The 56687-nt window shown below is 66.0% G+C and carries 50 protein-coding genes and 2 pseudogenes (1 of these 52 only partly in view); 20 read left to right on the top strand and 32 right to left on the bottom strand.

What is annotated here, in order from left to right:
• The 5 genes from BCO18175_RS14630 to BCO18175_RS14650 form a co-directional block, all read right to left on the bottom strand.
• Positions 1-756, bottom strand: partial view of an alpha/beta fold hydrolase gene (locus BCO18175_RS14630; RefSeq protein ID WP_174972326.1) — the 5' portion only. It extends 57 nt beyond the left edge of the window; the window shows 756 of its 813 coding nt (coding positions 1-756); it begins with the start codon at positions 754-756; the stop codon falls past the left edge of the window.
• Between the two features lie 70 nt (positions 757-826).
• Complete coding sequence (locus BCO18175_RS14635; protein ID WP_174972328.1) at positions 827-1294, bottom strand: hypothetical protein; 468 nt, start codon at positions 1292-1294, stop codon at positions 827-829.
• Between the two features lie 373 nt (positions 1295-1667).
• The gene (locus BCO18175_RS14640; protein ID WP_174981442.1) at positions 1668-1928 is read right to left on the bottom strand and encodes a hypothetical protein; all 261 of its coding nucleotides are present in this window, start codon (positions 1926-1928) and stop codon (positions 1668-1670) included.
• 16 nt (positions 1929-1944) lie between these two features.
• Entirely contained in the window at positions 1945-4833 is a 2889-nt protein-coding gene (locus tag BCO18175_RS14645; protein WP_174981876.1) for a glycoside hydrolase family 2 protein, read from the bottom strand.
• Positions 4834-4903: 70 nt separating this feature from the next.
• A complete protein-coding gene (locus tag BCO18175_RS14650; RefSeq protein WP_254608076.1) occupies positions 4904-7576 on the bottom strand; it encodes a glycoside hydrolase domain-containing protein in 2673 nt (890 codons plus the stop codon).
• On the opposite strand from BCO18175_RS14650, the gene BCO18175_RS14655 reads away from it, so the two are divergent.
• The 4 genes from BCO18175_RS14655 to BCO18175_RS14670 all read left to right on the top strand — a co-directional run bounded on the left by BCO18175_RS14655 (position 7564) and on the right by BCO18175_RS14670 (position 9884).
• Positions 7564-7878: a hypothetical protein gene (locus tag BCO18175_RS14655; protein ID WP_174981877.1), complete on the top strand. Its 315-nt coding sequence runs from the start codon at positions 7564-7566 to the stop codon at positions 7876-7878. The genes BCO18175_RS14650 and BCO18175_RS14655 overlap by 13 nt on opposite strands.
• A 134-nt stretch (positions 7879-8012) precedes the next feature.
• Positions 8013-8267, top strand: coding sequence for a TolC family protein (locus BCO18175_RS41000; RefSeq protein ID WP_174982255.1), 255 nt, complete (start codon positions 8013-8015; stop codon positions 8265-8267).
• Positions 8268-8690: 423 nt separating this feature from the next.
• Positions 8691-9017, top strand: a complete 327-nt coding sequence (locus BCO18175_RS14665; RefSeq protein WP_174981880.1) for a hypothetical protein — start codon at positions 8691-8693, stop codon at positions 9015-9017.
• 15 nt (positions 9018-9032) lie between these two features.
• Positions 9033-9884 carry a hypothetical protein gene (locus BCO18175_RS14670; RefSeq protein ID WP_174981882.1) on the top strand — a complete coding sequence of 284 codons (852 nt, stop codon included), beginning with the start codon at positions 9033-9035 and terminating at the stop codon, positions 9882-9884.
• 168 nt (positions 9885-10052) lie between these two features.
• Here BCO18175_RS14670 and BCO18175_RS41005 read toward each other — a convergent pair whose 3' ends face one another.
• The 3 genes from BCO18175_RS41005 to BCO18175_RS14685 form a co-directional block, all read right to left on the bottom strand.
• Positions 10053-10544: a HEAT repeat domain-containing protein gene (locus BCO18175_RS41005; RefSeq protein ID WP_368040721.1), complete on the bottom strand. Its 492-nt coding sequence runs from the start codon at positions 10542-10544 to the stop codon at positions 10053-10055.
• 206 nt (positions 10545-10750) lie between these two features.
• Positions 10751-11641, bottom strand: a complete 891-nt coding sequence (locus tag BCO18175_RS14680) for a glycosyltransferase family 25 protein (RefSeq protein ID WP_174981886.1) — start codon at positions 11639-11641, stop codon at positions 10751-10753.
• 138 nt (positions 11642-11779) lie between these two features.
• The gene (locus tag BCO18175_RS14685; RefSeq protein WP_174981888.1) at positions 11780-11992 is read right to left on the bottom strand and encodes a hypothetical protein; all 213 of its coding nucleotides are present in this window, start codon (positions 11990-11992) and stop codon (positions 11780-11782) included.
• Positions 11993-12934: 942 nt separating this feature from the next.
• On the opposite strand from BCO18175_RS14685, the gene BCO18175_RS14690 reads away from it, so the two are divergent.
• The 3 genes and pseudogenes from BCO18175_RS14690 (at position 12935) to BCO18175_RS14700 (ending at position 14097) form a co-directional block, all read left to right on the top strand.
• On the top strand, positions 12935-13111 hold the full coding sequence (locus tag BCO18175_RS14690) for a hypothetical protein (RefSeq protein WP_174981889.1): 177 nt from the start codon (positions 12935-12937) through the stop codon (positions 13109-13111).
• Positions 13074-13226 (top strand): annotated as a pseudogene (locus tag BCO18175_RS40610) (HlyD family efflux transporter periplasmic adaptor subunit); the annotation flags it as partial. The gene BCO18175_RS14690 and the pseudogene BCO18175_RS40610, both read left to right, overlap by 38 nt.
• Positions 13227-13419: 193 nt before the next feature.
• Complete coding sequence (locus tag BCO18175_RS14700; RefSeq protein WP_174981891.1) at positions 13420-14097, top strand: TolC family protein; 678 nt, start codon at positions 13420-13422, stop codon at positions 14095-14097.
• 35 nt (positions 14098-14132) lie between these two features.
• Here BCO18175_RS14700 and BCO18175_RS14705 read toward each other — a convergent pair whose 3' ends face one another.
• The 8 genes from BCO18175_RS14705 to BCO18175_RS14740 form a co-directional block, all read right to left on the bottom strand.
• The gene (locus tag BCO18175_RS14705; protein ID WP_174981892.1) at positions 14133-15320 is read right to left on the bottom strand and encodes a beta-propeller fold lactonase family protein; all 1188 of its coding nucleotides are present in this window, start codon (positions 15318-15320) and stop codon (positions 14133-14135) included.
• Positions 15321-15447: 127 nt separating this feature from the next.
• The gene (locus tag BCO18175_RS14710; RefSeq protein ID WP_174981894.1) at positions 15448-16953 is read right to left on the bottom strand and encodes a M81 family metallopeptidase; all 1506 of its coding nucleotides are present in this window, start codon (positions 16951-16953) and stop codon (positions 15448-15450) included.
• Complete coding sequence (locus tag BCO18175_RS14715; RefSeq protein ID WP_174981895.1) at positions 16950-18239, bottom strand: Zn-dependent hydrolase; 1290 nt, start codon at positions 18237-18239, stop codon at positions 16950-16952. Before BCO18175_RS14715 ends, BCO18175_RS14710 begins: the two co-directional genes overlap by 4 nt.
• A gap of 34 nt (positions 18240-18273) precedes the next feature.
• Positions 18274-18975: an ABC transporter ATP-binding protein gene (locus tag BCO18175_RS14720; protein WP_174981897.1), complete on the bottom strand. Its 702-nt coding sequence runs from the start codon at positions 18973-18975 to the stop codon at positions 18274-18276.
• A complete protein-coding gene (locus BCO18175_RS14725; RefSeq protein WP_174981899.1) occupies positions 18972-19739 on the bottom strand; it encodes an ABC transporter ATP-binding protein in 768 nt (255 codons plus the stop codon). Before BCO18175_RS14725 ends, BCO18175_RS14720 begins: the two co-directional genes overlap by 4 nt.
• Positions 19736-20779: a branched-chain amino acid ABC transporter permease gene (locus BCO18175_RS14730; protein ID WP_174972340.1), complete on the bottom strand. Its 1044-nt coding sequence runs from the start codon at positions 20777-20779 to the stop codon at positions 19736-19738. Before BCO18175_RS14730 ends, BCO18175_RS14725 begins: the two co-directional genes overlap by 4 nt.
• The gene (locus tag BCO18175_RS14735; RefSeq protein ID WP_174981902.1) at positions 20776-21636 is read right to left on the bottom strand and encodes a branched-chain amino acid ABC transporter permease; all 861 of its coding nucleotides are present in this window, start codon (positions 21634-21636) and stop codon (positions 20776-20778) included. Before BCO18175_RS14735 ends, BCO18175_RS14730 begins: the two co-directional genes overlap by 4 nt.
• 69 nt (positions 21637-21705) lie before the next feature.
• Complete coding sequence (locus tag BCO18175_RS14740) at positions 21706-22914, bottom strand: ABC transporter substrate-binding protein (RefSeq protein ID WP_174981904.1); 1209 nt, start codon at positions 22912-22914, stop codon at positions 21706-21708.
• A 228-nt stretch (positions 22915-23142) separates the two neighbouring features.
• On the opposite strand from BCO18175_RS14740, the gene BCO18175_RS14745 reads away from it, so the two are divergent.
• A complete protein-coding gene (locus BCO18175_RS14745) occupies positions 23143-23997 on the top strand; it encodes a FadR/GntR family transcriptional regulator (protein WP_174981906.1) in 855 nt (284 codons plus the stop codon).
• Between the two features lie 205 nt (positions 23998-24202).
• Here BCO18175_RS14745 and BCO18175_RS14750 read toward each other — a convergent pair whose 3' ends face one another.
• Genes BCO18175_RS14750 through BCO18175_RS14760 form a run of 3 tightly spaced genes read right to left on the bottom strand, consistent with a single transcriptional unit; the run spans position 24203 to position 28497 of the window.
• The gene (locus BCO18175_RS14750; protein ID WP_174981908.1) at positions 24203-25627 is read right to left on the bottom strand and encodes an aldehyde dehydrogenase family protein; all 1425 of its coding nucleotides are present in this window, start codon (positions 25625-25627) and stop codon (positions 24203-24205) included.
• Positions 25628-25657: 30 nt separating this feature from the next.
• The gene (locus tag BCO18175_RS14755; RefSeq protein ID WP_174981909.1) at positions 25658-27055 is read right to left on the bottom strand and encodes an aspartate aminotransferase family protein; all 1398 of its coding nucleotides are present in this window, start codon (positions 27053-27055) and stop codon (positions 25658-25660) included.
• Positions 27056-27105: 50 nt separating this feature from the next.
• Positions 27106-28497 carry an APC family permease gene (locus BCO18175_RS14760; protein ID WP_174981911.1) on the bottom strand — a complete coding sequence of 464 codons (1392 nt, stop codon included), beginning with the start codon at positions 28495-28497 and terminating at the stop codon, positions 27106-27108.
• A 251-nt stretch (positions 28498-28748) separates the two neighbouring features.
• Here BCO18175_RS14760 and BCO18175_RS14765 point away from each other — a divergent pair, with 251 nt between their 5' ends.
• Both BCO18175_RS14765 and BCO18175_RS14770 read left to right on the top strand, forming a co-directional pair.
• Positions 28749-29843, top strand: coding sequence for an AraC family transcriptional regulator (locus BCO18175_RS14765; protein WP_174981913.1), 1095 nt, complete (start codon positions 28749-28751; stop codon positions 29841-29843).
• Between the two features lie 335 nt (positions 29844-30178).
• Positions 30179-32614, top strand: a complete 2436-nt coding sequence (locus tag BCO18175_RS14770; RefSeq protein ID WP_174981915.1) for a PEP-utilizing enzyme — start codon at positions 30179-30181, stop codon at positions 32612-32614.
• A gap of 34 nt (positions 32615-32648) precedes the next feature.
• Here BCO18175_RS14770 and BCO18175_RS14775 read toward each other — a convergent pair whose 3' ends face one another.
• Positions 32649-33023 carry a sugar ABC transporter ATPase gene (locus BCO18175_RS14775; RefSeq protein WP_174981917.1) on the bottom strand — a complete coding sequence of 125 codons (375 nt, stop codon included), beginning with the start codon at positions 33021-33023 and terminating at the stop codon, positions 32649-32651.
• A gap of 268 nt (positions 33024-33291) precedes the next feature.
• Here BCO18175_RS14775 and BCO18175_RS14780 point away from each other — a divergent pair, with 268 nt between their 5' ends.
• From BCO18175_RS14780 to BCO18175_RS41110, 6 genes and pseudogenes are all read left to right on the top strand, one after another.
• Positions 33292-34272: a bifunctional helix-turn-helix transcriptional regulator/GNAT family N-acetyltransferase gene (locus tag BCO18175_RS14780; protein ID WP_174981919.1), complete on the top strand. Its 981-nt coding sequence runs from the start codon at positions 33292-33294 to the stop codon at positions 34270-34272.
• Between the two features lie 62 nt (positions 34273-34334).
• Positions 34335-34541 (top strand): hypothetical protein, encoded by a 207-nt coding sequence (locus BCO18175_RS14785; protein ID WP_174981921.1) that lies wholly within the window; start codon positions 34335-34337, stop codon positions 34539-34541.
• Positions 34542-34632: 91 nt separating this feature from the next.
• Positions 34633-35529, top strand: coding sequence for a MurR/RpiR family transcriptional regulator (locus tag BCO18175_RS14790; RefSeq protein WP_241019491.1), 897 nt, complete (start codon positions 34633-34635; stop codon positions 35527-35529).
• Between the two features lie 81 nt (positions 35530-35610).
• Complete coding sequence (locus tag BCO18175_RS14795) at positions 35611-35826, top strand: hypothetical protein (protein ID WP_174972361.1); 216 nt, start codon at positions 35611-35613, stop codon at positions 35824-35826.
• 117 nt (positions 35827-35943) lie between these two features.
• Entirely contained in the window at positions 35944-36738 is a 795-nt protein-coding gene (locus BCO18175_RS14800; protein ID WP_174981923.1) for a response regulator transcription factor, read from the top strand.
• A 332-nt stretch (positions 36739-37070) separates the two neighbouring features.
• A pseudogene (locus tag BCO18175_RS41110) lies at positions 37071-37184 on the top strand (polyamine ABC transporter substrate-binding protein); the annotation flags it as partial.
• A 94-nt stretch (positions 37185-37278) separates the two neighbouring features.
• Here BCO18175_RS41110 and BCO18175_RS14805 read toward each other — a convergent pair.
• The 8 genes from BCO18175_RS14805 to BCO18175_RS14840 form a co-directional block, all read right to left on the bottom strand.
• Entirely contained in the window at positions 37279-38496 is a 1218-nt protein-coding gene (locus BCO18175_RS14805; RefSeq protein WP_174981926.1) for a porin, read from the bottom strand.
• 64 nt (positions 38497-38560) lie between these two features.
• Entirely contained in the window at positions 38561-40390 is a 1830-nt protein-coding gene (locus BCO18175_RS14810) for a tannase/feruloyl esterase family alpha/beta hydrolase (protein ID WP_174981928.1), read from the bottom strand.
• 223 nt (positions 40391-40613) lie between these two features.
• On the bottom strand, positions 40614-41321 hold the full coding sequence (locus BCO18175_RS14815; RefSeq protein WP_174981930.1) for a substrate-binding domain-containing protein: 708 nt from the start codon (positions 41319-41321) through the stop codon (positions 40614-40616).
• Between the two features lie 14 nt (positions 41322-41335).
• On the bottom strand, positions 41336-42019 hold the full coding sequence (gene ligK, locus BCO18175_RS14820) for a 4-carboxy-4-hydroxy-2-oxoadipate aldolase/oxaloacetate decarboxylase (RefSeq protein ID WP_174972425.1): 684 nt from the start codon (positions 42017-42019) through the stop codon (positions 41336-41338).
• 2 nt (positions 42020-42021) lie between these two features.
• Positions 42022-43047, bottom strand: a complete 1026-nt coding sequence (locus BCO18175_RS14825) for an amidohydrolase family protein (protein ID WP_174981932.1) — start codon at positions 43045-43047, stop codon at positions 42022-42024.
• Between the two features lie 68 nt (positions 43048-43115).
• The gene (locus BCO18175_RS14830) at positions 43116-44465 is read right to left on the bottom strand and encodes an MFS transporter (RefSeq protein WP_174982259.1); all 1350 of its coding nucleotides are present in this window, start codon (positions 44463-44465) and stop codon (positions 43116-43118) included.
• A 123-nt stretch (positions 44466-44588) separates the two neighbouring features.
• Entirely contained in the window at positions 44589-45893 is a 1305-nt protein-coding gene (locus tag BCO18175_RS14835; RefSeq protein WP_174972429.1) for a gallate dioxygenase, read from the bottom strand.
• Positions 45894-45974: 81 nt separating this feature from the next.
• Entirely contained in the window at positions 45975-46529 is a 555-nt protein-coding gene (locus tag BCO18175_RS14840) for a hypothetical protein (RefSeq protein WP_174981934.1), read from the bottom strand.
• 453 nt (positions 46530-46982) lie between these two features.
• Here BCO18175_RS14840 and BCO18175_RS14845 point away from each other — a divergent pair, with 453 nt between their 5' ends.
• Both BCO18175_RS14845 and BCO18175_RS14850 read left to right on the top strand, forming a co-directional pair.
• Positions 46983-48236 carry a LysR family transcriptional regulator gene (locus tag BCO18175_RS14845; RefSeq protein WP_174981937.1) on the top strand — a complete coding sequence of 418 codons (1254 nt, stop codon included), beginning with the start codon at positions 46983-46985 and terminating at the stop codon, positions 48234-48236.
• Between the two features lie 171 nt (positions 48237-48407).
• Positions 48408-49304 carry an NAD(P)-dependent oxidoreductase gene (locus BCO18175_RS14850; protein WP_174981939.1) on the top strand — a complete coding sequence of 299 codons (897 nt, stop codon included), beginning with the start codon at positions 48408-48410 and terminating at the stop codon, positions 49302-49304.
• 57 nt (positions 49305-49361) lie between these two features.
• Here BCO18175_RS14850 and BCO18175_RS14855 read toward each other — a convergent pair whose 3' ends face one another.
• The 4 genes from BCO18175_RS14855 to BCO18175_RS14870 all read right to left on the bottom strand — a co-directional run bounded on the left by BCO18175_RS14855 (position 49362) and on the right by BCO18175_RS14870 (position 53508).
• On the bottom strand, positions 49362-49913 hold the full coding sequence (locus BCO18175_RS14855; protein WP_174981941.1) for a DNA-binding protein: 552 nt from the start codon (positions 49911-49913) through the stop codon (positions 49362-49364).
• Positions 49914-49957: 44 nt separating this feature from the next.
• Complete coding sequence (locus BCO18175_RS14860) at positions 49958-51205, bottom strand: MFS transporter (protein WP_174981942.1); 1248 nt, start codon at positions 51203-51205, stop codon at positions 49958-49960.
• A gap of 296 nt (positions 51206-51501) precedes the next feature.
• Positions 51502-51831 (bottom strand): H-NS histone family protein, encoded by a 330-nt coding sequence (locus tag BCO18175_RS14865; protein WP_011350265.1) that lies wholly within the window; start codon positions 51829-51831, stop codon positions 51502-51504.
• A gap of 327 nt (positions 51832-52158) precedes the next feature.
• Positions 52159-53508, bottom strand: a complete 1350-nt coding sequence (locus BCO18175_RS14870; protein ID WP_174981944.1) for a reverse transcriptase family protein — start codon at positions 53506-53508, stop codon at positions 52159-52161.
• A 1309-nt stretch (positions 53509-54817) separates the two neighbouring features.
• Between BCO18175_RS14870 and BCO18175_RS14875 the strand changes: the two genes are divergently transcribed.
• Positions 54818-55783 carry a hypothetical protein gene (locus BCO18175_RS14875; RefSeq protein ID WP_174981946.1) on the top strand — a complete coding sequence of 322 codons (966 nt, stop codon included), beginning with the start codon at positions 54818-54820 and terminating at the stop codon, positions 55781-55783.
• A gap of 99 nt (positions 55784-55882) precedes the next feature.
• Positions 55883-56515, top strand: coding sequence for a 2OG-Fe(II) oxygenase family protein (locus tag BCO18175_RS14880; RefSeq protein ID WP_174981948.1), 633 nt, complete (start codon positions 55883-55885; stop codon positions 56513-56515).
• Positions 56516-56687: the final 172 nt, after the last annotated feature.

Here is a 56687-nt window from a genome sequence, read left to right on the forward strand (position 1 = left end):
CTGCAGCGGCGCGAAATGGCTCACGCCGGGCAAGGTCGTCAGCGTCGCGCCCGGAATGGTGCGCGCCAGGTACGCCGCATGCTCGGGCCGGATGAATTCGTCGTGCTCGCCGAGCACGATCGTGACCGGCACGGCGATCGCCGCGAGATCCCGCGCGCTGTAATCCGGTTGCGTGCGCATCATTTCGCTGACCGCCGCGACAAAGTCGTCGAACTGGTCCGGCGTCGCGGACAGCGCTGCGTAGTCCTTGCGATGCCGCGCGAAGCAGCGGTCGAGCAGCGGGCCCGGCACGAACTCCTTCGTCCCGCCCGGATCCATATTGCACGCGAAGAAGAACACGCCGGCCGCACGTTCCGGCGCGCGATCGGCCAGCACGAGCGCGATGCACGCGCCGTCGCTCCAGCCGACGAAGCGCGCACGATCGACGTGCAGCGCGTCGAGGACCGCGAGCACGTCCGACGCCATGCGTTCGTAGGAATACGGTTGGTCGTCGCGCGTGCTGCGGCCGTGGCCGCGGCTGTCGATCACGATCGCGCGGTAGCCGGCCGCGAGCAGCGCCGGCACCTGGTTGCCCCAGTTGCCGCCATGCCCGAGGCCGCCGTGCAGCAGCACGACCGCCGGGCCGCGGCCGAACGACGCGTGCCAGATGCGCGCGCCGTCGTGTTCCAGCCATCCTTGCTCATCGGCCGCCGGCAGCGGCGTGCCGCCTTGCGCGTCGAAGCGGGCGAGGTCGTCGTCGTCGAGTTCCGCATTCATCGTTCAGCCGTCCTGTCGAGGGAGACGCGCTTGCGATTGTAATGCGTGCGGCAATCTCGGCCGTAACGGGTCAGGCCTGCGTCGACACCAGCCCGCCCGCCTTCGAGCCGCCCGATTTCTCGAGCGCGGCCGCGAGTTGCGAGATCGCGGTCGAAAGCGCGCCCGAGATCGCACTGGCTTCCGCGCTCAGCGACTGCTGCTCGATCGCCGCCGCCGGGTCGTCCTTCGCGCGCTGGGCCGCACTGGCCATCTGCTGCTGCAGTGCCGCGAGTTGCTTCTGCAGCCGGTCGATCAGCGCCTTCAGTTGGCTGACCGCAGGGCTGTCCGACGACGCGCCCGATGCGCCGAGCGTTTCGCCGGTGGCGCCGGTCGAATCCTTCGTGCCCTTGGTGCCGGTCGCGTCAGTCGTGCTGGTCGTGCCATTGGTGCTCGTGGCATTCGTCGCGTCGCCGGTCGACGACGTCGCGGCGGGCTTGGTTGCGGTCGCACTGCTGTCGGCCAGCGGGGATAGCGTGGTCGTGGAGAAGTCGATCTGCATGATGTCGGTCCGTGTATTGGAATGGGTCGTGACGGAGTAAAAAGGGCCTTCCAGATTGTTTACGGCATTCGTCACACGAAACTTGAGTATCGGGGACGGACTGATTTAACCGAAGATCGCCGGGTTTTAGCAGCGAAAGGGCCAGATTGGCGGCACTGCGGCGCTGGTAAAATTGCGGCTTCGCCAGCGGGATTCGCGCGCGCCGGCCGCCTCCGGGCGCGAGCGCGCAACGCCGCCGGCCTCGACTCCCGCCCTTCCGGGCGCGGCACGCAACCCGTGCCGGCGCTACGGTCGCGGCCGCGCGGGTCGCCTTTTCCGTCCGCCTGCGTTTGCCGCTCGCCGATTCGAGCGGCGAACGCCGTGCGGCACGCGCTCACTTCATCACGCATTCGAGGAACACACGATGGCCCGCATCGGCGCCTTCTGCATCACGACGTGGCTTGCCGCCGCGATTCTCTACTTCGGCCAGCACTCCGTCGCGATGATCGTATTGAGCGGTGTCGTCGTATTCGGCGGGTTCGACCTGCTGCGTCCATAAGCGCTGGCGAGTCACGGCAAGCCGGCCGGCATGAAACGAACGCCGCGTGCTTTCACCCGGCGCTTCACCGGCTCGCTCCCGCTTGCGCGGCGTCACGCGGCACACGCCACCGTCAGCACGCGCCGAACGTCGGCACCGCCGGATCGACCGCCAGCGCGCGCTCGTTGAACACGACCGGCACGCCGCCAAGCCCCAGCCGGCAGTTCGGGCGATCGAGCCGCCACCCGTCGACGCGCAGCGCGACACGCGACACCGGCGCGCCGCTCGCATGCGGCAAGTCGATCGTGATCTGCCGCTTCCCGCCGGGTAAGAGATTCAGGTAGTTGTCGCTGTAGAACGCGGGCAGCACGCGCGCACCGGTCGACGGATCGAACACCTGCAGGTGCGTCATCAGCGCGACGGTGGCGCCGATGTTGGCGACGTCGACCGTGATGCGCGTCGTCACGTCGTCGGCCTCGGCCGACGATGCGCGGATCGCGACGGCCGCGCCCGGCATCGTGTCGAGCGACGTGTACGCGTTGTCGCCCCCGTCGCGTTGCCGCCAGTAAACGTTCTCCGCAAGCGTATTGCCGCCCGAATCGGTCAGCGCAAGCGCGACGATGCACACGTCCGACTTCGCGGCAGCCAGCGCCGACGCGAGGTTCGCCACCACGCGATACGACGCCTTCGCGACGCCGCCGACATCCGCGGCGGCCCGGCTGTTCAGCGTGCCGTCGAGGTTGTACACGCGCATCTCGACGCGGCCGGTGACGGCTGCCCCCGTGTGATTCGCGATCGTCACGTCGGCGGTATTCGCATCGAGAATCGCATTGACGCGGCGGCACCCGTGCTGCACCGCGAAGAACGACGCATGCGCCTCGAGGTCGTGGCTGTACATCTGCCACACGAAGCTCGGCTGCGCGGGGTTCGTCATCCACATGATCACGCCGGTGGCCGGCGACGTGATCTTCCCGGCCACCGGGCCGATCATCACGGCCGCGTTCGCCTCGTAGATCGAGCGGATGCATTCGTAGTTCATCATCTGCGCCTTGCGCACGAAATCCGCGAGATTCCGGATCGCGCCGTAGCGCAGCGCCGTCATCGCGATATAGCCGGCGCCGCCCTGCTTGCCGACCGCCGGGTAGTACGCGCCGTTGCCGTTCATGTCGCGGTCGGCCCAGAAGTCGTCCGGGCATTCGTACGAGCCGGGCGGCAGCATCGATTCGACGAATTCGAGCGTCGGGATCGAATGCGAGCCGACCTCGTTGTGAAACGCGACCGACGTCGTGCCGTAGCCGCGGCTGAACGCGGCCTGCGGCGATGCCCAGTTGTACGGGCCGCCGGACGAATAGCCGTTCACCGCGCCGGCACCCGTATCGCCGGCCGAACTCGTGAGGCACAGGCGCTGCGGGTCCAACTCGGCGACGAGCGCGTCGAGCCCCTTGACGAGTGCCGGCGGCGGCGACCCTTCGTTGCCGCCGCACCAGAGCAGGATCGACGGACGATGGCGGTTGCGTGCGATCACGTCGCGGATGTCGTCGAGATCGCGCGGCACGTTGGCCGGGCCCGACCCGTCTCCTTCGGTCGAGAAGAAGAAGTCCTGCCAGACGAGGATCCCGTAGCGGTCGCATGCGTCGAAGAAATCGTCGCTCGTGCTCTGCCCGTTCCAGTTGCGGATCAGGTTGAGATTCGCGTCGCGATGGAGCCGCACCTGGTTGAACAGCCGTGCGCGCGGAATGCGCTTCAGCGCTTCGTCGAGCCCCCAGTTGCCGCCCATCACGAGGATCGGCAGGCCGTTGACGGTGATGCTCAACTGCTGGCCCATGCCGATGTCGCGCGCATATTCGATTCGACGCAGGCCGACGTTCAGCGTGCGCTCGTCCGAGCGCCTGCGCGCCACCTCGACACCGACCGTCACCGCGTAGAGATTCGGCTCGCCATACCCGTTCGGCCACCACAGGCGCGGCTGCCTGATCGACAGCGCCGCGATATCCGACGACGTGAGCGACACCTTCGTCGTCGTGCTCGATGCGGGAATCCGGATGTCGTGGCGGAACGGCGCACCGTTGCCGATGGTGCCGACGACGGTCGCGACGAGGTCCGCGCCGGAGCCGTTGTCCAGTTCGAGATCGAGCCGCAGCTCGGCGCGCGACAGGTCGGTGGACAGCGTGTGCGCGACGTTGATTGACGCGATACGCACCGCGCCGGTCGTGAACCAGGTCACCGGCTGCCAGATGCCGAGTTCGCGATCGGGAATCGTCGGCAGCCAGTCCCAGCCCGCCGAGCAGAAGAACGTCGGCCCGTTCTTCAGCGTGACGCCGGTCGGCCCGCCGTTGCGTCCGCCGCGCGTGACGCCGCTCTTGTAGCTCGGCAGCAGCGGCCCTTCCGAGAAATCCAGCCTGACGACGCGCACCGCGAGACTGGCCGCGCCGCCCGCCTGCGGCACGAGCCGCGAGATGTCGAACGCGCCCTGCTTGAACGCGCCCTCCAGCCTGCCGACGAGCGCACCGTTCAGCCAGACCTCGGCGCAGTAATTGACGCCGCCGAAACGCAGCCACAGCCGCTGCCCCGGCTGCCTTGCCGGCGCCGCGAAGGTCGTCCGGTACCAGTAGTCGGTGTCCTTCAGCGTATCGGGAACGGTGTCGGTGACGATGCGGCCGTAGAACGGATCGGGATACTTGCCGTTGACGATCATGCTGTTCAGCACGGTGCCGGGCACCGTCGCCGGCGCCATGCCCGTCACGCCGGCCGCGCCCGACAGTTGCGCCCCGCCGGCGCCCGACAGGCTGCTCGCTGGTGCGAACGTCCAGTTCGCGGCGAGTTCCTGCGCGGCCAGCAGGCTGTGCTCGGGGTCGCTCGGCACGCCCGGCACGGTGGGCGTGACCGTTGCGGGGCCGTCTGCGCCCGGCGTGCCGGCGGCGCCCGAAACAGGATCGATATCGCCATTGCAGCCAGCAAGCCAGCCCGTGCCGACGAATGCGGCGCTGTAAGACAGGAATTTCCGGCGCGCTTTCGATTTCATCTTGTCGTTCTCCCGGATGACGTCGTCTCGACGGGCGCGCAGGGTGCCCCCTGCGCACGCCCGCCTGCGTTTATCGCGCGCCGGCCTGGCGCATGCGCATCGCGGCTGACGACCCGCCAGCCGTCATCTGCGTGTAGTCCGCGTTCGGCCCGGACGGCGGCGTCAGGTTGTCGGCGGCCGCCCATTGCGTCGGCGTCGCGGACAGCGCGTAGTTCATCGTGCCGCCGTTGGCGATCTTGCCCAGCGGCAGCCATGAACCCGCGTAGTCCGCACCGTTCACCTTCAGCGCCTTGACATACGCAAACGACGGGCGCCCCGAGCTATCCATCGCGACCTGCTTGTCGCTTTCGAGCCGCAGCGTCTTGCCGTTGCCGAACCAGACGGTGATCCCGCTGAACTGCGGCGTGGACAGCGCGAGCCCTGCCTCCGACGGAATGACCGGGAACATGCCGAGCGCCGCCCACACGTACCAGCTCGATGTCGCGCCCATGTCGTCGTTGCCCGGCAGCCCGTCGCGGGAGGTTGTGAACGACTTCGACATGATGATCGGGAGAACGTACTGCGCGCCGCTCGGTTGCCCCGCCCAGTTGTACCCCCACGGCGACTGGAACGACGGTTCGTTGCCGATGTACAGGTTGTTCGACGATTCGCCGCCGTTCAGGTCGCTGGAGTCCGGCACGGTCGAGAACGGCGTCGTGATCGCGAACAGGTTGTTCAGCCGCGTGACGGCCGCCTGCTTGCCGCCGGCCGCGTCGATCAGCGCGCTCCAGTCCTGCGCGAAGGTCCAGAAGTAGTTCGGTTCCGTCGATTCGTGGAACGAACCCTGCACGAGCATGCCCAGCGTGCCGGGCGCCGAGCCGGCCGGCGGCGCGTTACGCGCGGCAATCACCTTGTTCGTGTAGTCGAAGATGTTGCGCCACCACCCGGCGCGCGTGTACAGCGTGCCGATGTTGTCGGCCGTCACGCCGACCGACGGCGCGTTCAGCACGCTGGCGGGCAGCGCCTGCAGGAACGCGGCCGCGGAACGGTCGCTCAGCACGCGCTCGATGGTCGCCGACGACGAATGACCGTCGTCGCTCTGCGACAGGTAGTGGGCCGTCAGGAAGTTGGCGAGCCCTGCCGCGCTCGTGCGGTCGTTGCACGCGCTGGACGGATCGAACACGGACTGCTTCGTCAGGCGGGCAGCCGACACCAGGTCGAAATCGGTCGCGCCGAACTTGTACGCGCCGGCAATCACGTTCAGCGCGTTGTCGCCCGCCATCGGCGTCGAGTCGTCGCTGCCGTCGACCCAGTGCGGGAACGCGCCGCACTGCAACGCGTCGACGACGAGCGACTGCATCATGTCGCTCGATTCCTTCGGTGCGAGCAGCGCCAGCAACTGCGCCTGCGACCGGTAGGTATCCCACAGCGAGAAGCCCGTGTAGTGGTTGCCCGCGCCGCCCTGCGATCCATCGGCGCGCCGGAACGCATAGTCGCCGACCTTGGCCGTCGCGCGCGACGGAATGGTGCCGGTCTGGTCGACCGACTTCGGGTAGCTGCCATCCGCGCTCCTCGGCTGGCGCATGCTGCGGAATTCGCCGTTCGTGTCGCTGTACAGCGTCGGCGTGCCGAACACGCGATAGAGCGCGGTATAAAACTTCGTGAGATTCGCCTTCTGCGTCGCGTCCAGCGATGCGGGCGTTGCAGCCTGGTCGATCTGGATCGTGTTGAGCCGGTCGTTCCACAGGCCGGACGCGTTCTTGCGTGCGTCGTCGAACGCGACCTTCTCGCCTTCGGCCTTCAAGTTGGCCTGCGCATTCTGGACGCTGACGGACGAGACCCCGACTTTCACGGTGACGGTCCGGTCTGAGTCGGTCAGGTCGAACTGCAGTGTCGCCGCGCCGTTGCTGGCGGTATTCACCGCCGATGTGCCCGCCTGCTTGCGCAGCGGCTTGTCGAAGGTCGCGTAGAAATACACGGGCGCATTCCACACCGTACCGTACGGCGTGCAGAACGCGGGCGCCACCGCCTGCCCGCTCATCGACTTGCCGTCGCTCGCGAGCGCCAGCGCGACGTTGTTCGCGGTGACCTTCGTGGCACCCGAATCGCTGTTGCCGTTCAGCTTCGCGTCGATCGAGAAGAAGCCCTTGTCCTTGTTCGTATAGGTAAAGCGCGCGATGCCGGCGCGCGCGGTCGCGCTCAACTCCGTCACGATGCCGTTCGCGAGGCGGACCTTGTAGTACCCGGGCTCTGCCGTTTCATCCGCGTAGCTGTACCCGATGCCGATCGGCCGGCCGCCCGATGCGACGGCCGTCGCCGCATCGGTCGGCAGCATCGCGACCGTGCCCTGCCCAGGGCACCCGACACCGCTCAGGTGCGTCACGCTGAAGAAGTCGATCGTGCCGCCGGACCCGCCCGACGACAGGTAGCCGCCCGAGCCGTTGAAGTTGTAGCGCGGCGTGTTCGGCCCGAAATTCACCATGCCGAACGGCACCATCGCGCCCGGGCTCACGTTACCCGCGTAGCCGGAATCCGAGTTGACCTGCGTGCCGATGAGTGGATTGACGAACTGGGTCAACGCCATGTTGATGCGCTTCGGCGGGGCCGGCTGATCCGGCTGGGACGGTTGCGACGGCCCCGAGGTCGACGGCGTGTCTCCCGCGCCGTTGCTGGCCGTCTTCACACCGTTCACGTCGTCGCCGCCGCACGCGGCCAGTGCCGCGCAAGTCATCGCGGCGACGAGCAAGAGTCGTGGATTTTTCATTTTTTCGATTAGTACCGTTAATTAAAACGATTGATCCGGCGCCGACGATCATCCGGCACGCCGCCTCGCTTGCGGCCTTGCGCGGCACATCGATGCCGCGCGGCGTGACGTCGGCTGGTCTCCCCAAGCGACGCCGCGCCGACTTTCACATGCGAATACCCGGCGACGATCGTTGCCGCCACAACCGTCGCCTCCACCGCCCTGTCTCCGGGAACGTCACATCCTTCCCAGGGGCTTACAGTGCCGCAACGGCTGTTTATTCACCACAAGAAGTTTCCCGAATTTTCAGCTTGTTTAACTAAACAAATGAGAATGATGTGCGCTGCTGCACAGAACGTCGCGCGTTTTCAGCGCAGCACTCGCGTAGCGCCGAGGGAACGGAAAGGGCAAGCACCGTGTTGACTGACCCGCCGGCGCCGCTTTCGGTAATGTCCGTATTCGGCGATCCCGTCAGGTTCAACGACGCGCCCGACTGAACGTCGAAAATAGCTATCAGGCGATGAGAAGCGCAACTCAGACGCTTGAACAAAGTGAATCGCCGCTCGAACTGGCCGGGCATTCCCATTCTGCGGCACAGAAGCGATATCGGATCGGCGTTGGGAATACTCTCGAACTACCGAGTGCTCACCCCGCGCTGGCTAATGCGAAAAAGCAGCGGATGCAGTCACATGCTGATTGGCGATCGGCATGACTTCAGCCCGCAGGCAAACTCGGACAACTCGGGATTTGGCGATCGGATCATTCAGAACAATCCTCAATAGACGGGATTTCTAACGTAACCGCAAGACCAGTACCGCCATCGCCATTACGGTGACTTGCGATGCTTCATCGCGTATTCATCGATAGCAGTTACAATCAACACGATCGAAACGACGACAGTGTAGTGTTGGTATATCTGAATCCTTCTTGTAGCAAGTTTTGCACTCGAGTTCCCACCAATTACCAATCAATTGAAAATAATTCGGCCGGATTTACATTAAATACACTCACAGTCTCAGATAATCCGAGCGCGGGCGACAAAACAGTTGCAGTTATTTCGAGTAGGAAACGGCGTCAATTGCAGGCACATCCCGTTCCAAGTGCAAGCAGCCACAGCCACTCGCTGCGACCCGACGTGCAGCATGACGTCGAAGCGGCGCGGTCGGCCGGATTTGACATGCCGGACGCGGCGCACGAATGGAAAACGCTCGATGATACGGCCGTCTTCATTGGCGCGATCAATCTCGTGATTGCAGCCTGTAGGTCTGTCGCACACCTGAGCGGTGCGCCCGGCCAGTTCACTTGGGTGCAGCTCGATGCGAATCCGCACTGGGTGCGGCAGCGCGACCGGTGCGACAGTCCGTTCTATCCGAGCGCGTCAATGTACAGGCAGCCGACGTTCGCCAACTGGCGGCCCGTGTTCGACGAAGCGGCAGCGAAGCTCCGCGATCTTGGCACCTGAAACGGAAACCACATCGTGCAATACAACCTCTGCATCGTCCGCGCGCCGGACAACCCGAATACGGCGGCGTTCGACGAGCTCGCGGAAGTCATCGCATACGGCCTGCGCGATCTCGGCCACGACGTGTACATGAACGACAACAATGTGATGCCGGACGCGCGCAACATTCTGATCGGCTGCCACCACGCCGAGCCGAGTTCGATCACGCACGTGCCAGCCGACACGATCGTCGTCAACACAGAGCAGATTCACGTGGACGAGTGCGAATGGAACGAGCGCATCTATTTCTGGACGTCGCGTTTCTCGACCTGGGACTACAGCGAGCGCAATCTCGCGAAGCTTCACAGCGTCGGAATAAGCGATACTCACTATTTGAAACTCGGTTTTCATCCGGCGTTGCGCCGTATTCCTGCGAATGTCGAGCAGGACATCGACGTCCTGTTCTACGGCTCGATCGGGCCGCGCCGACAGGCCGTGCTGGACGGACTGGCCGCGCGCGGGTTGACTGTGCATTCAGTCTACGGCGTTTACGGGGAAGCCCGCGACGCGCTGATCGCACGCGCGAAAGTCGTGCTGAACCTGCATCACTATGCGTCGCACATCTTCGAGATCGTGCGCGTGTTCTACCTGATGACGAACAGCAAGGCGATCGTTGGCGAAGTGTCGGCGACGACCGCTGTCGATTCCGACTATATGGGCGGATTCCGCGCGGCACCTTATGACGCACTCGTAGATGCGTGCGTCGAGCTGGTTCGGGATGTCGAGCAACGTCGCAGGCTGGAAGCGGCGGCGCTGGAAACGATCATCCAGATTCCGCAGTCGCGTATGCTGGCGCCATTGCTGGGCAATCGAACAACTTCGCGATGAAAGAACGCGCCACCATCCTGTGTCGAAGCGGCAACCGGATGCCGGGCTGTCGATTTGAGTTTCGTCGCTTGCAGATAATGTGAGCCAGCCGGGATAGAAGCAAGCGCCTGATCGAGACCGTCTCGCCCAGCTCAATATCAATCGGCAATTCCAGGAGCGCTATGACGCTCAGATTCGCGTTCGCTTGAGTGCCGACGCTACCTCCTCCCGCACCTCCGACACAGAATCCCCGGATGCTCGCTCCAAAGCCGGGATTGCCACCGGGTCCCGCAGTCTCCCCAACTCAAATGCAGCCCAGTATCGAGTGCCAGGGCGTGGCGACACAAGTGCCGCAACACACGGGGACGTGAGTGCCGACCAGTCTGGCTCGACGATCGCCTCGAGCGCATGACACAGGTTTCGCATAACCTCGCCAGGGTCGCCCAAACACGCCCGATCAAGAATCAAAGGGACGGCGGCCCACAGCTTCCGTTCCGCTGCCACACTCCACAATGCCGCGTACGGGTAAGCAACCCGGTGCCAATACTCTTTGTCATTCCAACATGGGTCGGCCTCGTCGGCCAGTGGTGGAACGGCGACCAGTTCATTCAGCACTTCGGCGTCCGACAACTTGGCGAGTGTGGCCGCCAGGTCATCGATGATCTGATAGGGCATCGTCATATTCAGAGGCTTGCGTTTAGCGGCTACGGTCCTTTTGACGGCTTCCTTCAACACTTTCGGGTCGCTTCGGCCTGCGGCTTAGCGTACGTAAAAGTCCGTCTCGTGAGGGCCCCCCTCATAGACGGTACTGGTCTTGTACTTACCCCCGACGCGGAAACCAGGCGAAAACACTAACGTGATTATGCAACCCGGCCTCTCCAGTGAGCTCAAAGGTCAGGCCGCACGCTCGTGCGAAAGCGTTCATATGCCCGCATTCCCAGTCGGTACTCCGGCGAGGTTTCAAGCGGAGCCGCATACCTTTCCATCTTCGCCTCGAGTTCCGTCAGGTTGAGGCGGTGGTCGCCTGCGAACAGGAGGCGCCGAAACAGGCTGATCCATTCGACCGGCACCGGGTCAACCAGCTCGGACGGAGCATGATCGATAGTGGATGAAATTTCGCTGTGCGGCGTCGCCAGAAACGGTATGAGTATTTTTCCTTCCAGTTCGCCTGTGTCCATCCAGTGTTTGTACAACACATCGATCGGGACATCGGGTTGATCACGCAGGGTCGAAAAAAGACTGCGCAGAGTCCGCTTTCCTGCGGGAGTCACAATGTAGGCCGCGGCGGACCATGAATATATGCCTCTGGCATCGAGGATGTCGACGGAGGACAAATTGAAGCGTCCGGAATCGTCCTTTCCAGATGGAGACGAGCGCCAGGTCATTCGACTATCCGCTTTCGCCAGCAGAAGCGGCAGAAATCTCCACGCGAACCCACACTCGAGAAACACGATATCCGTTGTCGGCTCGTCCTCCATGAAATTCTGCATGGCTTCGTTCGTCACGATATCGGGGAAAGCCTGGCTGATTTCAACATCATCTTCCAAAATGATCGTCGAAGACTCCGCATCCCCGCCATCTATTATTTTTTCATGGGACTGCCGACATGCCCATGTTCCATTTTTCAGTGCCGCATCGAATGGGCCAGCAGTCTCGCCGTCCACGGCAGCGAACCGCCGTATCATCGATGCGAGACCGAGCGCATGAATCTGTTTCTCGATACGGGTGCGCCGCGCAACCGATCGATCAAGGTTAATGTAGTAGCCGTCCAATGACATCCAAACTCCCGCTATGGTTCGACATGCTGACGAGGCATGTCGTATTTCGTGAATGGCGTGATCCGCCTATTCCAGTCCGCCGCCGCTTTCCGCAGTCACCGTATTCGACGAACCCGTCAGGTTCAACGACGCACCTGACTAAACGTCGAAATCGGTGTTGTCCGGCGACACGGTAACGTTCGGTTGCGTCACCTGGTAGGTATTCGTTCCGTTTGATTGAAGGCCGGCAACATCATTGACAGATGCACTGGTCGACATTATTTGCTCCTCGATCGTGTGTGGTTTCGTTCGACGCAGGACGTAAAGCATCATGCTGGCGACGCGCTCTACACCATCGGCATTCCACTTCATACCTTTGACGTTTTACAGGCGGCCTTGCTTTTATTTAGTATGATTAAACATTTACAAAACTGCTTCACGACGTTCCTGTCTCGTCGTCGCACTCCCTCCAGGATCAGACCGTTCCTCGACACCGACGCAGCCTTGACCCTCTGGTTTGCGCGCGCCGGAACCGGAATGTATTCGCCCACGCGTTTCTTTCATTTTCATTCGTTACATTCATTCCGGAAGGGTCGAGATCGATCGCCATCGATATTCTCAACTCACTGCGCACCTTTCACGACTAACGCATTCCGATACAGAAAGTGTTCCGATCATGAAATGAAACAACAACCAGCGTCAACGAGTAACAGAAAGTATTTTTTAAAGCAATGTCAGATAATTCATGCTTTTCACCAAACTGGAGGCGATGTCTGGTAGACGATCGGGCTCTGGCGCGACGTTGCCTGCTTCCGCATCGAGTTGCCCAGCAACAGGATCCGGCATTCTCCGATCGCTGCTCATCAACGCTCGCAGCCCGTTCGCCCATATCGTTCCGTCTGGTCGGAACCAGAGTCTCCGCAATCCCCAGCTCGCGTTCCCTGAACTACCCACGCATGATTGAAGAGCCAACGCATGCAAACCACGCAAACATGATTAATTTGAAAACCATGAATTTTCAAATGACAGGTGACAAACAAATTAATACATGAACAAAATTAAATAATTTGACCGTACGACACCCCGAACGCTAATTTCCAATGCTTCTTCATGAAAAACCATCTTTCTTTCAAGTTTCCTTCATGACTCAATGAAAATCTTTCATATGAAAGAAAGGTGTGGCAAAGGCGCGGGGGAAAACTACAAGAGACCGTCGTGGACACTCCGATAGAAATGAAGCATCTACGCATGCTCCAATCGATCCGGCGCTGGCCTGCCTGGTGACCATTGCGAGACTCCACGGCATCGCGACGGATGCCGCCCAGCTTCGCCATGCCGCTGCGCGAGGTGATCAGCCTTTCGACGCCGCTGCCCGCGCTCTGCCTGGACCGGAGCGGCAAGCACTCCATCATCGCCCGTCGCCAGCAGGACGCCATCCTGTCGTTCGAAGCCCATGCCACGCAGGCAGGCGGAAGTCGACGCTGCCGTTGAAAACAAGGACGTGGGCTTCCTGAAGGTCGGCCAGCGTGCGGCGGTCAAGCTCGACGCGTTTCCCTATACGCGGTACGGCATGATCGAGGGGACCGTCGTCAGCCTGTCTCGCGACGCAGTGCAGGACAAGAAGCTCGGCCTCTCGTTCACGGTTCAAATCCGGCTGAAATCGAACAGGATCTGGATCGACAGCCGATGGATATCGCTCTCGCCCGGCATGAGTGCGAAAGCGGACGTCACGACGGGCCGGCAATCGGTCGCCCGCTATCTGGTCGGGCCGCTCGTGGAAAGCGCGCAGGAGAGCCTGCATGAACGCTATCCGGATCGGGGCCGGCGTGCTGGCGGCCGGCCTGGTCATCGCGACGCCCGGATGGGCATTCGACCCGTTGATGACCCACAGCGTCGTGCCGGCGTCGCCGGCCGCGGGCATGCCGGGCGCAGGCAAGGGCGTCTGCACGTTCGGCGCACTGGCCTCGCCGCTGAGATTGCAGGAAGCAGTCGAGCGCGCGCTTTGCAACCATCCGAAAACACGTCAGGCGTGGGCCAACGTGAAGATCCAGGCAGCAGCCGTGGGCGTCGGACGTGCCGCGTTCCTGCCGACGCTCAACGGCAGCTGGCAAGGCACGCAGGACGTCGCGCACAACCATGTGACGGGGTATCCGCAATACGATTCGAACTATCAGACCCGCCTTCAGAACGCGAGCGTGTCGCTCAGTTGGGTCCTGTACGACTTTGGCGGCCGCTCGGCCTCGCTGCGGAACGCGACGGAACTACTGGCCGCGGCCCAGGCCAATCAGTTGGCGACATTGCAGACGGAATTCGCGGCCGTCGCCAAGGATTTTTACGCGGCACAGGCCTCGCAAGGCTCGCTGTCTGCAGCTCGGGAAGTCGAGCGCACGGCACTAGCCAGCGCCGAGGCCGCGACCGCACGCGTCGAACGCGGCCTCGGCGCGATCGGAACAGGGAGCAAGCGTGCGGTTGATTGATTACCGCACGCAGCCCTCTCGATCCCGCCCGAACCTCACCTCGGCAACGTCCGCAACGAAGAAGGCCCGCCCGTCAGCGCGATCCGCTTGCCCGTATCGCGCAGCTTGCCGCCTTCCACCGCATAGAGCGCGAGCTGCCGCTCGACGTTGAACTGCACGATCACGTGCCGGCTGTCGGCCGTGAACACGATGCCTTGCGCGGCTTCGCCGCCGGGCAACTCGCTCACCTTCACGGCCTGCCCGTTGCGGATTTCGAACAGCAGCACCTTGCCGATCTTGTGGCGGCCCGGGTTATCGGCCGTCAGGTTCGAGCCGTCCATCGCCTGCACGGCGATCCACTTGCCGTTCGGCGAGATCGCGACGCCTTCCGGCAGCGACGGCACCGTCAGGTACTGGACCGTGCGGAACGGCACGCGCGACACGTCGATCAGCGCGACGGTATCGGCATCGCCCGCAAGGGTGCCCGCATAGCCCGGCAGCCCCGCGAGACCGACGTTGCTGACGACGGCCCAGCGGTTGTCGCTCGACACGTCGATCGTGTAAGGCGCGACGCCGGTGCTCAGGCGCGACCCGCTGTCGGTCACCTTGCCGTCGTCGACGTTCAGCACCGCGATGCCCTGCTCGTCGCGCAGCGACACGAGCGCATGCTTGCCGTCGTGCGTGAAGCTGATCCCGGCCAGCCGCTTCTTGCCGATCCTCAGGCTGCCGTCGAGCGTCACCTGCGTGCCGTCGATGCGCAGGATCGACACGCTGCCGTCGACGTTCGCGACCAGCGCGAGCTTGCCCGAGCGGTCGATCGCGATCCCTTGCGGATGCGTGCCGAGTTCGATGCGCGTGATCGCGGGCGGCGCGGCGTCGAGACTCACGACCTGCAGGAACGTGTCGAACACGAGCTGCTTCGCGGCCGTGTCGTAGCGCGTCGGCGCGCCGACGAGTGCGAGCTTCGCGTCGGGCGTGATCGCGACGGCCTGCGGCGGGCCCTGGATCCCGTTCTCGACGTCGACCTGTAGCGCGACCTTCGGCGGAAACGTGCTGGCGTCGAGCAGCGTCAGCGTGTCGGCGGGCGGCGAAGCCAGATAGGTGTCGCGGCCTTCGACGCGCTGGTACTTGCCGTCGTTGCCGGACACGATCCAGTCGGCGGCGTGCGCGGCAACGGCCGTCGTGGCGAGGGTCAGCGCGGCGAGCAGGCGCGCGCTGCGCGGGCGAAAAGGATTCGAATGCATGGCGGTCGGTTCTCCGGATCGGTTGCGGACGCAATGAATGGCTCGACCCTGCTGCTCGACGGGTCGATGCCATCGCATGATGCCCGAAAGCCGGCGAATCCGGCGTCTCGCACCCGGTTCGTTTCGGTCAATCCGCCCGTCGCGCGCCGGACCACGACCACTCGCCGACGTCGTCGAGCGGATACACGGGCCGCGCAAGCCGCTCGTAGCGGAACAGCCCGTAGTCCGAACCCGTCACGCCGCGGCTGTCGCACTCGACCAGCGCGGCCGCGATCGGCACGAACACCGGCCGGCAATACATCCGCGACTTCAGCAGCAGGAAGCGCGCGCGGCGCGGATCGACGCCGACGCTCTCGAACACGCCGAGATCCCACGGCTCCTGCGTACGCTCGGTGATGACCAGCGTGGCCGCGCCGATGTCGAGCACGGCCGTGCGGCCCATGTACGCACGCTGGCCCGTGTAAGTCGGCCCCGTGATCACGTATTCGCCGTCGGTGAGCGCGCGCACGATGCCGGTCGCGCGAAACGGCTCTCGCCGCACACCGCCGTGCGACGGCATGCGGTTGCCGACCGGTACCGTGACGGTCGCGCCGACACCCGCGTCGATCAATGCCGCGACGGCCTGCGGGTCGCACAATGGCCCGCTGACGATGCCGTCGAGGCCTTGCGCGAGCGCGGCCTCGAGCAGATCCATCGTGTCGCACGGGCCGCCCGACATGCAGTTGTCGCCGTGATCGAGCATCAGCACCGGGCGATCCGCGCCGTGTGCGAGCGCCGCGGCCTGCGAGACCGATTCGGCGAGCGGCGCGCTGCGGTAGACGAACGCGTCGCGCTCGTCCCAGATCTGCCGCGCGATACGCTCGGCCACCGCGTCGGCCGCCGCCCGGTCGCCATCGGCCACCACGACCACACTGATGCAAGGCGCGGGAATGTCCGCGAGCGAGAAGCCGGGCAGCACCGATACCGCGAGCATCCCGTCAGCCTCGGCCGCGCGTGCGGCCTCCACCGCGCGTTGCATCGCGCCTTCCGCGCTCGCGCTGCGCAGCGTCGACGCCATCAGCGGCGGCTGCCGCCACGCGAGCACCGGCCGCGCGCGGCCATGCAGCCGGTCGAGCAGCACGCGCGCCGCATGCTCGCCCGTCTCGTACATGTCGACGTGCGGATAGGTCTTGAAACTGACGATCACGTCCGCGTGATCGACCATCTTCTGCGTGACGTTCGCGTGCAGGTCGAGCGCGACCGCGATCGGCGCGCCGGGCAGCGCCGCGCGCACGCGTTCGAGCAGGTCGCCCTCGCCGTCTGCGCTCTGCTCGGCGACCATCGCGCCGTGCAAGTCGAGCATCACGGCGTCGCAGCCGGGCGCCGCCGCGACGATCGCGTCGCAGATCGCCGCATATGCATCGGCCGCGACCGGCCCGCTCGGGTTCGCGGCCGCCGATACGGGCGTCACGATCTCGGCGCCTTCCCGCTCGGCCGCGTCGAGAAACGCAGCCATCGCGGTGCGCATCCCGCGATTCGCGCGATGCGCATCGTCGCCCCAGTCGGGGCCATGGCGGCCGAACGCGGCGAGCGGCGTCGGCACCGGCGAGAACGTGTTGGTTTCGTGGTTCATCCGCGCGATCAGGAATTTCATCGTGCGCGGCCCTCCGCGATCCCGGCGGCACCCAGCATCGCATGCAGCAACACGTTGCAGCCGGCCTCCAGATGCGCGGGATCGGCGTCCTCGATCTCGTTGTGGCTGATCCCGTCCTTGCATGGCACGAAGATCATCGCGGTCGGCGCGACGCGCGCGAGATACACGGCGTCGTGGCCCGCCCCGCTGATCACGTTCATCGACGACAGCCCGAGCGCGCCCGCGCCCGCGCGAACCTGCTCGACCAGCGTCGCGTCGAACGGCTGCGGCGGGAAGTACACGACCTGCTCGACGTCGATCGGCATGCCGGCCGATGCGCCCAGGTCGGTGCACGCCGCCCGCAGGTCGGCATCCATCGCCGCAAGCGTCGCATCGTCGGCCGCGCGCAGGTCGACGGTCAGCGTCACGCGGCCCGGAATCACGTTGCGCGAATTCGGGTGCACGTCGACCCAGCCGACCGTGCCGCGTCCATGCGGCGGATGCGCGCACGCGATGTCGTTCACCTTGCGCACGAGATCGGACGCGACGAGCAGCGCGTCGCGCCGCAGCGCCATCGGCGTCGGGCCGGCGTGCGCCTCCATGCCGTGCACGGTCACGTCATACCAGCGCTGCCCGAGCGCACCCTCGACCACGCCGATCGTCGTATCGTGCGCCTCCAGCACCGGGCCCTGCTCGATATGCGCTTCGAAATACGCGCCGACCGGATGCGCGCCGCGCCCGTCGTTCGCATCGCCCGCATAGCCGATCGCAGCCAGCGCGTCGCGCACCGACACGCCGTCGCGGTCGCACTGCGCGAGCGCATGGTCGAGCGTGAACGCGCCCGCGAACACGCCGGAGCCCATCATCACGGGCACGAAGCGCGAGCCTTCCTCGTTGGTCCACACCGCGACCTCGAGCGGCGCGCGCGTGCGTACACCCGCGTCGTCGAGCGTGCGCAGCACTTCGAGACCCGCGAGCACGCCGTAGTTGCCGTCGAACTTGCCGCCGGTCGGCTGCGTGTCGATATGGCTGCCCGTCGTCACGGGCGGCAGGTCGTCGCGTTCGCCCGCGCGCCGCGCGAAGATGTTGCCGATCGCGTCGACGCGCACCGTGCAGCCGGTTTCCTTCGCCCACGCGGTGAACAGGTCGCGGGCCTCGCGATCGAGTTCGGTGAGCGCGAGGCGGCACACGCCCCCTTTGTCGGTCGCGCCGATCCGCGCGAGACGCATCAGACTGTCCCACAGCCGCGCGCCGTCGACGCGCAAGCCGGACGCCGCGACGCCCGATGTCGAATCCTGAACTTGCATCGATGGAATTCCTCGCAATGAAAGGGCGCGGCGCTTACGCGACGCCGACGCCCAGGTAACGATCCTTCACCTCGTGATCGGCCGCGAATGCCGCGTTGCTGCCTTCGTAGACGATCACGCCCTGTTCGATCACGAAGTGGCGGTCGGCGAGCTGCGTGCACACTTCGAGGTTCTGTTCGACGAGCAGGATCGCGACGCCGGCCGCCTTGATCTGCTTCAGCTGCTCGACGATCTCCTCGACGATCACCGGCGCGAGCCCTTCGACCGGCTCGTCGAGCATCAAGAGCCGCGGGTGGTTCATCAGCGCGCGACCGAGCGCGAGCATCTGCTGCTCGCCGCCCGACAACTGCGCGCCGCCGTTGCGGCGGCGCTCCTTCAGGCGCGGGAAGATCCGGTAGATGTCGTCGAGCTGCCATGGTGAATCGCGGCGCGCACCGAGCCGCAGGTTCTCCTCGACCGACAGCAGGCGGAAAATCCCGCGATGCTCCGGCACGAAACACAGGCCGCGCGCGGCGATGCGATGCGCGGGCTGCCCGGACACCGGCCGGCCCGCGAACGTCACCGTGCCGCCGGTTGGCGCGACGACGCCCGCGATCGTCTTGAGCGTCGTCGACTTGCCCGCGCCGTTGCGGCCGAGCAGCGTCACCGTCTCGCCTTCGTTCACGTTCAGCGAAATGCCCTGCAGGATGTGGCTCTTGCCGTAGCAGGCATGGACTTCCTTCACGTCGAGCATCATGCGCGGCCTCCCGTGATCATGTTGCCGAGATACGCGCTGCGCACGCGCTCGTCGCCGCGAATCGCATCCGGCTTGCCTTCGACCAGCACACGGCCCTGCTGCATCACCGTGATCGTGTCCGAGATGTCCATCACGATGCCCATGTTGTGTTCGATCAGCACGACCGTGTAGTCGTCGCGCAGGCCGCGGATCAGCGCCTTCATGTCGTCGAGATCGTCGATCCCCATGCCCGACGTCGGCTCGTCGAGAAAGATCGCGCGCGGTCGCGCCGCCAGCGCCATCCCGACCTCGAGCCGGCGCTGCTGGCCGTGCGACAGCACGCCGGCCGCCGTATCGGCGAAGCGCTGCAGGCCGAGCCGCTCGAGCACGTCGTCGACGATGCCGTCGTGCGCAAGCGCACCGCGCGGCGGCGCCCACGGATTCAGCGCACGCCGCGATTCGACGCCCTGCGCGGCAACGCGCAGGTTCTCGCGCACGCTCAGGTTCGGAAACAGGCTCGTCACCTGGAACGAGCGCGCGATGCCGCGCCGCACGCGCCGGTGATCGGGTTCGCGCGACACGTCGTGACCGTCGAACAGGATCGAGCCCGACGTGATCGGCAGCGTGCCCGTCAACGTATGGAACAGCGTCGTCTTGCCCGCACCGTTCGGCCCGATCACCGAATGCACGGTGCGCGGCATGATCCGCAGATCGACGCCGCCCAGCGCCGTGAACTTGCCGTAGCGCTTGACGATGCCGCGCGCCTCGAGAATCGCTTCGCTCATTGCCGCTCCCCGGTCGTCGCCGCCGTGCGTCCGCCGCGTCGCAGCGACACGACGACGCGTTCACCCAATCCCCACAACCCGCGCTGCACGAACAGGCTGACCGCGATCAGCACGAGGCCGAGCAGCAGCAGCCAGCGCGGCCACAGCGTCGACAGCCAGTCCGCGAACAGCACATAGAACGCCGCGCCGAGCACCGACGCGAACAGGTTGCCCGTGCCGCCGATCACCGTCATCACGAGGATCATCTCGCTCGTGTGATAGTCGATGTTCGACAGCGGCGCGATGCCCGTCATCAACGCGTGCAGCGCACCCGCGAAACCCGTGACCGCACCCGAGATCACGAACGCCGCGAGCTTGAAGCGCTTCACGTCGTAGCCGGCCGCCGCCGCACGCGCCTCGTTGTCGCGGATCGCGAGCAGCGTGCGGCCGAACACCGAGCGCGACACGCGCAACAGCAGCCAGAACACCGCGACGAACAGCACCGCGACGAAGCCGTAGTAGCGCCACGGCGAATCGAGTGAAACGAGCGGATGCCCGAACAAGGACAGCGCTGGGCGCGGGATGTCGAGCAGCCCGTTGTCGCCGCCCGTGACGTCCGGTGTCGTGTAGGCGAGAAAGTAGAACAGCTGACCGAACGCGAGCGTCAGCATCACGAAGTAAGTGCCGCGCTGCCGGATCGAGAACCAGCCGACGAGCGCGGCCGCGACGGCACCGAGCACGGTGGCCGCAACCAGCGCGGCGGTCACCGATGCGACGCCGTGCGTCAGCACCAGCCCCGCCGCGTAGCTGCCGAGCCCGAAGAAGATACCCTGCCCGAACGACAGCAGCCCTGTGTAGCCGAGCAGCAGGTTGCAGCCGAGCGCGGCGAGTGCGAACACCAGCACCTCGGTCGCGAGCGAGCCCGAGCTCAGCGCAACCGGCAGCACACACACGACGGCCACCGCGAGCCAGCCTTCCGGCCGCTGCAATGCGCCGCGCCACGGCTGCGGGCGTGACGTGGCCGCCGTCCCGGGCGGCAGCGGTTTCGACGATTCGATCATGCAGCCCTCCCCAGCAACCCGTTCGGACGCAACAGCAGCACCGCCGCCATCGCGACATAGATCATCAGCCGCGCGCCTTCCGGCCACAGCGTGCTCATCAGGCTCTGCACGATGCCGACCAGCAGCCCGCCGACCAGCGCCCCAAGAAAATTCCCCATCCCGCCGACGACGACCACGACGAACGCGACGCCGAGTGCCTCGATGCCCATGAACGGATCGACGCCGCGGATCGGTGCGGCGAGCACGCCCGCGAGCGCCGCCGTCGCCGCGCCGAGCGCGAACACGAGGCTGAACACGCGCGTCACGTTGATGCCGAGCAGCGACACCATCTCCGACGATTCGCTGCCCGCGCGCACCGTGCTGCCGAGCCGCGTGCCTTCGAGCACCCACCACAGCAACGCGGCGAGCACGGCCGTGAACCCGATCACGAACAGCCGGTATTTCGGGTAGACGAAGCCGCCCCAGATCACGACGCCGTTCAGCGCGTCGGGCGGCGGCACGTTGTCGCCGAGCGGGCCCCACGCGAGGATCGCGCATTCCTGCAGCACGAGCGCGAGCCCGACCGTGGCCAGGATGTGGAATTCGTGCTGCTGCGCGTACACATGACGCAGCACGAGCTTTTCGACGCTCCACGCGAACGCGCCGACGACGAGCGGCACGACCGCGAGCGCGACCCAGAAATTCGCCGACCATTGCAGCGCCTGGTAGCAGAGATACGCGCCGAGCAGGTAGAACGCGCCGTGAGCGAAATTCACGAAGCGCAGCAGGCCGAACACGATCGACAGGCCGACGGCGAGCAGGAAATACAGCATGCCCACGCCGATGCCGTTGACGATCTGCAGCAGATAGACGTTCATGGCTTCCGTGTCAGAAAGGAAGGTAACGGACGTCCGCGGCGCACGAAGGCCGCGGACGCATGCACTGCGTCACGCGAGCTTGCAGCTCGTCTTGTCGACCGGCAGGAACGACTGGCCCGAGCTGACGATGTCGGCGTAATCGTCCGCGCTCTTCATCCGGCTCTTCGGCTTGCCCTTCAGCAGGTAGTAGTTCTTCAGCACCTGGTGGTCACCCTTGCGGATTTCCTCCGGGCCGGTGAGGCCGTCGTACTTCATGCCTTCCATCGCAGCGACGACCTTCTTCGGATCGGCGCTGCCGGCCTTCACCATCGCGTCGACCAGGATCTTCGAGCAGATGTACGAACCCGCGAGGCTGTAGTTCGGGTTCGCCTTGAACGTGGCGTTCGCGCGCTTCACGAGGTCGCGGTTCAGCGGCGAATCGATGCCGTGCCAGTACTGCGCGCCGAAATACACGCCGTCGCAGATGTCGGGCCCGAGCGCCTCGAACTGCTCGAGGCCCGACGCCCACGCCAGCAGGATCGTGCAGTTGCGCTTCATCCCGAAGCTGACGGCCTGGCGCAGCGTGTCCGACGATTGCGAGCCGAAGTTCAGGATCAGCAGCACGTCCGGCTGCGCGGCCGCCGCGTTCGTCAGGTAGCCGCTGAACTCCTTCTCCGCGAGCGAGTGGTAGCTGTTGCCGACATGCTCGATGCCCTTTTCCTTGAAGATCGCCTTCGCGGCCGAAAGGAGGCCGTCGCCGAACACGTATTGCGGCGTGATCGTGTACCAGCGCTTCGCCTTCGGCAGCATCTGCGTCAACGGGCGCACCGTCTGCTCGATCGCGCCGAAGGTCGGCACCGACCAGCGGAACGTCGCGGCATTGCAATCCTTGCCGGTGATCTCGTCCGCCCCGGCCGTCGTGATGAACACGCCGCCCGCCTTCTGGACTTCCTTGCCCATCGCCAGCGATTCGGACGACAGGATGCCGCCCGCGAAGAAACGCACGCCCTTCTGCTGCGCGATCTCCTGCACGCGCCGCACGGCGGTCGCGGGCTTGCCCTCGGTGTCGAGCGCCGTATAGGCGAGCGGCGCGCCGAGCACCTTGCCGTATTGCTGAACGACGAGCTGCATGCCGAGATCGGCGTACTTGCCGTTGGCGGCGAACGGCCCCGACATCGGCACCGGGCACGCCAGCTGGATGGATGAGCCCTGCGCGAACGCGGCACGGGACGACATGCTGCCGAGCGCACCCGGCACGGCCGACAACGCGGCCAGTTTCAACAGTTCTCGGCGATTCAAGTTGACGCTCCTGATAAAGGGGGACACACGCGATGCGACCGACTGCCAAACCGTGCCCACGCCCTGCAGGATGCGCGCCGCCGGTTGATCCTATTTATCATGATAAATAGAATGAACCTGATGCTAGAGTTGATCAAAATTGGTGTCAATCAGGCAAAATTCCCTACCCGCGCCGGAACGGATCGTCGACGATGACGCGGCGCGCAGTCAGACAAAGGAGTCGTGAAGATGGTCATGGACCGAGCCAGGGCGGGCCTCGCGGTCGAAATCAAGCAGCCGAAGCGGGCCGACCTCGTCGCTGAGGAAATCAAGCGGCTGATTACCGAGAAGGACCTGAAGCCGGGCGACCGCCTGCCTCGCGAAGCCGAGCTGCAGCAGCTCTATGCCGTGAGCAAGAGCACGATCCGCGAGGCGCTGAAGTCGCTCGAGGTGCAGGGGCTCATCAAGGTCACGACGGGGCCGTCGGGCGGCGGGATGGTCGTCGAGGTGCCGCTCGACCGCACGCTGCAGCTCCTGCAGAACTACCTGTTCTTCAAGGACGTGACGATCGACGACATCTACACCGTGCGCAAGCTGCTCGAACCCGAGCTGGCAGCCGGTGCCGTGCCGCACCTGAGCGAGCGCGACTTCACGGCGCTGGAGGCGAACATCGCGTGCTGCGACGGCGCGTCGGGCGTGCACGACCGCGGCCACATGCTGCGCCAGCGGCAGGAGGACACGACGTTCCACGACATCCTCGCGGCCGCGAACCCGAACCCGTTCCTGCGCTTCAGCTGCGAGCTGATCAACGAGATGATCCGGCAGCTGATCGAGTTCCGGAACGATACGCCGCTCGTGGAACACAAGCGCTTCGGCGAGGCGAACGTGTCGATCCACAAGGCGATCCTGCAGGCCGCGCGCGAGCGCGACGCCGAACGTGTCCGGGCGCTGATGGTCGAGCACATGACCGAGGCGCCCAAGCATGTGAAGCGGATGAAGGGCAAGCTGCGCGGGCGGTTGATCCTCGACTCCGAGATCCGCCGGCGGACCGCCGCGCCCGTTGTGGGATCCGAAGCGAGCGCATCGGATCCCGACGAGGACTGATTACCGGCGAGCGCGGCGTCGACGCGACGCCGCGAGCTTCGCAGCGCACGGGCTGCGTCAGCCGCGCCATGGATGCCGGGGAGGCTCCGGCCTGGTACGGTCGTTCGGTCGCTACGGCCGGACGCCGCGAGCGGCGACGACACCGGCGAGTACGCATCCGTGTCTCGCTTTCCCCGGGCGACCGAGATCGTCATCGCCCGTACGCTCAGGCGTACCCCGTCGTGCCCTTCGTCTCCAGATATTCGACGAGGCCGAACTCCGCATACTCGCGGCCGTTGCCCGAGCGCTTGTAGCCGCCGAACGGCGCGGCCGGATTCCACGGCGGGTAGTTGATGTGGACATTGCCGACCCGCAACCTCGCCGCCACCCGGCGCGCCCGCTCGATATCCTTCGACTGCACGTAGGCCGCGAGCCCGTAGACCGAATCGTTCGCGAGCGCGATGGCCTCGTCCTCGGTGCGGTAGGTCATGATCGCCAGCACCGGCCCGAAGATCTCCTCGCGCGCGATCGTCATGTCCGGCGTGACGTTCGAGAACACCGTCGGCCGCACGTAGAACCCGTCTCCGAGCCCGTCCGGCCGCCCAGGGCCGCCGGCGACGAGCGTCGCGCCTTCTTCGATCCCGAGCCGGATGAAGTGCTGGATGCGGTCGAACTGCGTGCGACTGACCACCGGCCCGATGCCGGTTTCCGTCAAACGCGGATCGCCGACGACCGTGCGCTCCGCCTCCCGGCGTGCAGCCTGCTCGGCCAGCGCCAGATGGTCGACATGCACGAACATGCGCGTCGGCGCATTGCACGACTGGCCGCTGTTGCTGAAACAGCTGCGCGCGCCGCGCGTGACCGCATCCTCGATATCGGCGTCGGGCAGGACCAGGTTCGGGCTCTTGCTGCCGAGCTCCTGGTGCACGCGCTTCACGGTATCGGCGGCGGCCTTCGCGACCTCGACGCCCGCGCGCGTCGACCCGGTGAACGACACCATGTCGACATCCGGATGCCGCGACAATGCATCGCCCACTTCATGCCCGTAGCCGTGCACGAGATTGAACACGCCGGACGGCACGCCGGCTTCGTGCAGGATCTCCGCGAACAGGATCGCGCTGAACGGCGCGATCTCGCTCGGCTTGAGCACCATCGTGCAGCCGGCCGCGAGCGCCGGCGCGACCTTGCACACGATCTGGTTGATCGGCCAGTTCCACGGCGTGATCAGCGCGCATACGCCGATCGGCTCGTGCGACACCAGCAGCGAATCGGTCTGCGTGCTGAAACGGAACGACCGCAACGCACGGATCGTCTGTTCGAGATGGGCGGTGCCGACCGCGGCCTGCGCCGCGCGCGCGAATGCGATCGGCGCGCCCATCTCCTGGCTGATCGTCTGCGCGACCTCCTCGTAGCGGCGCTGATAGATGTCGAGCACGCGCTGCAGCAGCGCGACGCGCTCGTCCACCGGCCAGCGCGAATACGTGTCGAAGGCCTGTTTCGCCGCGCCAACCGCGCGATCGACGTCGGCCGCACCGCCGATCCTGAGTTGCGCATACGGCCGTGCGGTAGCCGGATCGATCACGTCGATCGATCGTGCATCGGCCGGATCGAGCCACTGGCCGTCGAGATAGGACTGTTGTGACGTTCGCATCGAATGCTCCTGAAATGAAGGACGCCGCGCTCAGCGCGTCGCCCGTGCATAGGTGTCGACGAGGATGTCGCGGATCTGCGCGACGAACCACACGATCTCGTCGCGCGACATCACGAGCGGCGGCGAGAACTGCACGATCGGCGTGCCTTCGTGATCGACGCCCGCGCGGCACAGCAGCCCCGCGTCGAAGATCGCGGGCGCGAGCAGCGTCGACACGAACGCCTGCGCGCTGATGCCGGCCGCCCAGCGGCGCGCGGCCTTGTCGGTCACGAGTTCGAGCGAGTAGTGGTAGCCGTCGCCGCGCACGTCGCCGACGCACGGCAGTTCGAGCAGGCCGTCGAGGGTCTGGCGGAACACCGCTTCGTTACTGCGGACGTTTTCGAGCACGCCTTCGCGCTCCATGATCGCGAGGTTCGCGAGCGCGGCCGTGCACGCGACCGGGTGGCCCCCGTACGTCGCGCCGTGCAGGAACATCTGCTGCGGGCCGTCGAGCACCGTGTCGACGATCGCGTCGCTCGCGATCACGCCGCCGAGCGGCACGTAGCCCGACGCGATGCCTTTGGCGAACGTGATGATGTCCGGCTTCAGCCCGTAGCGCGCGGAGCCGAAATATTCGCCGAGCCGGCCGAACCCGCAGATCACCTCGTCCGCGACGAGCAGCACGCCGTGCCGGTCGCAGATGTCGCGCAGCCCGGCCGCGTAACCGGCCGGCGGCGTCAGGCTGCCGCCCGCGTTCTGCAGCGGCTCGACGACGATCGCGGCGACGGTATCCGGCCCTTCCTGCACGATCAGCGATTCGATCTCGTCGAGCAGGTGGCGCGTGAACTGCGCTTCCGTCTCGCCAACCGGGCGGCCGTAGCGCTTCGTGTTGCCCACGTGCCGCACGCCCGACATCAGCGGCTCGAAATGCTTGCGGAAGTTCGTCATCCCGTTCAGCGCGAGTGCGCCGAACGACGTGCCGTGATACGCGACGCGCCGCGCGATGAACTTGCGCCGCTGCGGCTCGCCGCGCGACTGGTGGTACTGGCGCACCAGCTTGATCGCCGATTCGTTCGACTCCGAGCCGCTCGACGTGAAGAACACGCGGTTCAGCCCTTCCGGCGCGAGCGCCGCGAGCTTGTGCGCGAGCCGGATCGCCGGCTCGTGGCCCACCCCCCAGTTGGTCGCGAACGGCAGCCGCACCATCTGCTCGCGGATCGCGTCGCCGATCTCCGCGCCGTGGCTGTAGCCGACCTGCACGCAGTACAGCCCGGCCAGCCCGTCGAAGTAGCGCTTGCCGTTGCGGTCGACGAGCCAGCAGCCTTCGCCGCGGTCGAACACGGTCAGCGCGTGGTCGCGATACGCATCGGCATGCGTGAAATGCATCAGCAGGTGGCGTTTGCCGAGGGCCTGCAGGTCCGCATCGAGATTGACGTCAACAGCGTTCATGGGTCGTTCCTCCTTCAGGGTTACAAGTCCGGCGCAGCGCGTCCGGTCATTCAATTCATCGACAGCGTCGGCGCCGGGCGCGTGAAGCCGCGCGTCAGCCACACGAGCTGGCAGAGTCCGAGCACGAGCCAGCCGGTGCCGACGTAGAACGTCTGGCGCGACAGGCCCGACCACAGCCACACGTTCATCGCGAAGCCGAGCGCCGGCATCACGCCGAACGTGATCCAGCCCGCGAAACGGCGATGCTCGGGGCGGCACAGATAGCTGCGCATCACGCACAGGTTCACGACCGCGAACGCGACGAGCGCACCGAAGCTGATCATCGTCGACGCAAGATCCAGCGTGATGAACAGCGCGGACAGCGACACGATGCCGACCGCGAGCGTCGCGCGCACCGGCGTGCGCAGCCGCGCATGCAGGTGGCCGAATACGCGTTCGGGCAGCACCCGGTCGCGGCCCATCGCGAACAGCACGCGCGTCACGCTCGCCTGCCCGGCCATCGCGCTCGCGAAACAGCCGGCCACGTACACCGCGACGAAGAACGCAGACAGCGTGCCGCCGCCGATGCGCCGCATCAGTTCGAGGCTGGCCGAATCGAGATCCTTGAATGCGCGCCAGTCGGGAAACACCACTTGCCCGACGTACGCGACCAGCATGAACAGCACGCCGCTCGCGAGCGTGCAGAGCAGGATCGCGAGCGGCACCGTGCGCTTCGGCTCGCGCGTTTCCTCCGACAGCGTGGTGACCGCATCGAAGCCGAGGAACGACAGGCACAGGATCGCGGCCCCGGCGAAGATCCCGCGCGCATCGCCCGACGACGGCAGCGCGACGGCCATCGACAACCCTTCTCCGGCCGTGACCCGCGCCGATACGATCACGAAGATCGTGATGAACACCAGCTGGCTCGCGATCAGGATCAGGTTTACGCGATTGACGAGCCGGATGCCGACGATGTTCAGCCCGGTGATCAGCACGATGCTGCCGACGATCCACACGCTGGCCGGCACCATCGGAAAAATCTGCTTCATGTAGATGCCGATCGCGAGGTAGCTGATCATCGGGATGAACAGGTAGTCCATCAGCAATGCCCAGCCGACCATGAAGCCGGCCGACGTGCCGAAGTTGCGGCTCGCGAACGTATAGGCGGACCCGGCGCTCGGCATCAGCCGCGCCATGTGGCCGTAGCTGCGCGCGGTGAACAGCATCGCGACCAGCGTGACCGCATACGCGGCCGTCAGGTGCCCGTTCGTCTCGCTCGTGACGAGCCCGTAGGTCGTGAACACCGTCATCGGCAGCATGTACGCGAGGCCGAAGATCACCAGCGTCGCGAGGCCGAGCAGGTGCGGCTTGCGGCGGTCGTCCGCGTCGCCGCGAAGCGCGTGCGCGCCGAAGTCGTGCGTCGCGGCGGCTGATGCGTATCGGCCCGGGCTGTCGTTGTCCATGCTGTCCTCACGTGGGTGGCGTTCACGGCTTCAACACTCGTTCGCCCGGCTCGGCCGGCGGCGGACGACTGGGAGAAAGTGTGGTGCGCCAAAAAATCGGCCACGAATGAGAAAAGCGGACGTAATCAGGGGATATTTCCGGACACGTCGCCGCGCATCGCGCCGGCGAGTCATGCATGGTGCTGTGCCGCACTGGCGTTTTGCGGACATTCCGGCTATGTTCTACTCGACCCAGTCGCCCCGTCAGCACCATGGACAGCCGTTCCCATCGAAGCCAGAGCCGGGCCGAGCGCAGCCTGCGTTCGTCGCTCGGCCTCGCGCGCCCGGCCGGGCGCCAGGAGGACATTCCCGCCACCGTCCACGCGATCGCGGTCGCGCTGGACGAGTGCCGCGTGCGGCATATCGACGGTGCCGCGCTGCTCGAAGGCACGGGGCTCGGCGCGGACGAAGTCGCGTCGCCGAACCTGCACGTGAATCGCGGCCAGGAGCAGCGCTGCTTCCACAACCTGCTGCAGCGCAGCGGCGTGCCGTCGATCGGGCTGTCGATCGGTGCGCGGCTGCACGTGTCGACGCTCGGCCTCGCCGGCTATGCGATGCTGATCAGCGGCTCGGTGATGCAGGCATTCCGGTGCATGGGGCAGTTTCCGCTGTTCATGGGGCTGTATTTCGATGTGCGTATCGATGCGCACGCAGGCGGCATGAGCGTGACGATCAGCCGCTACAACGGCGAGCCCGATCTCGAGGTGTTCCAGGTCGACATGTGCCTGTCGAGCCTGCGCCTGATCGTGTCCGATCTCGTCGGCAAGCCGGTCTGGCCCGCGCAGGTGCAGCTCGCGCGCCGCACGCCGCGCAATGCGGCCGACTACACGCGCCACTTCGGCTGCAAGATCGCGTTCAATGCGGGCGACAACCGGCTCGTGTTCACGTCGGTGAACGGCACGGAGATGCCGCTTCTCGCGAACGAAGTCAGCTTCAATGCGCTGCATGGCCAGTGCGAGGCGCTCGAACGGCAGTGGGCCGCGTCGGTCGGCACGCGCTTCGCCGATCGCGCGAAAGAGTTGATGGCGCGCGATCTCACGCGTTTCAAGTCGATGACGTCGCTCGCGAACGCGCTGCACCTGACGGAACGCACGCTGCGCCGGCGGCTCGACAAGGACGGTCTCACGTTCCAGGCGCTGCTCGACGACGTGCGCCGCGACGAGGCGGTGCGGATGCTCGACGACCCGGAGTTGACGGTCGCGGCCATTGCGGAGCGTCTCGGCTACAGCGAGCCGCGCAGCTTCCGGCATGCGTATCGGCGCTGGACCGGGCGCACGCCGCGCGCCGGCGCGGACCCTGACGCGTAGGGCGCAATGGGCGCTCGTTCAGAAAACCTGCAGCGGAAACCCTCACGACGAACCACGGCAAGCCGGTTTCATTGCCGGCATCCGGGCTTCCCGCACACGTCATTCATGACCAGCGACTGTGGGGAGTCGCGCTGGACATAGCGGCAGTCATCCGAATCGACTCGCGTAGAATGCCCGCAACCATCAAGCATCAAGCCGAGCGGGCCACGCCTCCATTCCACTCGCACCGGCGCCACGCGAACAAGACAACACGAACAAGACCCGCGGCATCCGTCGACGGCGCCGCCCTGACCGGGCATGCGCCACCGCGACGATCGCCCGCCGACGACGCCTCCATGAGCAAACCGATCCTGTACCTCCTCGCCGGCAACGGCAGCGCGGCCGACTGGTGGGACGATGCACTGCCCCACTTCCGGCATTACCGGCCCGTGCCGCTGGAACTGCCGGGCTTCGGCGACAACCCCGCGCCGCCCTGCGAAGATCTCGCCGCATATGCACAAGCGCTGCTGGACGCGACCGAGCCGGGCCACGCGATCATGGCGGTCGGCGTGAATGCGCTGCTGGTGCTGCACGCATTGCAGCGACGCCCCGGCCACTTCGGCCGCAGCGTGCTGCTCGCGCCTGTCGGTGCGTTCCTGTGGGAACGGCGCCTGCCGAAACTGATGGCGCCGAAACCGCTGCGCAAGACGATCCACTGGCTGCTCGCGCACTACCCGACGCTGTTTGCCCGCAAGTTCTCGAACCTGACCTGGACGCGGGCCCAGTACCGCCGCATGGGCGCCGGCTATGCGCGCTGCCGCGCATTCCTGCCGCACTGGGATCTCGTGCGCGCCGATACCGCGCTGCCGCTGCTCGAGTGGGTCAGCGATCGCATCGAACTCGTGTGGGGCGACCAGGACAACGTGCTCGGCGTGCGCCAGGCCGCCGCGTGGTCGGCCATCCTCGCGCGCGCCGACCTCACCGTCACGCTGCAGGCCGGCTGGGGACACTATCCGTGGATCGATGCGCCGGCGGCATTCGTGCATTGGCTCGAAGCCGGTGAAGCCGGCTTCGTCGCGCACACCAAGGGCGGGCGCCTGGCCCTGGCCACGATGGCCGGCCTGCCCGTGCCGCCCGCGCTGTCGCTGACCCGCGCCGACGATCCGCGCCTGCCCGGCTTTCTTGCGAGCCAGCCCGACGCCGAGTGGGCGATCCGCTCGTCGAGCCACGGCGAAGACCAGGCCGATGCGGCCAACGCGGGCCTGCACACGACGTTCCTGCGCGTACCGGCGTCGCAGGCAGCCGCGCGCGTGGCCGAACTGCTCGACGGCGGCCTCGAGGAAACGGTCGTGCAGCGCTTCATCACGCCCGTGCTGTCCGGCATCGCATTCGTGCGCCATCTCGCAGTCGAAGTCGAGTGGGTGGAAGGCCACCTCGAAACGCTCGCCGACGGGCAGGCCAGCCCGCAACGCGCGATCCTGTCGCGGCTCGGCGAACCCTGGCAACGCGGCACGTTCCCGACCGCGCACGGGCTGGGCTCGACGCAGCTGTGGACCTTCCTGCAACGCGTGCTGCGCGCGTTCCACTACGTGCCGGGCGATGTCGAATGGGCGTGGGACGGCAAGCAGCTGTGGCTGCTGCAGTACCGCCCGATCAGCAGCTACGGCTGGCACCGGCACCTGACCGCCGCAAACATCGCCGAGATCCTGCCGCCGCAGCCCAGCCGGCTGGTCGAATATGCGCAACGGCGCGCGGCCGGCAGCATTCCGGCCATCATGGCGCGCTGGGATGCACGCGTACTGCAGGACAACGAACCATTTACCGCGCTCTATGGCGGTGCGTCGTACATCAACAACGACCTGTTCCTCGCCCGCCTCGCCGACTGGGGCGTGTCGGCCGGCAACTACAGCGGCGAGATCGGCGGCGCGACACCACCGCTGCGCTGGCGCCCGCTGCGGCTGCTGCGTTCGCTGCCGGTGTTCTGGCGCATGCTGCGCGTCGCGCGCGGGCACCTGCCGACGCTCGAGCGCGGCTTGCAGCGCTTCGACCAGGAACTCGCGACGCTCGTCGAGCGACGCGCCGACGGCCAGCAACTGGCCGACTGGTTCACGCGCTTCTACGTGTTCGTCGTGCAGGGCAACCTGTGCATCGCGTCATCGCTGGCCAGCAGCGGCGGCACACTGTGGGGCCGTCCGCCGACCGCGTACGGCCAGCTCGACGACAGCCCGCATCGCCTGCCGTGGGAAACCGATCCGGGCACCGCACGGCCCGCGCCCACCAATCTGCCGCTGCAGGCGTTTCCCGACTGGCCATTGCCGATCCGCGTACTCCACGCGCTCGGCGCGCCCGGCATGCGCGGCTGGTATCTGCAGGTACGCGAGTGGTATCGCGACAACCTGATGCGCGTGTTCTTCCGCCTGCATCATGCGATGCCGGCCGCCGACCGCGACGCGTGGTTCGCGCCCCATCCCGAGCGCCGCGAACGCAACGGCAGCTTCTGGCAGGACGGCAGCGAAGGCACCGACGAGGCGGCAGGGTTCATGATCTATCCGGGCCACACGCAGGGTGTGCTCGGCCACGACATCCTGCTGGAAGACACGCTCGATCCGGGCCGGCACGCGCAGTACCAGGCCGCGCGCGCCGTGATCGCGCGCATGGGCGGCCGGCTGTCGCACGGCGCGACGCTGCTGCGCGAGCTGCGCAAGCCGTCCGCCGTGCTGCCGCGCGTCGATGCCGCGTGGATCGGGCGCGAGGTGCGGCTCAGCGACGGCCGGCTGACGCTGGTCGAATAAGCGCCGCGCCGCTGCGGCATGCCCGAGCCGGTACTCAGCGCACCGGCGTGCGGACTTTCCCGTCGACCTTCAGCGTGCGCCGGTCGTGCGCGGCTTCGTATTCGACCGTCTGCGCGGGCGTGACGGCGCCGTACGAACGGCCGTTCACATAGACGGTGCCGTCCCGCAGTTCAACCCGGTCGCCGTTGACCGTCGCGGTGGCCCGTTCGCCCTGCAGCACCGCGCCCGAACAACCGGCGGTCGAAAAGCTGCGGACCGACGTGCCCGGCATCGCGGCGATCCCGCCCTGATCCGCCGCATGCGCCGCGCTGCAAGGCGGCGCATCCATGCTGCCGGCAGCGTGGACCGCGCCGGCGCTGATGCCGCATCCGGCAAGCAACGCAATCGTCATCGGCTTCAGATGGTTCATGGTGAGCTCCGTTGTCCGCCGCCGCGGATCGATGACCGGCCGACGCCCGTGTTCGCATGACGGGCCGTCCGGATACACCCAAGTATGCGTCCGGTTCGCGGCACTCCGCCAGCCGCGCCAGTACCACTCGCCGCCGCTTTGGTTCGCTCCGGCTCCGGCCTCCGGAAACACCTCCGTCGGCATAACCCGTCCACCTGAAAATCCGCCTTGATCAAGTTGCGACTCGCAACTATTATTGATTGCGATCCGCAACCTTTTCGGGCCAACCATGGACCTCATCGACGCTCCCGCCAAGCCTCGCGAAGCCACCATCCTCGAGCTGCGCGACTTTTCCCGCAAACTGGTTCGCGAGCTCGGCTTCATGCGCGCGACGCTGGCCGACAGCGACTGGGCGCCTTCGGCGGTGCACGCGATCCTCGAGATCGGGATGGCGCCCGGCATCAACGCCCGCGACCTGGGCAACATCCTGCGGCTGGACAAATCGAACACGAGCCGGCAACTTGCGCGTCTCGAGGCGGCCGGCGTCGTGGAGCGGCGCGTGTCGAGCGACGACGCGCGCGCGACCGAGCTGTACCTGACCGCCGACGGGAAAAAGCTCCAGAAGCGAATCGACACGTTCGCGACGGACCAGGTGTCGAATGCGCTGCGCCGCATGGTGCCTGCCGACCAGCAGACGCTGCTGCGCTCGCTCGCGCTATATGCCGATGCGCTCGCGCAGGACAACGCCGCGAAGGCGCCCGCCGCAGCACTCGATGCGCCGTCGATCCGCGAAGGCTATCAACCGGGCTGCATCGGCGATATCGCGAGCCTTCACGCGCGCTTTTATTCCGAACACTGGGGCTTCGGCGCCTTTTTTGAAAAGCGGGTGGCGACCGAACTGGCCGAGTTCGCCGGTGCGCTGCCAGCCGACGGCAAGGCGCTCTGGCTGTGCCAGGAAGACGGTCGGACACTCGCGTCGCTCGCGATCGACGGCGACCCGGCAACGCGCGTCGCGCACCTGCGCTGGTTCATCGTGAACGACGCGCTGCGCGGGTCGGGCATCGGACGCCGGCTCATGGCGGAAGCCATGCGCTTCGTCGACGCGCAGCGGTTTCGCGAAACCTATCTGTGGACGTTCAAGGGGCTGGATTCGGCGCGCCATCTGTACGAGTCGTTCGGCTTCACGCTGACCAGCGAATCCGCGGGCACGCAATGGGGAACCGAAGTGGTCGAGCAGCGCTTCAGCCGAGCCGGGCCATCGGGCGGTTGAGAGTCGGCGCGCCGTCCCGGACTCCGCTGCGACTGCCCTTCCCGCCAATCAGGACGCCCCGCATGGTCGAACGTCTCGCCGCTCTCGCGCTCTGCGCGGCCGTTGCCACGCCGGCCGATGCCGCGCCCTGCATCGACCCGATCGACCTGAAGATGACGCTATGCCTGGACGATCCCGAACACGCATCGACGGCAGGACAGCACATGCGTTCATCGACCGAAGCTCGAAATGGGCATCAACGTCGCCGAAAAGTCAGACAAAATCGCTGATCTCGTTAACCTCTAGTGCTGAAAATCCATTTACATCATAGACTTCATGTAACTGGATTTACCGAGCGGGCCAACCCCGATTTCAGCCGATATGACTACCACTCCAGATGCGGGCGAGCGATCCGACGACGAGTCGATAGAGGCTCGAATTGCCCGCGTGATGCCAACGCTGACGCCCGCACATCGGCGGGTTGCGGAGTTCGTGCGAGCGAATCTCGTTCATGCGGCCACCATGCGCATCGACGAGTTCGCCGCCGCGGTTGATGTGTCGGTGGCCACGGCCAACCGCTTCGCCCGCGCGCTTGGTTTTGACGGGTATCCGCAGTTCCGGGCGAGCCTCGTACCGGATCTCGAAGCGGTTTTCGCGCCCGTCGAACGATTGCGGAGCGCGCTCAAGTCACCGTTGCCGAAGACGAAGGTGCTCGGTTTGTCCCTGACGCGCGAGGCCGAGAACCTCGAGGCATGCATTCACGCGCTCGATCAGCATGCGGCCGAGCAGGTGGTCTCGGCGCTTGTCGGCGCAGAGCGCGTGTTCATTCTCGGATACGGTTCCAGCGGCTATCTCGCGAGCTTGATGGAGCATGGCCTGAACCCCTACTTGAAGAATGTTCAGGCGCTGTCGCTGGGAGGCGGGCCGGAACACGCGGCGCGGCGCCTGTTCGGCGTAACGGCGAACGACCTGGTCGTTGCGCTCTCGTTTCCGCGCTATGTCAGGGACACGATTACGATAGCCCGGCGTGCGCAAGAGCACGGCGCTCGGCTGGTTGCGCTGACTGACGGCCCCGCGTCGCCGTTGGCGGGATTTTCCGACATCCTGCTGTTCATCCGTGCGAAGCGTCAGCTTACCGCGTGTTCGAACGCGACGATCCTGGCATGCATCGAGGCACTTTGCGATGCCGTGGCCAGCCGCGTTCCCAAATCCGACGCGGCATCAAAAAGGATGACCGAATTTGCATTGCCCTGGATTCATCAACCAGGGCGCAAATGAAACGCGAGTGACCAATGGGATGCATGCCTGGGCCTGCTTCAACTTGATCACGCTTGCTGCGACTTCGTCGATGAAAGGAGGATGAGCGGGGAAAAGGAAACGCTGTTTTTCAAAACTGCCAGTGCCATGACACACATCGGTGTACAACACAAAAAAACGACCGGGAGCCGTCAAGAAACTCGATTTGGAAGCCATTGCGTTCCCCGCGAGGGAACGCTGGATGATCGTGATCACGGCATGCGTGCGTTCGAAGAGCCCCTGGCGGGACGCCAGGTGTATCAGGCGCGCAACTTATAAATTGCGCAAGTGTGCTGTGTGACTCGATGCAGGATATGTCGGTGTGTGATCCGCTCCCGCGGGGCACCCCGGTATCCACAATAGCGAGCTGCCGGTGCCGGATCGTGTGGTGATGTAATGAATATTCTGATGGTAGAGAATGATCCCGTTCAGGCGGCGATCATCGGAAAAGCCTTGCAGTTGCACGGCCAGGAAATCTGCTGCGTGCATAACGGTGAGCGTGCCGTGCAGTTTCTCAAGGCGAAATGGATGGATCTCGTCATACTCGACTGGCAATTGCCGGGCATGAGCGGCCTGGACGTACTGCGCTGGATACGCGCAAACCTCGGTGATGAACCAACCGTCTTGTTTCTGACCGCAAGGACACTTGAGCCGGATGTCGTCACCGCATTTGAAGCCGGCGCCGATGATTACATCGCCAAGCCGTGTCGCGAAAGCGAACTGGTCGCTCGAGTCAAGGCGTTGCTGCGCCGGCATGACAGTGCCAGGAAGCGAGCAGACTCGAAACAGGTGGGCGCCTATGCGCTGAATTCCGAGACACGCACCGTGACGCTTCGCGGCGTCCCAATCGACCTGACGCCGAAGGAATTTGCGTTGACAGCCTGCCTGTTCGACAACCTTGGCCGGATCGTATCGCGTGATTTGCTTGGGGCGCTTGTGTGGGGCAGAGCGCTCGACGGCTCGTCGAGAAGCCTCGATACACATATCTACCGGATTCGCCAAAAGCTGGCGTTGCGACCGGAGAACGGTCTTCGTCTTAGCGCCGCCTATATGCACGGCTATCGGCTCGACGTGGTCGACGTGGTCGACGATACAGCGACTACTTCCGGGAGGCCGCTTGCCGAGTCAGATGAACGAGAGAGCGTGGCGAGCGTTGCTTCGAGCCAGGGCGCCATGTGTGTAGTGGCCTGATGAATCCGGGACTCATTCCGGTTCAGGGTCAACGCTCGGTTGCCATTCGAGGAGTATCCGCAAACGAACCGGGGCCGAGTCGTACACGAGCCGATTGCCCGGTGATCACCACGGCGCGATATCCCGGTGCGGCATGAAAACAAGCCAACCCGGTCGACGCAAATGAAGTTGTCACCGCTTGCGAAGTAAAGATGTCGCGTCACCGGCTGCGGCGTCGTGAAGACCGGTGCCGACTCCCCCAGGCACCGGCATTCGCGGTCACGCGTTGGGCGAATCCCGAGTTTGAGCGAACAATCGCGCTGTGGCGATAAACGGTTACGCTTCGCCGCACCATTGCAACCACCGCCCTCCTGTCGGCCGCCGCGGCAGGTGGACTGAACATCTACAACGGGTCCGACTACATCGCGCCGGACACGACCCCGAACGTCCGGAAGCAAACGGGCGTGGGCGCAGTCGAAGACGGGGCGCTGAGCATCGTCACGTGACACGCCGCCGCGCCTCCAGCCGCCCAGGCCGGAGGCGCGTGCGGTCACTTCCGCATCAGAACCGGTGAATGATCCCCGCGCCGAAGGCGAACTGGTTGCCGGTCGACGACGGCGCGGTGTTGAACCCGTCGCCCAGCGTCGCGGTCGCGTCGACGATGCTGCCCGCGCCGCTCGTGCCGAGCGTCTTGCCCTTCGCGTGCTGGTACGCTTCGAGCAGGTACAACCCCGTGCGCTTCGACAGCGAGTAGTACTGCGACAGGTTGAACTGGTGATATTGCGCGCTGTCGGTGATGCCGTTCGATTCCGTCGCACGCGTGTACGCGTAGCCCGCGCCGAAATCCCAGACCGCCGACGGCTTCCAGTGCAGCACCGCGCCGGCCGTGTTGAAGATCGCGGTATTGAAGAACTTCGACGCCGCGCCCGGGATGTATTCGGTGTTGGTGTAGGTCGCCGTCGCGTCCCACGCATCGCTGAACCGGTAGCTGAGGCCCACCGCGAACCGCTGCTGCGCCTTCGCGGTCTGGTAGCCGTTCGTGACCGCCGACACGCCGATCTGCGCGCCGCCGTTCGACGTCGTCGAGTTCGCGCCCCACGTGCCGCCGGCCGTGTTCGAGTTGTTCACGCGCTCGAACGCGACGCCGGCGCCGAACGGGCCGGCCGCGTACTGAATGCCGGTCGCCCATGTCGAGCCCGCGTTCGTGCTGCCGGCCACGCCGCCGAGCGAGTAGGAACCGCTCAACGTCACGCCGTACCATTTCGGCGACGTGTACTCGATCGTGTTGTTCGCACGGTAGATCGTGTCGAGGCCGTCGACGTCGCCCGGGTGCGCGCCGTAGTAGCCGGTGATCCACGTGGTCGGGCTGAACGGCGACATCGTCTGGTAGTACGACGCATATTGCCGGCCGGCGGTCAGCGTGCCGTACGTGGCGTTGGTCAGCCCGACCCACGCCTGGCGCCCGAAGATCGCGTCGGTGTACTGCGCGGCACCCGTCGCCGAGTTGAAGCCCGATTCGAGCGTGAAGATCGCCCTCGTGCCGCCGCCGAGATCCTCGCTGCCCTTCAGCCCGAAGCGGCTGCCGGCCCACACGCCCTGGTTCATCCGGACGACCGACTTCCCGCCGCTCGTCGAGCCGACCGTCGTCGCGTTGCTCTGGTAGCCGATGCCGTTGTCGACGATCCCGTACAGCGTCACGCTGCTCTGCGCGAACGCCGGCGCGACAGCGGCCAGCGCGACGCCGGACGTCAGCGCCATCCGCAATGCCTGTTGCTTCATGTATCCGTCTCCTTCCTTGTCTTCTCGAGTGAGTGAATTGTCTTGATGGCTGCTTGCCGCCCGCTCACGGACGTCCGGGCCGGTACGCACGCCAGCCGTTGCCGCCCGTGCAGACAAGCTGCGCGCCATTGACCCGGCACTGCGCCTCGTAGCCCGGCGAGTACAGCCATTCGCCGGCCCAGTGCAGGTCCACATACGGGTCGGCCTTCTGCGTATCGGCGACGAAGTTCGCCGCATCGTCCGTGCTGCCGCTGCCCGTGTAGCGCGCGGTGGCCGGATACGGAAACACCGGACGCGTGCGTGTCGTGTTGCCGTTCGCATCGACGATCGACGCGACGATCTTGCCGGGCGTCGCGCCCGACTCGGTCCATGCCATCAGCGGCGTGAGGACGTCGAATACGTCCGGCCCCTGCCCGCCGCCGCAGTGCGCGACGCCCGGGAACAGGTAGAAGCGTGCGAAGCGGTCGACCTGCGCGTCGCCCATGGTCTTCTTCATCGCTTCGTAATACGCGATGCTCGAACGCGGCGAGATGTGCTGATCCTCGAGGCCGTGCCACAGCAGCAGCTTGCCGCCACGGCCGGCGAAGTGACCCAGATCGGGATCGGTCGCGGCCAGGTAGTTCGACACCGGCACCGTCTTCGCGAACGCGTCGAGCGTGAACTTCAGGTCGCCGATCGTCGCGGCCGGATACGACGCGTTGTAGTAGTCGAGATAGCGCAGGAACGGCAGCACGAAGCTGATCGTGCCGCTCGGCGCGGTGGCGGTAGCCGGCACGAACAGGCTCCAGTTCAGCTCCGAACCCCATTCGCGCGACACGAGCGGTTCGAGACGCGTGCCGTTGGCGGTCGTCGCGCCGTCATGGATGCGGCGCACGACGTCGGCTTCCTGCGGCGTCAGGCACGTCGCGGTCGATTGTCCGGCCGCGCACACCAGCGTCGCGGGATCGAACCGGCACGCGCGCGGGTTGTCGATCACGCCGTCGACCACGCCATCGAGCCCGTCGCACGCCTTCAGCACCGCCGCGTGCAGCATCGGCAGCTTGCCGGCAAGCAGGATCGCATTGCCCGTCTTCGGGTCCGTGTTGACCGCGGCCGGCCACGCGTGATGGAACGTGTTCTGCACGATCAGGTCGTTCGCGGGCGCGCCGGCCGCGATGCCGTCGAAATCGTCGGGAAAGCGCTGCGCTTCCATCAGTGCTTCGCGGCCGCCGTCCGAGCAACCGTCGAAGTATGCATAGCGAGCGGGCCGCGCGTAGAACTTGCCGATGATCGCCTTGGCCACCTGCGCGGTGGCATGCTCGGCGCGATACGCGAAGTCGAGCTTCGCCTTCGGGTCGAGCGCCCATGCGCCATCGTTGCCGCCTTCGTGGCCCATGTCGGTCGCGGCCATCGCGATCGTCCCGTTGGTCACCGGCACGCAGGTCGACGCCATCGGTGCGTTGACCGACAGGTTGCCGCACAGTCCGCCACATCCCGTCTGCAGATAGCGTTGCGTCCAGCCCTGTGTCGGCAGTTGCAGTTCGAACAGCGACGCGCCCGGGCCGATCGTGCCTTTCACGTCGCACACGGGTGCCGGCAGCGTGTTGTTCCCGACGACCGTACCGGCGGGCAGCAGCACCGCCGACGTGATCGTGACGGTGCCGTCGGTCACGCCGCTCAGGTCGAGCGCCGCCACAGCCGGGCACGACATCGCCGGCATCACCGCCGGAAGATTCGCGAGGCCGCCGGCCGCGCTCGCGGCACTTGCAGCACTCGCCGCGTTCGACCAGCCGGCCAACATCGCGCACAAGCCCATCATGCCGATCGCCAGTATCCGGATCAGCGCATCGCGCCGCATGCCTGCCGCGCGACGCCATTCGCGCGCGCTCCACCCTGCCCTGCAGTTCGTCTGCATTCCTGTCTCCTGTCGTTCTGGTTGGCTTGCCGCGTCGTCAGGTGGCGATGCGGCGACTTCACGAAACGCCTGCGATACCTCGAGTGAATCGAACCTTCACATGACCGCCTTCTTCATCAGCATAACTAAGCTCACTGCGCGAGCACGTTGCGAAGACGACCGATTCCCATCTGATCCGTTTATCGATACCGGCGCACCACTGCCACGGCTGCACCGTTCGGCCCTATGCCGGCTCCATCCCGTGTTCGCGCTTGATGCGATCGGCCTGCGCCGATGCCAGGCAAGCAAGAAACCGTTCGGCAGCCGCGCGATCGTGTGCCGCGCGACACACCGCTGCGGAAAACACCGTGACGGCCTGAACGGCTTCCGGCAAAACGCCGACGACGTCGATGCCCGGCACATGCATCAGCTCGCTCAACTGCTGGAAACCGAAGTCGACGTCGCCCGCCGCGATCATCTCGCCGACCGGCACGCCGGGCGGCGCCTGGACGATACGCGGCGCGATCGCGTCCGCAATGCCCCAGCGTACGAACAGGCGATTCAGGTGCGCGCCGCTCGGCCCCGTCGAATAGCCGATCCGGCCGGCGCGCAGGATCGCGTCGCGAACGCCTGCTTCGGTGCCGATCTCCGGCCGCGCCGCGCCTGCAGCCACCGCAACCGCGATGCCGGAACGCGCGACATCCACCCGGCTGCTCCCGTCGACATGGCCATCGGCAGCAAGCCGCTCGATCGCGTCGGACGCGAGCACGACGAAATCGAACGGCTCGCCGGCCCGCACGCGCCGCGCCGCGTCGACTCCGCCGACGGACGTGATCGACACGCGGCATCCCGTTTCATCCGCATGCGCGGCCGCCAGTCGCGCCAGCACCGGCCGCATCGCCATCGACGAAATGCCGGTGACGGCCGTCGCCGCGCATGCGGTCTGCGTCATCTCTGCCGCCCGCATCAGTCGATATAGCGCAGGCCGGCCTGGCGCAGCGGCTCGCGCATGTCGTACATGTCGAGGCCCAGCACGCCCGACGCGAGCTTCGCGCGTTTCGCGGCTTCGTTCGATTCGCGCGCCAGCGCCTTCTCCAGCACTTGCGCGGCACGCGCGGCCGGCACCGCCACCACGCCGTCGTCGTCCGCGACGATCACGTCGCCGGGATGGACGAGCGCACCGGCACACACGACCGGCACGTTCACCGAACCGAGCGTCGCCTTGATCGTGCCTTTCGCGGAGATCGCCTTGCTCCACACCGGGAATTGCATCGCCTCGAGCACCGCGACGTCACGCACGCCCGCGTCGATGATCAGCGCCTGCGCGCCGCGCGCCTTGAAGCTCGTCGCGAGCAGGTCGCCGAAATAGCCGTCGGTGCAGTCGGCGGTGATCGCCGCAACGACCACGTCGCCCGGCCGGATCTGTTCGGCCGCAACGTGCATCATCCAGTTGTCGCCCGGATGCAGCAGCACGGTAACGGCCGTGCCGGACGCCAGCGCGCGCGGATAGATCGGCCGCATGTACGGCTTCAGCAGGCCCGTGCGGCCCATCGCCTCGTGCACCGTCGCCGAGCCGAGCGCACCGAGCCGCGCGGCGACGCCTGCGTCCGCGCGGTGGATCGTGCGGTAAACCACGCCGAGTTCGTTCATGATCACTGCCCCTTCGCTTTCAGTTGTGCATCCAGACGCGGATAGACGCGCCGGGCATTGCCTTCGTAGATCTTGTGCCGCGCGAGCGCATCGAGCGACGACGCGTCGATGTAGCGCTTCGTGTCGTCGAAGTAGTGGCCTGTTTCGGGATCGATCCCGCGCACCGCGCCGATCATCTCGCTCGCGAACAGGATGTTGTCGACCGGAATCACGCCGGTCAGCAGGTCGATGCCGGGCTGGTGATACACGCACGTGTCGAAGAACACGTTGTTCAGCAGGTGGTCCTTCAGCAGCGGCTTCTTCAGCTCCTGTGCGAGCCCGCGAAAGCGTCCCCAGTGATACGGCACAGCGCCGCCGCCGTGAGGAATCACGAAACGCAGCGTCGGGAAATCGCGGAACAGGTCGGAGGTCAGGCACTGCATGAAGGCCGTCGTATCGGCGTTCAGGTAGTGCGCACCCGTCGTGTGGAAGCACGCGTTGCAGCTCGTGCTCACGTGGATCATCGCGGGAATGTCGTACTCGACCATCTTCTCGTAGACCGGGTACCAGTAGCGGTCCGACAGCGGCGGGCTGGTCCAGTGGCCGCCGGACGGATCGGGATTCAGGTTGATCGCGACATTGCCGTATTCGTCGACGCACCGGACCAGCTCCGGAATGCAGGTCGCGACATCGACGCCCGGGCTCTGCGGCAGCATCGCGGCCGGCACGAAGTGATCGGGAAACAGCTGGTGCACGCGGTGGCACAGCTCGTTGCACACGGCCGCCCACGTGCTCGACACGCTGAAATCGCCGATGTGATGCGCCATGAAGCTCGCGCGCGGGCTGAAGATCGTCAGGTCGAGGCCGCGTTCGCGCATCAGCCTGAGCTGGTTGAGCTCGATCGATTCGCGCAGCTCGTCGTCGCCGATGTTCAGCTCGGAGACTTTCGGCCGCTCCGACGGGCTGTTGATCGCCGCGACCTGGCGATTGCGCCACGCCTCCAGCGCCTTCGGCGCGGTGGTGTAGTGGCCGTGAATGTCGATGATCATTGCAACTCCTGCGTATGATGACGTGTTCCGCCGCGTGCCGGCCGCCGCGCCGGTTCGGCGCGGCGCGCTCAGTGCGCCGGGTTTTCCAGTTCCTGCGGTCCGGGCGCGGGCGCGCGCTGCGACGTCATGATCGCGATCGCGGCCAGCGTGGCCGGCACCGCGAGCATCGACAGGATCGCGTCGAACTTCCAGCCGAGCCCCAGCAGCGCGCCGCCGATCGCGGAGCCGAAGATGCTGCCGAAGCGCCCCATCCCGAGCATCCAGCTCACGCCGGTGGCACGTGCGACCGTCGGGTAGCGTCCCGGCGCATACGCGTTCAGCCCCGTCTGCGCGCCGCTCATGCAGAAGCCGGCCGCGAACACCAGCAGCGCGAGCGACGACGACAGCGCCCCGGCCCATGCGAGCACCGCCACGCACAGCCCGCCGCCCAGGTACGCGGCGCCGATCACCGGCGCCGGCCGCACCTTGTCCATCAGCCAGCCGACGCCGACCGCGCCGATCGTGCCGCCGATCTGGAACATCGCGGTCACGTTCGCGGCCGTGCTGACGGACAGGCCCGCGTCCTTGATCAGCGTCGGCAGCCAGCCCGTGAGCAGGTAGATCACGAGCAGGCCCATGAAATAGGTGATCCACAGCGACACGGTGACGAACCCGTAGCCTTGCGAGAACAGCACGCCGATCGGCCGGCGCGTCGGCAGCGGCGGCTCGTTCGACACGAACGTCTCGTTGCCGGCGAATTGCCCGCCGCATACGCGGTTCAGCAACCCGGCAATGCGCTGCGACGGCGCGCCGCGCACGGCCAGCAACCGGGCCGATTCGGGCAGCAGCCACATCTGCAGCGGAATCAGCAGCAGCGGCAGCGTGCCGCCGAACAGCAGCACCGCGCGCCAGCCGTGCAGCGGAATCAGCCAGCCCGCGACGAACCCGATCAGCGCCGAGCCGAGATTGAAACCCGTGAACATCACGGTGATCATCAGCGCACGCATCCGCTTCGGCGCGTACTCCGACAGCAGCGTCGTCGTGTTCGGCATCGCCGCGCCGAGACCGATGCCCGTCAGCAGCCGCAGCATCGCCATCTCGAACGGCGTATGCGCCTGGGCCGTCACGATCGTGAACACACCAAACAGGAACACCGACGCGATCAGCACGCGCTTGCGCCCGAACCGGTCCGCGCTCGGGCCGGCCACCAGTGCACCGATCACCAGGCCGATCGGCGCCGCGCTCATCACGAGCCCGAACTCGGGCCGCGAGATCGCCCAGTCATGGATGATCGACGGCGCGACGAAACCCATGATCGCGACGTCCATCCCGTCGGCGATCACGACGAGGCAGCACAGCACGACCAGCAACCACTGGTAGCGTGTCACCGGCCGGTCGTCGATGAACGACTTGATGTCGATTGCCTTTCCGCTTCCCATCATGTCTCTCCTGTCTCCTTGGCGACGATCGCTCATATCGATTCGTCATCCTATTTATATGGCCTGGTACGTTGCCGAAACCGTGGAACGAAGGCGCGCGTGGTTACGCGCCATCGTCACCCGTCACGTGTTGCGTTGCTGCTCCGCGCCGTCCCAGCCGAGCGGCCCGGCGCTCTTGCCCGCAACGGAATACAGCGCGCCGGGCGCGTTTCGGGTGCGCTGGAACGCTTCCAGCGATTCGCCGCGCATCGCCGCGTAGATATGCAGGTTCGATACACCCGTCACCGCACCGAGCTTTTCCAGCAGGAAGAAGATCACGCCGTAACGCAGCAGGCCCGGCCAGTCGCGCCGACGGATCAGGTCGCGCTCCTGCTCAGTCAGGCCGGCAGCGTCGAAGCTCGCTTCGGGGTCGCCCAGGAACTGCGCGCGATGCGCGGGCTCGATCATCCGGTGCAGATAGTCGTTGATCCGGTACGCGTCGACCGCCTTCGCGATCGTGAACGGATAGGTGCCCGGCAGCTGCTCGACGCCGGCGAGCTCGGCCGCGATCCGCTGCCGGTGCCGTTCAGCCGCCGCCGTGTCGATATCGGTGTCTGCCGGCTCGTAGACGGCCGTCGCGATGCCCGTCATCGACGGCAGGTAGTAGCTGCGATGCCGGCACACGACGCCGGCCGGCAACGCGCCGCGCATCGTGAGCCACATCACGACCTCGGCGCCTTCGTAGCCGCCGAGCGTCGCGTATTCGGCGAGCGGCATGCCGGCGAGACGTTCGGGGTCCCGTTCGAGCAGGTCGAGAAAGCGTTCGTCCCATTCGGGATGGTTGAAGCCCGCACGTTCGCCGTGCACCTGGTGCGACAGCCCGCCCGTCGCGACGATCGCGACGCGCAGATCCTCCGGATAACTTTCGATCGCACGGCGCAGCGCCTGGCCGAGCCGGTAGAACCGGCGCGCGGACGGCACCGGCAACTGCAGCACGCCCATTTGCAGCGGTACCAGCCGCACCGGCCAGTCGGGCTGGTGCGGGCACAGCACCGACAGCGGCGAGAAGCAGCCGTGATCGAGCGGCTTGTTCTGGAAGAACGACATGTCGAATTCGTCGGCCATCAGCGACTGGCCGATATGCGCGGCAAACGCCGGGTGCCCGGCGATTGGCGGCAGGTCGCGCGCGCCGCCGCCTTCGTCGGCCGGATGCCACTGCGGCCCGACGCCAAGGGCGAACGCCGAGTAGTGATCGAAGAAGAACGACGTGACGTGGTCGTTGTAGATGAACAGCAGCACGTCGGGGCGCCGGTCGGCGAGCCACGCGGCCAGCGGCGCGAAGTTCTCGAAGATCGGTGCCCACACGGGGTCGTCGCGCTTGTTCTTGTCGAATGCGAACCCGATCGTGGGCGTGTGGGAGGCCGCGATGCCCCCGATGATCCGTGCCATGCCAATGCTCCTTCCTGATGCTCGATTGCGGTCCGGCCCGCCGGGCCGGCCGCGACAGAATGAATGGTGTGCGTCCGCTGCCTACGCGTAGCCGCGCGGTTGCGGCGCAAGGCTGCGCTTGACGACCAGCGCGAGCGGGACAGCGAAGACAAAGTGCGACATGAACCCGCCGATGATCACGTTCGGGTCGAAGTAGTTCGGGTGGGTGCTCGACGCGATCATGATCATCACGTGCATCACGATCCACGCGACGATCGCGAAGAACAGCGCGACGAACGTCGCTTCGAAGCCGCGCCGGCGGAACCACGGCCAGATCGCCGCGAACACGATGCCCCAGGCCATCGCGAACGCGAAATGAATCGCGGTGCCGATGAAATACGACCCGATGCCGAGCGCGTCCTGCACGCCCTTGCCGAACACGAGCCCCGTCGCGTTGCGCGGGATGCCGGCCAGCGGCATCAGGTGCTGCGCGCCGACCCAGACCAGCGCCTCGTAGACCCAGATCAGCACCGCGCCGGCCACGCCGCCGCGCATGCCCGCGCGCACCGTGTCCGCCCACGCGGCACGGCCCGGCGATGCATCGGCGTGCATGCCGCCCGCCGGCTTGCCGGCTCCCAATGTCTGCTGTCGTCCCATTGCACTGCCTCGCTCGTCAGATGGGCGCATCGCTCGCGCAACGCCCGGGGTGGTCGGACAAACAATGAATCAGATGGCGGTCCGCTGCGCCGGCAACTGCGCCGATGCGGCTGCCGGGATCGAAAGTACGCAATCGACGACCGCATCACGAAGCAGGGGAAAACCCTTAAATTTCGTCGAACCGGCATGACATTGAGGTGTTCCAGGGCGGCACCATTCATCCGATGGATAGCCGGAAGGCCTGCCGGATAGGGCACACGCGCCCGGCCGCGCGCCGGATCACGCGCACCGCCATCAGTCCACGCGCGCCAAACCCGATAAACAAAACAGATAGGCCGATAAGCACGATGCAAGCTGCTGCGCCGCCGTTCCGGTAAAGTCGGTCGACATCTGCCGCCGGCGCGCCGCGCACCAACCGGCACGCCATGCGGCCCGTCCGCACTTGACCGCACCATGGACGACACCGAACTCCCGAACCTCGCATGCCTGTACGCGGTGCAGCGTGTGGCCGTTGCCGGCAGCGTGAGCCGCGCGGCCGCGACGCTGTTTCGTGCGCAATCGGCCGTCACGCGCGCCGTGCAGGAAATCGAAACGGCGCTCGGCGAGCCGCTGTTCGACCGGAAACCGTCGGGCATGCTCGCGACACCGGTCGGGCGCGCGGTGTTGAAGCGCGGCGAGCGCGTGTTCGCCGAACTCGGCGAGCTGGCGAACTGGTGCGCGTTGCGCCAGTCACGCCGGCGGGCATCGGCCGAAGGCGGGCTGCCGGCCTACCTGCTCAACACGCGGCGGCTTCAACTGTTCTCGACGCTCGCGCGGCACCGGCACATGCCGAGCGCCGCGCGCACGCTCGGCGTCACGCAGCCGGCCGTCAGCAGCGCGATCCGGATTCTCGAGAGCGGCGCGGGGTTCGCGCTGTTCCATCGCCATCCGCGCGGCCTGCTGCTGACGACCGACGGCGAAACGTTCCTGCTGCACGTGCGGCGTGCGCTGAACGAATTGCGGCATGTCGCCGACGACGTCGCCGCGTTGCACGGCAGTATCCAGGGCATCGTGACCGTCGGCGCGCTGCCGCTCGGCCGGACGCTGATGCTGCCCGAGGCCGTCGCACGCGTCGTCACGCGCTTCCCGAAGGTGCGCGTGATCACCGACGAAAGCGCGTACGAAGCGCTCGTCGCGGGCGTGCGCGCAGGCGACATCGACTTCATCCTCGGCGCGCTGCGCGCGAGCGACCCGACGAGCGACCTCGGCAACGAACGGTTGATGTCGGAAAGCCTCGTCGTGCTGGCGCGGCGCGATCACCCGCTCGCCGGCGTGCGCAACCTCGGCATCAGGAGCCTCGCCAGCGCGCAATGGATCCTGCCGCGTATTCATTCGCCCGCACGCGGCCTGTTCGAAGCGCTGTTTCGCCGGATGAAGCTCAAGCCGCCGATGCCGACGGTCGAGACGGCCGACCTCGCGGTGATCCGCGGCCTGCTGCTGCACACCGACATGCTCGCGGTGCTGTCCGCGCAGCAGCTTCGCTACGAGTGCGATTCGGGCGTGCTGGCCGTGCTCGACGTCCCGCCGATGCGCGAGACGACGCGCGATATCGGGCTGATGACGCGCATCGGCAGCCCGCCTTCGCCGGCTGCGCGCGCGTTGATCGACGCGATCCGCATCGTGGCGACCGAGGTTGCGCGCGCACCGCACGCTGCCGTCGTGCGATAAGCAGAGCGCATGGCTGTCGCGGCGCGTTCGCATTGCCCGCGCGGAGGACATGAACCGACAATATCCAGCGGCGGCAGGTCGGCCCGGCATCGATTCGCGGTGCCGTCATAAGCGCGCCGGATACCGTCCGTCGTGAGCACCGCCGTCCCCTATCGTGAAGGAGCGACACGCATGAACGATTCGACGATCGCATTCATCGGATTCGGCGAGGCAGGGAGCCTCCTCGGCGGTGCGCTGGCTGCGCAAAACGTGCGCGTGGCGATGTACGACCGGCTGCTCGACGATGCGCACGCCGCGCGGGCGATGCGCAACAGGGCCGCGCGCCTGAAAGTGCGGGTCGCACCCACCCTCGCCGATGCGGTCCGCGATGTGCGGTGGATCGTCTCCGCCGTCACGGCGTCGTCCGACGCGGACGTCGCCGACGCCGTGGCCGCGTGCATCCGGCCGGGCCAGACCTTCATCGACATCAACTCGGTATCGCCGGCAATGAAGCAGCACGGCCAGCAACGGATCGAAGCCGCCGGCGGCCACTACGTCGAAGCGGCCGTGATGGCGCCCGTGCCGCCGTACGGGCTCGCCGTGCCGATGTTGCTGGGCGGCCCGCAAGCCGAAGCGGTCGCGCACGAGCTGAAGGCGCTCGGCTTCAATGCCCGGGCCGTGTCGGCTCGGGTGGGCGTCGCGTCGGCGGCCAAGATGTGCCGCAGCGTGATGATCAAGGGCATCGAGGCGCTGACCGTCGAATGCCTGGGCGCCGCCCGCGCGTACGGCGCCGACGCGCTCGTGCTCGCGTCGTTGCGGAAGACGTTCGACCAGTTTGCGACGGTGCCCGACCTCCCCGGCTACCTGATCAGCCGCGTCGCCGAACACGGCCGCCGCCGCGCGGCGGAAATGCGCGAAGTCTGCGAGACGCTGCGCGAAGGCGGCATCGCGCCGGAGATGAGCGCGGCATGCGCACGCGTGCAGGATCGCTTCGTCGACCGGATGACCGAGCGCGGGCTCGACTACGACCCGCTGCTGCCGTTCGACTGGGCGCGGACGCTCGACCTGCTGGACGGCCGGACAACGTAGGAACCGGCCATGCCGCGAGGACGTCGCGACACCCGCGTGTCGACGCCATTCGATGCGCTATCCCAGCGCCTGCTCCGCCGAAAACGCACCTTCCACGAAGCGGATCACGTCGTCGAGCGACGACGTGCACGTGGCCCCTGCCGCGAGCTCGCGAAACGCACCGTCCGGCCCGAAGCAGACGAGCGGCTTGTGCCAGCGCCGCGCGAGCGCGATTTCCTCGGCCGTGCCGTGCCCGCCCGGCAGCGCGACGATCAGGTCGCTGCTCAGCACGTTCACGTAGTTGCGGTTGATCGTGTGCGGCGCCGCATCCGGCTCGCGGCGCGGCAGCGGCGTGAGGATCGGGATGTCAACGAACGGATGCGGATAGCCGTCGAGGGGCACGAAGCCCGCGAGCGGATCGGCCTGCGTCGGCAGGATGCCGATCGACCGGCCGGCCCGCCCGGGCACGCTGGTGAACGCACGCGCGACCGCCAGCATCACGCCCTGCCCGCCGCCCGTCAGCAGGTTGAAACCGGCCTGCGCGAGCCAGGCGCCGAGCGGTTCCGCAAACGCGAGCCACGGCTCCTTGCCCGAGCCCATCACGCCGATCGTCTTGTTCTTCTGTTGCATCGTGGTTTCTGTTGAAGTCGCTGGATTGCGCGCGATCGCCGCGCTCATTCGAGCTCGACGCCCTTCAGCTCGGGAATCAGGAACAGCGTCGCGACCATGTCGAGCACGTACAGGCCGGCGAGCAGCGCGATGGCCGTCTGGAACGAGTAGTGCGCGGCAAGCGCGCCGACCGCGACCGGGCCGAAGCCGCCGACTGCGCGGCCGATATTCCACAGCACGTTCTGCGCGGTCGCGCGTGCGGCGGTCGGATAGCCTTCCGACATCAGCGTCCCGTAGCCGCCGACCATCCCGTTGACGAACATGCCCATCAGCGCACCGGCCCACAGCATCGCGGTCGGGTCCGACAGCCGCGCGTACGCGATGACCGTCACCACCGAACCGAACTGGTACAGCAGGAACGTCGGCTTGCGTCCGATGCGGTCGGCCAGTTGCCCGAACACCCAGACGCCGATCATCATCCCGACGACCGTCGCCGCCGTCCACAACCCCGACTTCGTCAGCGAAAAGCCCATCTGTTTCGACAGGAAGGTCGGCAGCCAGATCATGATCCCGTAGTAGCCGAAGTTCTGGACCGAACACAGGATCACGATGCCGAGGCTCATGCGCGCGGTGCGGGCGTCCGCGACGAGCAGGCGGAACGCGTTGGCCTTCGGTTGCGTCGCGCGCTGCACGAACGCTTCCGGCTCGTGCAGCTTGTTGCGCATCGCCCAGGCGAGCAGCGCGGGCAGCACGCCGACCAGGAACATCCCGCGCCAGCCGATATGCTGCAGCAGGAACGGGGTGAGCAGTGCGGCCAGCAGCACGCCGACCTGCCAGCCGAGCGCGACGTAGCACGACACGCGAGCGCGCTTGCTGGCCGGCCACGCTTCCGCCGCGAGCGCCATGCCGATCCCGAACTCGCCGCCCAACCCGATGCCCGCGATGGTGCGGTACACCAGCAGATCCTGGAAACCCTGGGCGAACGCACACAGCCCGGTGAAGATCGCGAACAGCAGGATCGTCCAGGTCAGCACGCGCACGCGCCCATAACGGTCGCTCAGCGCACCGAACAGGATGCCGCCCGCGACGGCGCCGATCAGCGTCCACGTGACCAGCGCGCCGCCCTGCCCGGGCGTCAGTTGCAGCGCCGCCGTGATCGCCGGCAGCATGAAGCCGAGAATCAGCAGGTCGAAGCCGTCCATCGCATAGCCGATCGCCGATCCGGCCAGCGCTTTCCACGCGTACGAGCCGACCTGCTCCACGCGCGGGGCCGACGGGCCGCCGAGCGACGAAGAATTCATGTTTGCTGCCATGGTGTCCCGCCACGATTGTCCGGCGACATTTTAAGGCCTGTGCCCGTGAGCGAAGGGCCGGCAGCCCCCGGTAACGATGGTTCGCGCGCGCGTCGGCACCCGCTTGCGGAACGGCGAGCGGGAATCTGCGGGCAATGAGCGGGAGGGAAAAACGGCGATCCGGTGTCGGCGGCGAAGCCGGTGATGTCGCGGTCAGGCCGGACACCGAATGAAAAGCAGCATGCTGGCGGAGCGTTGCCGGCCGGCCCGCTTGCGCGAACCGGACGGCGCCGGGTGGCCTGGCGGCCCGGCCGGCCTCAACCCTGATCGTCTCCGGGCCACCAGGTCTTGGCCTCGCGGTCGACGGCCAGCGTATCGAGATCCTTGCCTTCGAGCCATTTCGGCCGCGGGCCGCGGCCCGACCATGAGCGGCCGGTCGTCGGATCGTAGAACTTGGCAGGTGCCTTGCGTTTTCGCTGGACGATGTAACCGAGCGCGCTCAGCACTTCCTGCTGCGAAATTCCCAAAAGCTCGACTTGTTCCTTGAATGCCGCGAGCGCGGCCTGCTTCTCTTTCTGCTTCGCATCCGACAGCTTGATGTTCAGGTCCCGAAGTTGTGCTTCGAGTTCCTGCAGGGCCTGGGTCATGTATTCATCCTCTTTGGGCATGTTTTCGCAAAAAGCTCCGATGGCGGAACCTACCACGAAGTTCCGCCGATGGGGGCTGTCAAATGTCTGAATCGTCTGCCTGAGCCGGCATGGCTTGCGCGATACGCACTAAACGACGTCGTGCGTCAATCAATGGCAGACAGGACCGGGCCGGCGACGCGCAGCCCGCCGTGTACGAAAGCACGGCGAACGGCGGCGGCAAGTAAGCGCCGCACCATGGCACTGGCGCGGCATGGCGCGAATGATAGCAGTGCTCGGTGCCGTGTTGCAGAACACGTCGGCCGGCGTCGATGCGGATACGTCCGCTTACAGGCCGGCTTCGAGGGCTTCCCACGCGATCCGGTCGAACAGCGCGCGCAGCTTCGCGCCGCGCGACGCGTTCAGCGCGGCCGCATGCGCGACACGTCCGGCGAGATGCGCGCGGAAGTCCGGATGCGCATCGCGGTTCTGCGATGCCGGCCCGCTCCGGATGCAGTTGGTCAGGATGGCCTTCAGGAGATCGAACTCATCGCGCGCCAGATTCGGATGACGATTGACGACCACGCCGGCCAGTTGCTGCCGCATGCCGCGCCGCATCACGCGCGTCTTGCGCAGTTGCAGCGCGAAGCCTTCCTCGAGCGCGATCGCGGCGACCCGGACCTGCAGCCGCTCGACGTCACGCGCCAGCGCGCCGCCACCGGAAAATGCGAGATCGTCGGCATAGCGCGTGTAGGCGGCACCGAGCGAACGCGCGAGCGCGGCGAGCCGCATGTCGAACCGGAACGCGCTCAGGTTCGCCAGCGCCGGCGACGTCGGCGCTCCCTGCGGCAGATGCCGTTCGCGATAGCGTTGGCGGCCGATCCAGTCGAACCGGTCGCGCAGGTCCGGCGCGAGCAGCCGCGCGGACGGTACGCGATTGGTGCACAGCCCGGTGAGCGTGCGCGCGACTTCGGCCGGGTACCCGAGCGTGACGAACAGCGCGTGAACGCGTGCCGCGCGTATCGATACGAAGAAATCCGCCAGATCGAAACGGACGACGACATCGCGATCCGCATGCGGCGCCGCGAACGACACGATCCCGTGCCCCTTGCGAAAACCGTGCACCGCACCGTGCGGCGCGATGCGATCGAGCAGCCCGTGCAGGATGCGGCGCTGCGCTTCACGCAGCCGGCCCTTCGGGATCTCGACCAGGCGGCTGCCGCCGCTGCGCTTGTCGTGCGCCACGTACGTGTAGTGATGCAATGGCGTCGCGCTGCTGCGCGCGTCGACGCGCCAGTGGTCAGACAGCCAGTCGAGTTCCGGCACGCTCACGCCGAGCCAGCCGGCAAGATCGCCGGGCGTCGCCCATTGCGGCACGTCGCAGCCCGCGAGCGGCGCAGGCAACGGCCGCTGAGCCAGCGGACGCCGCACGACGCGGATCGCAGCAGGCCGGTCGCTGCCGTACCAGGCGAGCACGAAAGCCGGCGCATCAGCGAGGTCCGCCGCAAGCGCATCGATGTCGACGTCCGCCCAGCGCGCACCGAAACGTGCGAGCGCGGCATCCGCGACTTCGTGGGCCCACTGCGGCGCGCCGCCGAGCACAGCGGCCATCCGGGACAGGACGCCGGCGCGTTCGGGCGCACCGGCCAGCATCGCTTCGGCAATCGTGCGGGTCGTGTCGTGCAGGGATGAAGACATGGAAAAAGATGGGCGGGACGATGAGCCAACGTGACCGGTACTGCGAGGGGTGGCGTTGCGCAACGCGCAACCCGGCCCCTTGCGACGCGTCGGGGTGTCGATCTCATCCACGGGGTAGCCCCGTAGTCCTGGAACATCGGCTGCCTGTTCCGGGTGTGTGCTTGACCCACCGGCCCGCGATGCGACTTTAATGGCCGCGAACGCCGCGTGTCAAACCGGGGCTCGATCCGGCGCTGCCGCGGCATTCACGAGCGCGACCCATGCGGTGCTCCGGGTCGCCTTCAACGCCTTGAAACACTCGCGGCCGCGCCACTTCGTTCCTGTTCGATACACAAATTCCCGGACCAGCAAATAAGCCCGCCGAGTTTTCACTGCCAGAATCCGCTTGACACATATCGGTCACACAAAATGCGTCCGCAAGCGGCAACGGAGAAAATGGATTTTTTCATACGACCCGATTGACCACCTTGATCCTGACGAACCAGACAAGATCACCAATACACTTTCGCATCATGCTTCCCTCAATATCAACCAATCCCACCATTCGATCTTCCGCCTTACCACGCAGATAAATCATTTATCAAATTCAATATCCACCAATACAACCCGGCATCCGATTTTTCAATCCAAAAAATTCACTGATGCCGAGATGAACAATCGACATCGAGTCGTTGGGGACGGGCGGCTCGCGTCAATCATTCCGAGATTCGTGCCGTCGTTCAACGGTGGCCGGCGACGCTCGGCTGAAGATCGGGCCGCATCGACCAGACTCCGTACGCACTGCACACGGGGGGCGTGCAGAAGGATTTCCGCGAACGCCCGGATGGCGGCGCAACAAGACTGGCGAGCCTCCCGCGCCTGGGAGCGACCGACGACTACAGGGCTCGCGTCAACGCCCCGATGCTTACAAAGCACTTGAAACAATCAAGCATTTCGCTGACTCGATTGACATCCGCGCGTCCAATGCCGCCCACCATATCAATTTACCCACCTTATCTTTTCGCAACAGAAAATCCAGCCTCCAAACTTCGCGATCACATTGCAATCAATTATTCGCCACCCACTTCATAAAACGTCGCTTAATTTAAAGACATACTTCAGCCATTATTTCAATAATTACATTTCATCGCCGTCAATAAATCCGAAGCCAATTTACCAAAAATCACTGGAAATAAATACAGCTTGAAGTCGCATTTCCCGGTGCTACCTTTAATTCCGATGCCCCGCATTTTCCGCAAAATATGGGGCATCAAGCATTTACTGCAACTTTCGTTGGCGACACAACGATTTTCTATTTTGGAGACCAAAAATGGCCGCAAATACTTCAACAGCGGATGCACAAAATAAGGTCGCAGAAGCGCAAGCAGTTGAATCAAGCCGCGTGGAAGCCACTAGAGTCGAGGCTCAGAAGGTCGAAGCGGTTCGCGCGCAAGTCGAGCAGGTCGAAGCCGTACTCGCAGAAGCTCAAAAGGTCGAAGCTGCCCGTGTCGAGGCCCACCGGGTCGAAGCCGCGAGCGTGGAAGCAGCAAGAGTTGCGGAAGCGCACCGCGCATTTGAGCGCATTGAAGCAAACAATCAGATTGGCTCGGCGTTCATTCGCAGCAAGTCGATCGCGGAGGCTGCCCGGTCGGTTGAAGCGACTCGTTCGGTTGAAGCTGCCCGGTCAGTTGAAGCCGCTCATTCGGTGGAAGCTGCACGCTCGGTCGAAGCCGCACGGACGGTGGAAGCTGCGCGCTTGGTCGAAGCCGCTCGGACAGTGGAAGCTGCGCGCGGGGTCGAAGCCGCTCGGTCGGTGGAAGCTGCGCGCTTGGTCGAAGCCGCTCGGTCGGTGGAAGCTGCGCGCGGGGTTGAAGCCACCCGGTCGGTTGAGGCTGCTCGGTCGGTCGAGGCCGCCCGCTCGGTCGAAGCCGCACGGTCGGTCGAGGCCGCTCGGTCAGTTGAAGCGACTCGGTCGGTTGAAGCCGCACGCGTGGCAGAGGCAACCCGCTCGGTTGAAGCTCACCGCGTCGAAGCGTCTGGCGTTGAAGCCGTTCGGGTTGAAGCTGCTCGTGTCGAAGCCGCTCGTGTCGAAGCCACCCGTGTCGAAGCCACCCGCGTCGAAGCCACCCGCGTCGAAGCCACCCGTGTCGAAGCCACCCGCGTCGAAGCCGCCCGTGTCGAAGCCACCCGCGTCGAAGCCACCCGTGTCGAGGCGGCCCGCGTCGAAGCCAGCCGGGTCGAGGCGGCCCGTGTCGAAGCCGCCCGTGCCGAAACCTCCGATTCAAAATCTCAGTAATTTTTAAGCTAACGCTTACAGATTGCAGATGCGCGCCGGCCGTCATCGACGCGCATTCTGCGATCTGCACATCACCCAAAACAGAAGAGCGATTCCAATATGACTACCATCGAGAGCAATATCGTCACGCAAGCGGCGCCTGTTCTGATCATTCCGGATGTCATACCCCATGAAACGCGGCAAAAGCTCATCGACCTCTGGCATACCGGCAGCGAGGAATCGTTCATGATGGTCGAGCAGACCGATGGGAGCCTCAAGCGAATGTACGATCGTGAAGTCAAGGCGCGTCTCGACCATTTCATCGGCGAATCGGATCTTCTCGACGAGTTGAAAGTTCACATTACCGAAAAAGTCTGCCCGGCCATACAAATGGCATTTCGGTTCGATGTGACACGCTTCGAGGAATTTCGAGTGGGGTGCTACGAAGCATCGACAGGCGGCTACTTCAAGCCGCACCGGGATGACATATTGGAGGGCGTTTCCCACCGCCTGTTCGCAATCGCGATCAATCTCAACGTGGGCGAATACGAAGGCGGTTGCCTCAGATTTCCCGAATTTTGCGACGATCTGTATCGCGCGGAAAGCGGCGGCGCCATCGTATTCTCCGGACGCATGCTCCACGAAGTCACCCCGGTCGTATCGGGGCGTCGCTTTTCGCTGGTGACATTCCTGTACGGCGAAAAGGAATCGCAACAGCGCAAAGCCTTCTATCGCCGCACCATGCTCGAGTGACCTCGATCGGTGCCGTGGTGCCGCGTTTCCGCAGGTAACGTCGGCACCACCGGAATGGCATCGCGCGTTGTGTCGAATGCCGTGGCGTCATGTCGATCGGCACTGCGGCCCTGATCGCAGGCAGGATGCCGCGAGCCTCCTCGACAAGGTGACGTTTGCGCCCGGGTTTGCG

Source organism: Burkholderia lata, from assembly GCF_902499335.1.
Classification (GTDB): domain Bacteria; phylum Pseudomonadota; class Gammaproteobacteria; order Burkholderiales; family Burkholderiaceae; genus Burkholderia; species Burkholderia lata_B.

What these genes read in the sequence shown, in the direction of transcription:
- BCO18175_RS14880 (WP_174981948.1), top strand. Translation starts at nt 55,883, where the DNA reads ATGACTACCATCGAGAGCAATATCGTCACGCAAGCGGCGCCTGTTCTG.
- BCO18175_RS14850 (WP_174981939.1), top strand. Translation starts at nt 48,408, where the DNA reads ATGAACGATTCGACGATCGCATTCATCGGATTCGGCGAGGCAGGGAGC.
- BCO18175_RS14715 (WP_174981895.1), bottom strand. Translation starts at nt 18,239, where the DNA reads ATGCAAGTTCAGGATTCGACATCGGGCGTCGCGGCGTCCGGCTTGCGC.
- BCO18175_RS14840 (WP_174981934.1), bottom strand. Translation starts at nt 46,529, where the DNA reads ATGGGACGACAGCAGACATTGGGAGCCGGCAAGCCGGCGGGCGGCATG.
- BCO18175_RS14765 (WP_174981913.1), top strand. Translation starts at nt 28,749, where the DNA reads ATGGACAGCCGTTCCCATCGAAGCCAGAGCCGGGCCGAGCGCAGCCTG.
- BCO18175_RS14835 (WP_174972429.1), bottom strand. Translation starts at nt 45,893, where the DNA reads ATGGCACGGATCATCGGGGGCATCGCGGCCTCCCACACGCCCACGATC.
- BCO18175_RS14680 (WP_174981886.1), bottom strand. Translation starts at nt 11,641, where the DNA reads ATGTCATTGGACGGCTACTACATTAACCTTGATCGATCGGTTGCGCGG.
- BCO18175_RS14720 (WP_174981897.1), bottom strand. Translation starts at nt 18,975, where the DNA reads ATGATGCTCGACGTGAAGGAAGTCCATGCCTGCTACGGCAAGAGCCAC.
- BCO18175_RS14775 (WP_174981917.1), bottom strand. Translation starts at nt 33,023, where the DNA reads ATGAACCATCTGAAGCCGATGACGATTGCGTTGCTTGCCGGATGCGGC.
- BCO18175_RS14865 (WP_011350265.1), bottom strand. Translation starts at nt 51,831, where the DNA reads ATGACCCAGGCCCTGCAGGAACTCGAAGCACAACTTCGGGACCTGAAC.
- BCO18175_RS14830 (WP_174982259.1), bottom strand. Translation starts at nt 44,465, where the DNA reads ATGGGAAGCGGAAAGGCAATCGACATCAAGTCGTTCATCGACGACCGG.
- BCO18175_RS14795 (WP_174972361.1), top strand. Translation starts at nt 35,611, where the DNA reads ATGAGCGGGGAAAAGGAAACGCTGTTTTTCAAAACTGCCAGTGCCATG.
- BCO18175_RS14875 (WP_174981946.1), top strand. Translation starts at nt 54,818, where the DNA reads ATGGCCGCAAATACTTCAACAGCGGATGCACAAAATAAGGTCGCAGAA.
- BCO18175_RS14705 (WP_174981892.1), bottom strand. Translation starts at nt 15,320, where the DNA reads ATGCATTCGAATCCTTTTCGCCCGCGCAGCGCGCGCCTGCTCGCCGCG.
- BCO18175_RS14810 (WP_174981928.1), bottom strand. Translation starts at nt 40,390, where the DNA reads ATGCAGACGAACTGCAGGGCAGGGTGGAGCGCGCGCGAATGGCGTCGC.
- BCO18175_RS14650 (WP_254608076.1), bottom strand. Translation starts at nt 7,576, where the DNA reads ATGAAAAATCCACGACTCTTGCTCGTCGCCGCGATGACTTGCGCGGCA.
- BCO18175_RS14735 (WP_174981902.1), bottom strand. Translation starts at nt 21,636, where the DNA reads ATGAACGTCTATCTGCTGCAGATCGTCAACGGCATCGGCGTGGGCATG.
- ligK (WP_174972425.1), bottom strand. Translation starts at nt 42,019, where the DNA reads ATGAACGAACTCGGCGTGGTTTACCGCACGATCCACCGCGCGGACGCA.
- BCO18175_RS14870 (WP_174981944.1), bottom strand. Translation starts at nt 53,508, where the DNA reads ATGTCTTCATCCCTGCACGACACGACCCGCACGATTGCCGAAGCGATG.
- BCO18175_RS14780 (WP_174981919.1), top strand. Translation starts at nt 33,292, where the DNA reads ATGGACCTCATCGACGCTCCCGCCAAGCCTCGCGAAGCCACCATCCTC.
- BCO18175_RS14745 (WP_174981906.1), top strand. Translation starts at nt 23,143, where the DNA reads ATGGTCATGGACCGAGCCAGGGCGGGCCTCGCGGTCGAAATCAAGCAG.
- BCO18175_RS14825 (WP_174981932.1), bottom strand. Translation starts at nt 43,047, where the DNA reads ATGATCATCGACATTCACGGCCACTACACCACCGCGCCGAAGGCGCTG.
- BCO18175_RS14800 (WP_174981923.1), top strand. Translation starts at nt 35,944, where the DNA reads ATGAATATTCTGATGGTAGAGAATGATCCCGTTCAGGCGGCGATCATC.
- BCO18175_RS14685 (WP_174981888.1), bottom strand. Translation starts at nt 11,992, where the DNA reads ATGAAGTGGAATGCCGATGGTGTAGAGCGCGTCGCCAGCATGATGCTT.
- BCO18175_RS14845 (WP_174981937.1), top strand. Translation starts at nt 46,983, where the DNA reads ATGGACGACACCGAACTCCCGAACCTCGCATGCCTGTACGCGGTGCAG.
- BCO18175_RS14730 (WP_174972340.1), bottom strand. Translation starts at nt 20,779, where the DNA reads ATGATCGAATCGTCGAAACCGCTGCCGCCCGGGACGGCGGCCACGTCA.
- BCO18175_RS14725 (WP_174981899.1), bottom strand. Translation starts at nt 19,739, where the DNA reads ATGAGCGAAGCGATTCTCGAGGCGCGCGGCATCGTCAAGCGCTACGGC.
- BCO18175_RS14710 (WP_174981894.1), bottom strand. Translation starts at nt 16,953, where the DNA reads ATGAAATTCCTGATCGCGCGGATGAACCACGAAACCAACACGTTCTCG.
- BCO18175_RS14690 (WP_174981889.1), top strand. Translation starts at nt 12,935, where the DNA reads ATGCCGCCCAGCTTCGCCATGCCGCTGCGCGAGGTGATCAGCCTTTCG.
- BCO18175_RS14860 (WP_174981942.1), bottom strand. Translation starts at nt 51,205, where the DNA reads ATGGCAGCAAACATGAATTCTTCGTCGCTCGGCGGCCCGTCGGCCCCG.
- BCO18175_RS14700 (WP_174981891.1), top strand. Translation starts at nt 13,420, where the DNA reads ATGAACGCTATCCGGATCGGGGCCGGCGTGCTGGCGGCCGGCCTGGTC.
- BCO18175_RS41005 (WP_368040721.1), bottom strand. Translation starts at nt 10,544, where the DNA reads ATGACGATGCCCTATCAGATCATCGATGACCTGGCGGCCACACTCGCC.
- BCO18175_RS14785 (WP_174981921.1), top strand. Translation starts at nt 34,335, where the DNA reads ATGGTCGAACGTCTCGCCGCTCTCGCGCTCTGCGCGGCCGTTGCCACG.
- BCO18175_RS14805 (WP_174981926.1), bottom strand. Translation starts at nt 38,496, where the DNA reads ATGAAGCAACAGGCATTGCGGATGGCGCTGACGTCCGGCGTCGCGCTG.
- BCO18175_RS14770 (WP_174981915.1), top strand. Translation starts at nt 30,179, where the DNA reads ATGAGCAAACCGATCCTGTACCTCCTCGCCGGCAACGGCAGCGCGGCC.
- BCO18175_RS14815 (WP_174981930.1), bottom strand. Translation starts at nt 41,321, where the DNA reads ATGACGCAGACCGCATGCGCGGCGACGGCCGTCACCGGCATTTCGTCG.
- BCO18175_RS14790 (WP_241019491.1), top strand. Translation starts at nt 34,633, where the DNA reads ATGACTACCACTCCAGATGCGGGCGAGCGATCCGACGACGAGTCGATA.
- BCO18175_RS14760 (WP_174981911.1), bottom strand. Translation starts at nt 28,497, where the DNA reads ATGGACAACGACAGCCCGGGCCGATACGCATCAGCCGCCGCGACGCAC.
- BCO18175_RS14750 (WP_174981908.1), bottom strand. Translation starts at nt 25,627, where the DNA reads ATGCGAACGTCACAACAGTCCTATCTCGACGGCCAGTGGCTCGATCCG.
- BCO18175_RS14755 (WP_174981909.1), bottom strand. Translation starts at nt 27,055, where the DNA reads ATGAACGCTGTTGACGTCAATCTCGATGCGGACCTGCAGGCCCTCGGC.
- BCO18175_RS14855 (WP_174981941.1), bottom strand. Translation starts at nt 49,913, where the DNA reads ATGCAACAGAAGAACAAGACGATCGGCGTGATGGGCTCGGGCAAGGAG.
- BCO18175_RS14635 (WP_174972328.1), bottom strand. Translation starts at nt 1,294, where the DNA reads ATGCAGATCGACTTCTCCACGACCACGCTATCCCCGCTGGCCGACAGC.
- BCO18175_RS14645 (WP_174981876.1), bottom strand. Translation starts at nt 4,833, where the DNA reads ATGAAATCGAAAGCGCGCCGGAAATTCCTGTCTTACAGCGCCGCATTC.